The sequence below is a fragment of the Pseudomonas sp. genome (assembly GCF_051660785.1).
GTDB lineage: Bacteria > Pseudomonadota > Gammaproteobacteria > Pseudomonadales > Pseudomonadaceae > Aquipseudomonas.
The window spans coordinates 1-45,088 of the sequence record NZ_JBOFQE010000104.1 but is presented as its reverse complement, the minus strand read 5'-3'; the positions used below and the strand labels follow the sequence as shown (position 1 = coordinate 45,088).

Below are 45,088 nucleotides of genomic sequence, written 5' to 3'. Positions count from 1 at the left end.
GCGACCTACCTGACGTCGTGGTTGCACGAGTACAACTGGCATCGCCCGCATGCCAGCCTGAGTTATTTGCCACCGATTAGCCGAATAGCATCCGTGAACAACGTGGTGGGTTTACACAGCTAGCCTGCTAGCGATGGCGGTGTATCAGTCGACATCATCGTTAACTGACATACCGCCATCGCTAGCAGGCTAGCTGTGTAGACCCACCACATTTTTGTCCGCGTTGTATCAGCTGGCGGTGCTGTAGCGGCGAACACCGGACTCTACAACCGGAATCTGCGCCGCCGTGCTGCCCGACGCCTGGAACAGCACCAGGTGTTCAGCCGCCACTCGAATACCGACTTGCGCCCCGACTTGATGATCAGCATGGCTCGGGAAAATCGATTCCAGCTGCGCCCCGGTCGGCATCTGCAAACGGTACAACGTGGATGCCCCCTGGAAAGACTTGCCGACAATCCGCGCTTTCAAACTGCTGTCCGGTGCATAAACGATATCGTCCGGGCGCAGCAACACATCTACCGCACCGCCAACGGGCCAGGTGTAGGCACGATTACCGCGTAACTCACCCAATTCAGTCTGCACCGACTCCGGGCTGCTCAACTGGCCGCGGATGAAATAACCCTGGCCAATGAAGCTGGCCACAAAAGGCGTCAGCGGTTCGTGATACAGGTTGTAGGGCGTGTCCCACTGCTCGAGTCGGCCTTCCCTGAAGACACCGACATGATCACTCACCGCAAAGGCTTCTTCCTGGTCGTGGGTCACCAGTATCGCGCTGGTGCCACGGGCCTTGAGAATGTCACGCACCTCATGGCTGAGCTTGCGTCGCAATTCGCCATCGAGGTTGGAGAACGGTTCGTCGAGCAACAGCAATTGCGGTTCCGGTGCCAGTGCGCGGGCCAGTGCGACGCGCTGTTGCTGGCCGCCGGACAACTCATGCGGGAAGCGCTTGCCCAGGTTTTTCAGGTTGACCAGCTCCAGCAACTCCTCGGTGACGCGATCCTTTTGGGGATGCTTGCGGATTCCGAAGGCAATGTTTTCGGCCACGCTCAAATGTGGAAACAGCGCGTAATCCTGGAACACCATGCCGATCCGGCGTTTCTCCGGGGCGAGGGTGAAACCGGCGCGGGAAATGGTCTCGCCCGCCAGCGTGATTTCACCTTCGTGCACCGGTTCGAAACCGGCAATCGCCCGAAGCGTGGTGGTCTTTCCGCAGCCCGAAGAACCGAGCAGGCAACCGATATCGCCGGCATTCAAATGCAGGTTGAGGTTCTGCACCACTCGCTGGACTTGATAGCCGCAGGCGAGGTTGCGCAGGTTAAGCAGTAATGGATGGCTCATGCGTGATGGTACGAAGGCGGGACGAGAAACTCGAGCAGGGCCTTTTGTGCGTGAAGTCGGTTTTCCGCTTGATCCCAGGCCACGGAGCGCTTGTCGTCGAGTACGTCGAGGCTGATTTCCTCGCCACGGTGGGCCGGCAGGCAGTGCATGAACAGCACATCCTCGGCGGCCAGGTCGAGCAGGGCGCGGGTGACCTGGTACGGCGCGAACAGCTTCAGGCGCTTGGCGGTTTCTTCTTCCTGGCCCATGGAGGTCCAGACGTCGGTGCTCACCAGATGGGCGCCGCGCACGGCGTCCTTTGGATCGCGGACGATGGTCACGCGGTCACCGGCCTTGGCCACGAATTGCGGGTTGGGTTCAAAACCTTCAGGGCAGGCGATGCGCAACTGGAAGTCGAACTGGATCGCCGCTTCTATATAGCTGTTGCACATGTTGTTGCCGTCGCCGATCCAGGCCACGGTCTTGCCCTGGATCGAGCCGCGATGTTCGAGGAAGGTCTGCATGTCGGCCAGCAACTGGCACGGGTGCAGGTCATCGGACAGGCCGTTGATCAGCGGGACGCGCGAATTGGCAGCGAATTCGGTCAGGGTGCTGTGGGAAAACGTACGGATCATCACTGCATCGAGCATGCTCGACATGACAATGGCGGCGTCGCCGATCGGTTCGCCACGGCCCAGCTGAGTGTCGCGCGGCGACAGGAAGATGGCCTGGCCGCCAAGCTGGATCATGCCGGCTTCGAACGAAATACGGGTGCGGGTCGAGGACTTCTCGAAGATCATCCCGAGCACGCGGTTTTTCAGGGGCTCGAACAGTACGCCGCGGTTACGCAGGTCCTTGAGCTCAACGCCTCGACGGATCACGCTGACCAGCTCTTCGGGCGTGCAATCCATCAGGGAGAGAAAGTGCCTTGCGCTCATCATTGACTACCTTTTTGCAACAGACCGCAGATACTCAAAGCCTTGTTTAACTGAAAAACGGGCGAGACCTGCGGCGTAAGCCGCACGGGGCGACGAAATAGGGGGAGGCGCGATATTGACACTAAATGTCGCGTTTTTCCAATAGGGGCTGTTTTTACAGCGTCCAACATGTTTCAAGCTTTACACCGCTTGACCTGTGCGTCGTGGCATTGATCCCGGTTGCGCAGGCCCGCAGCAACATTTGTACACGGTGCCGGAGCTGGAATGCAATAAATGCCCTGCTCAGGCTCGTCATCCGGCGAAGAGTAACAGACCCGTTGAGCAGCGCTCTCTGCCCTCGAACTTCACTGCGTCAATGGCGTCGTTTCAACGTGGCGGAGTCGTTTGCTGTTACGTTTTCAGGTGCCGGGTATCGGGCTGCGCTCAGGTAATATCCGCCCCATTGCGGAATCTCGACTGAGTAACGTCAAACTCTCCCAGGGAGGGAGCGCTGTATGGCAATCAATAAAACCGGACACACTGGCCTTACACGTCTGCGGCGTGTTTCTCCCGCGTTCGATATGGCTGTGATTTCCACGGTCATGGGCTTCGCGATTATCGCCAGCACGATTTATCCTGGCGTTCCGAGCGCAGTGGTCGGCGCGATCGTCGGCGCTTTTATCGGCGTGAAGAACTTCAGGGATGACGCGATTGCAGATTGATTCGACCCAGTTTTTGGTGATGGGGGGATTGATCGCAATTGGAATCTATCTGGGGGCTTCGGCACTCGCCCGATCGACGCCCGATCTCAAGCATGGCGCTGCCTTGGTGGTCGCGTGGTTCACCGTGGTGAGCGTCATTGATATTGTTTTGCAGGTCTATCAAGCCGAGCCTTATCAGCTGGGCATTCTGGCAAACCAGAAAGCGATCATCCTGATCGGGTCCGGCGTCATGCTTTGGTTGGCTGTTGGCGGAATATGGACGGCATTGACCTCACCCCTTAAAAAGAAGGCGTTGAAGATTTCGCAGCCTCAGTGAAATTGTCTGTGCGGCCGTACTCATGTTTTGACAATGCTCCAGGGCACCGGCCGTCACTGTGTCAGGCCTGAAACATTTGCTTATGCAAAGTGCTGGGTTATAACTAACTCACGAGTGACGCAGGAAGCCTTCGGAATGGAATCGAAAGAACAGCTGTTAATGGACTTACTCGGCCTCACGGCCCGTTCCTTGACCCACCTCACTGCGTCGATGACGTCAATGTCCTTCGAATTGATGCGCAGTGATGACGAAGTGACCAAGGCGGCCGGTCGACGCATGATCGACCGCATGGCAACCATCAGCACCGGGCTCGACGAGCACTGGCGACTGATCGGTGAGCTCACAGGCGTACATCTCGCCCAGGAACAGATCGAAACCATTCAGGATATTCAGTTGCAGGCGCCGCCGCCCGGGTTGCCGCCGAACTGATCTTGCGTGGCCATCGGCTGGCCTGATAGTCGCCGATTCACAAGACGAACGTCGCTGGCGCAGTCGCGGGTCAAGCGCCATAGTTTTGTTCCCGCGGCCGATATTGCCCGCCCAGAACAAAACAGAGACTGGCCATGACCAAGACTCTCCATCACCGTGCCTGCCACCTGTGTGAAGCCATCTGCGGCCTGACCATCGAGACCTCCGAGGTCGAAGGCAGCGGCGTGCAAATCACTTCAATCAAAGGCGATCCGCTGGATACGTTCAGCCGTGGGCACATCTGTCCCAAAGCGGTTGCCCTCCAGGACATCCAGAACGATCCGGATCGTCTGCGCCAGCCGATGCTGCGAGTGGGCAGCGAATGGCAGCCTGTCGAGTGGGAAGACGCCTTCAGTCTTGTCGCCGAACGCCTGGCGGCGATTCAGGAACGTCATGGGCAGAACGCGGTGGCGGTCTATCAAGGCAACCCCAGCGTGCATAACTATGGGTTGATGACCCACAGCAATTATTTCCTGGGCTTGCTGAAAACCCGCAACCGGTTTTCCGCAACCTCGGTCGATCAGTTGCCGCATCACCTGACCAGCCATTTGATGTACGGCCACGGTTTGCTGTTGCCGATTCCGGACATCGATCACACCGATTTCATGCTGATCCTGGGCGGCAATCCCCTGGCCTCCAACGGCAGTATCATGACCGTGCCTGACGTGGAGAAGCGCCTGAAGGCGATTCAGGCACGTGGCGGCAAAGTGGTGGTGGTCGATCCGCGTCGCAGTGAAACGGCAGCGATTGCCGATCAGCATCTTTTCGTGCGCCCAGGTGGCGATGCGGCGCTTTTGTTCGGGTTGCTCAATACCTTGTTCACCGAAGGCCTGACCCGCGACAGCCATTTACCGGTGGACGGGCTGGAAGACGTGCGTCAGGCGATCGCAACATTTACCGCCGAAACCATGAGCCCGTTGTGCGCGGTGCCGGCAGAGCAGATTCGCCAACTGGCCCGGGATTTCGCGGCGGCACCGACCGCGGTCTGCTATGGCCGGATGGGCGTTTCGACCCAGGCCTTCGGCACGCTGTGCCATTGGCTGGTGCAACTGATCAACCTGGTAAGCGGCAACCTCGATCGCGTCGGCGGTGCGTTGTGCACCGAACCTGCGGTGGATCTGGTGGCCTCGACGTCGGGCGGGCATTTCAATCTGTGGCAGAGCCGGGTGTCCGGGCGTCCCGAGTACGGCGGCGAGTTGCCGGTGTCGGCCTTGGCGGAGGAGATGCTGACGGGCGGGGAAGGGCAGGTTCGTGCACTGATCACCGTCGCCGGCAACCCGGTGTTGTCCACACCCAACGGCCGCCAATTGGAACAGGCGCTGGACGGGCTGGAGTTCATGGTCAGCATCGACCTGTACATCAATGAAACCACGCGCTATGCCGACCTGATCCTGCCGTCGACCTCGGCCCTGGAAAACGATCACTACGACACCACGTTCAACATGTTTGCGGTGCGTAACGTGACCCGTTTCAACCGGGCGATCCTGGGCAAGCCCGAAGGTGCATTGCATGACTGGGAGATCTTTGTCGGCTTGGCCCAGGCCTTTGCGGCGAAGACCGGCAAGGAACTGAAACCGACCATTCCCCCTGCACAGATGATCGATCGTGGTCTGCGGATGGGGCTTTATGGCGATGCCTCTGAACACAAGCTTTCGCTCGCAACGTTGTTCGATCACCCGCATGGTGTCGATCTGGGTGCGCTCAAATCCAATCTGGCCCCACGTTTGAAAACCGCCAACCAGCGAATCCAGGCCGCGCCGGCCGCAATCCTCGCCGACCTGGCACGCTTCGCCGCGCTGCAAGCACCGGCTGCCGATGAGTTGTTGATGATTGGCCGCCGTCATGTGCGCAGCAACAACTCGTGGATGCACAACTATCACCGTCTGGTGAAGGGTAAGCCGCGCCATCAGTTGTTAATGCACCCGGACGACCTGGCCAGCCGCGGGCTCAGCGATGGGCAGCGCGTGCGAGTCAGTTCGCGGGTCGGCATGATCGAAGTGGAAGTCGTCGCCAGCCTGGATATGATGAAAGGCGTGGTCAGTCTTCCCCACGGTTGGGGCCATGCACGCCCGGGCGTACAGATGACGATCGCCAGTGGTCAGCCCGGCTCCAGCGCCAATGACCTGACTGATGAATGTCAGCTCGACGAGTTGTCGGGAAATGCGGCGTTGAATGGCGTTCCAGTGACTGTGGCGGCGGCTTGATAGTGTCTGTCGGGGAGACCGAGCATGGCGCTCGGGTTTCCGTTACAATGCGCCACCGTGCCGACCCCTGAGTCGGAAAGTTCAGCCGAGGTGCTCCATGGATATCATCGAAACGATTAAAGAGCAGATTGCTAACAACACCATTCTGCTTTACATGAAAGGTTCGCCGAATGCCCCGCAGTGTGGCTTCTCCGCGAAAGCCGCGCAGGCCGTGATGGCATGTGGTGAAAAGTTTGCGTACGTGGACATCCTGCAGAACCCGGAAATCCGCGCCAACCTGCCAAAATACGCCAACTGGCCAACCTTCCCGCAACTGTGGGTCGGTGGTGAGCTGGTCGGTGGTAGCGACATCATGACCGAGATGGCTGCTGACGGTTCGTTGCAAAGTACCATCAAAGCGGCTGTTGAAGCAGCTGCTGCTGGCAAGACCGAAGCCTGATCCACCCTGTAGGAGCCGGCTTGCTGGCGATGAACGAACACGCAGTTAATCAGACAAACCGCGTGTTGTTGTTCGCCAGCAAGCCGGCTCCTACAGATTGCCCTGCGAATCTCGGGCAATAAAAAAGCCCCGCCTCTTTAAAAGAGTGCGGGGCTTTTTATTGTCTCGAGTTTAGCGGGCGCTAACTTACTCGTCTTCGCCCATCTGCGATTGCAGATAGTTCTCAAGACCGATTTTATCGATCAGGCCCAGTTGGGTTTCCAGCCAGTCGATATGTTCTTCTTCGGATTCAAGAATGTCTTCGAGCAGGTCACGGCTACCGAAGTCGCCAACGGTTTCGCAATGAGCGATGGCAACCTTGAGGTCGGCATGACCGGTTTTTTCGATGCGCAGGTCGCACTCAAGCATTTCCTGGGTGTGCTCGCCGATCTGCAGCTTGCCCAAGTCCTGGACGTTCGGCAGGCCTTCGAGGAACAGGATGCGCTTGATCAGCTTGTCCGCGTGCTTCATCTCGTCGATGGATTCGTGGTATTCGTGCTTGCCGAGCTTGTTCAGACCCCAATCTTCGTACATGCGCGCATGCAGAAAGTATTGATTGATCGCGACCAGCTCATTGGCGAGGATCTTGTTGAGATGCTGGATGACTGTAATGTCGCCTTTCATGATGGGGTCCTGCCCTGTATTAGCTGTCTATAAAGCAGAGTTTGAGCCGCACAACTAAGAGTGTCAAACCTAAGTTATTGAAACTTAAATGAAAATTAATCGGAATAAGAATGTTTGTGTTCCGCGTCTAGAGCGTAAGCAGTTGATTTTCAGACATAAAAAAACCGGACATGAAGTCCGGTTCTTTGGAATGCGGTAATTACGCGGCAGTAAATTCTACAGGGAAAGGAATCGCGGCCTGTGCCGATTGCAATTTGGTCAGGGTTTCACGCACCACTTCCTTGGCAAGGCAGGCGCATTTACCGCATTGGCTAGCTACGCCGGTAGCCTGACGGACTTCTTTATAGCTGCAGCAACCTTCATAGATTGCATCGCGGATTTGACCGTCGGTGACGCCAGTGCAGAGGCAGACATACATAAGTGAGAACCGTCGCTGGTTGTGACTCAATTGCGATGGATCTTAATGTTAACGAGAATGATTGTCAAAGTGGTTTCTGAAAGCTTTGCGTTATAAGCGCGTGAGACTGACGAACGGTTTTTCTCCAGGCGATCTGCCACTAGCTGTCGCGAAGACGAATTTGATGCCCCGGTGAAAAACCGTTGAGGACAGCTCAAAAACGCCGTGTATGATGGTCGGTCCTTGCGAAGGGGGTCGTGTCACAGGGCTGTCGCCTGAGGGTGGCAGGCTGACGCGAACCCAGTTCTTCACGTTAATAGACCAGGAGATATTCAATGAGCGTACTCGTAGGCAAACAAGCCCCGGACTTCACCGTACCTGCCGTCCTCGGCAATGGCGAAATCGTAGACAGCTACACCTTGTCCTCGGCCATCAAAGGCAAATACGGCCTGGTGTTCTTCTACCCGCTGGACTTCACCTTCGTTTGCCCATCCGAGCTGATCGCTCTGGACAACCGCATGGCTGACTTCAAGGCTCGTAACGTTGAAGTGGTCGCGGTGTCGATCGATTCGCACTTCACCCACAACGCATGGCGCAACACCCCGGTAAACAATGGCGGCATCGGCCAGGTTCGTTACACCATGGCTGCCGACATGAAGCACGAAATCGCCAAGGCCTACGACGTTGAGTCCGAAGGCGGCGTGGCTTTCCGTGGCGCATTCCTGATCGACGATAAAGGCGTTGTCCGTTCGCAGATCATCAACGACCTGCCATTGGGCCGTAACATGGAAGAGCTGATCCGTCTGGTCGACGCGCTGCAATTCCACGAAGAGCACGGCGAAGTCTGCCCTGCCAACTGGAAAAAAGGCGACAAAGGCATGAACGCTTCGCCAGAAGGCGTCTCGGCTTACCTGACCGAGCACGCTGCGGCGCTGTAAGACCAAGCGTCAGGCATAAAAAAACCGGCCACTGAGGCCGGTTTTTTTTATGGGCGGAATAAACGCAGATCCCTGTAGGAGCCGGCTTGCTGGCGATGAACGATGACGCGATCTTCATGGTAAACCGCGTCGCCTGCATCGCGAGCAGGCTCGCTCCCACATCAGTCGTTGAAGTCTTCCCAGCCGCCCATTTGTTTCCAGCGATTGACGATGCCGCAGAACAGCTCGGCGGTCTTCTCGGTGTCGTAGCGTGCCGAGTGAGCTTCGCGGCCGTCAAAGTCGATGTCCGCCGCCTGGCAAGCCTTGGCCAGTACAGTTTGACCGTAAGCCAGACCGGCGAGGGTCGCGGTATCGAAGCTGGAGAACGGATGAAACGGGTTACGTTTCATGTCCAGGCGCGCGACAGCGGCGTTCAGGAAGCCCAGGTCGAAGCTGCTGTTGTGCCCGACCAGGATCGCCCGTTTGCAGCCGTTGGCTTTCAGGGCCTTGCGGATGCCGCGGAAGATATCGGTCAGGGCCGCTTCCTCGCTCACCGCCATACGCAGCGGATGATCGAGTTTGATCCCGGTGAATTCCAGCGCGGCCGCTTCAATGTTCGCGCCTTCGAACGGCTCGACACGGAAGAAATAGGTGTGATCGGGATACACAAAGCCTTTTTCATCCATGGCGATCGTGGTCGCGGCGATTTCCAGCAGGGCGTCAGTGGCAGAGTTGAAACCGCCGGTTTCAACGTCGACAACAACTGGCAGGTATCCACGGAAGCGCTCAGCCATCGGGTGGCGCGAACCACCTCCGCCGCCTTGACCGTCCTGTTCGTCGTCGAAATGGTCTTCACTCACGCGTGTTCCTCCAGCAGGCGCCAGCGCAGTTTTTCACCGGCGCGCAGCGGGATTACGGTCAGCTCGCCAAATGGCAGGCTGGTCGGGGCGGTCCACTCATCGCGGACCAGGGTGATGCGATCGGTGTTCACCGGCAGGCCATAGAAGCGCGGGCCGTTGAGGCTGGCGAAGGCTTCGAGCTTGTCCAGCGCGTTGCGTTGTTCAAAGGCTTCGGCGTACATCTCGATTGCCGCATAAGCGGTGTAGCAACCGGCACAGCCGCAGGCTGCTTCCTTGGCGTGCTGCGCGTGAGGCGCCGAGTCGGTGCCGAGGAAGAACTTGTCGCTGCCGCTGGTGGCGGCGTCGAGCAAGGCTTCCTGGTGTGTATTGCGCTTGAGAATCGGCAGGCAATAGAAGTGCGGCCGAATCCCGCCCACCAGCATGTGATTGCGGTTGTACAGCAGGTGATGTGCGGTGATGGTCGCGCCAACGTTGGCCGAAGCCTCGTTGACGAACTGCACGGCGTCGGCGGTGGTGATGTGTTCGAACACCACTTTGAGCGTCGGGAAACGCTCGACCACACGACGCATGTGCTCATCGATAAAAAGTTTTTCGCGGTCGAACACATCGACATCGCCACGGGTGACTTCACCGTGAATCAGCAAGGGCATCCCGACTTCGGCCATGGCCTCAAGTGCAGGGAAGATCTTGTCGATACTGGTGACGCCAGAGTCCGAGTTGGTGGTCGCGCCGGCCGGGTAAAGCTTGGCGGCGTAAACGAAACCGCTGGCCTTGGCCTCGCGAATTTCTTCGGGCTGGGTACGGTCGGTCAGGTACAGCACCATCAACGGTTCGAAACGACTGCCGGCCGGGCGTGCAGCGAGAATCCGCTGACGATAGCCGTCGGCTTCAGCGGCGTTACGCACCGGAGGTACCAGGTTGGGCATGATGATGGCGCGACCAAAGGTGCGCGCGACATCCGCAACGGTATTGGTCAACACGGCACCATCGCGAAGATGAATGTGCCAGTCGTCGGGACGCAGCAGGGTCAGGCGGTCGGACATGAGGGGATTCCAGGCGGGTCAAACTGAGGGGAATGCTACCGGAAAAGACTCTCTCAGGCACTCGCTATCAAGTTTTGCGGGAAGCTTCCGATATCCAACAGGTATGCCGTAAATATGTGTGTCGGTCTTTTTGTTGTAGAAGCCAGTGGAGCCTCCCGTGCGCCAGCGTTATTTAGCCTTGCTCAGTGTGTTTGCCAGCCTCCCTGCGATGGCGCTCACTTTCCAGACCCGTCTGGAGAGCATCGAGTGGACGGTCGAAGGTGACAAGTTCGAATGCCGCCTGACTCAACCGATCACCGATTTCGGTTCGGGTGAATTCGTGCGCCGTGCCGGCGAGCAGGCGACGTTTCGTCTGAAAGCCTACAACGCAATGATCGGCGGTGGTTCCGCGACCCTGTTGGCAGCCGCTGCGCCATGGCAGCCGGGACGTGGCGACATCAACCTGGGGTCGGTGAGAATCGGCAGCGGCAACGTGTTGTTCAACAGCTCCCAAGTTCAGGCCGGGCGCCTGATCAGCGGGTTGATGGACGGCCGTAGCCCGGTTATTCGGCATTCCTCCGGCGATGGCCGTGTGTCTGAAGTGCGCCTGTTGCCGGTCAAGTTCAGCAAGGCCTTCAATGACTATCAGGTTTGCGTTGCGAAACTGCTGCCGAAGAATTTCGAACAGGTCAAACAGTCCGAGATCGGCTTTCCGGGTGAAGGCGTCGATCTCGATCCGCAAGCCAAGTCTCAGTTGCAGGTGATGCTGGAGTTCATGAAGGCTGATCCTACGGTCAATCACATCGAACTTGACGGGCACTCCGACAACAGCGGCAATCGCCTGACCAACCGCGAACTGTCACGCCGTCGGGCGCTGGCGGTGATGGATTATTTCAAGGCCAATGGCATTCAGGAATCGCAGATCACCATGCGTTTCCACGGGGAGCGCTACCCTGTGGCGCCAAACACCAATGCCAGCAATCGCGCGAAGAATCGCCGTGTCGCCGTGCGCCTTGAGCGAGTGGCTCCGACCGAGAAAGTTGCGCCTCAAACCACGACGCCGGGAAGCTCCTCGGCGACCTCCTGAACCCGCTGGATTCGTCGCTCGCTCGACAGAATCTGTCGCTTCGTCGTCATAAGCTGTCGCGCCTCTGTAAATTATTCCGTATGACCGGTAGACTTCACGGCTTTCCGTAGAACCCCGTGGAGTGATGGCATGGCGGACGTAAACAAGGTCGTTCTGGCGTATTCCGGCGGCCTGGACACTTCGGTGATCCTCAAGTGGCTGCAGGATACTTATAACTGTGAAGTGGTGACCTTCACCGCTGACCTGGGTCAGGGCGAAGAGGTCGAACCTGCACGCGCCAAGGCTCAGGCCATGGGCGTCAAAGAAATCTACATCGACGATCTGCGCGAAGAATTCGTGCGTGATTTCGTGTTCCCGATGTTCCGCGCCAATACCGTTTACGAAGGCGAGTACCTGCTGGGTACCTCCATCGCTCGTCCGTTGATCGCTAAACGCCTGATCGAAATCGCCAACGAAACCGGCGCTGACGCCATTTCCCACGGCGCCACCGGCAAGGGCAACGACCAGGTTCGTTTCGAGCTGGGCGCCTACGCACTCAAGCCAGGCGTGAAAGTGATCGCCCCTTGGCGCGAGTGGGACCTGCTCTCCCGTGAAAAGCTGATGGATTACGCTGAAAAGCACAACATCCCGATCGAGCGCCACGGCAAGAAAAAATCCCCGTACTCGATGGATGCCAACCTGCTGCACATCTCCTATGAAGGCGGCGTGCTGGAAGACACCTGGACCGAGCACGAAGAAGACATGTGGAAATGGACCGTCTCCCCGGAGAAGGCTCCAGACAAGGCGCAGTACCTGGAACTGACCTACCGCAACGGCGACATCGTGGCACTGGACGGCGTCGAAATGACCCCGGCCACTGTGCTGGCGACCCTGAACCGTATCGGTGGCGAACACGGGATTGGCCGTCTCGACATCGTCGAGAACCGTTACGTGGGCATGAAGTCCCGTGGCTGCTACGAAACCCCTGGCGGCACCATCATGCTGCGCGCTCACCGTGCGATCGAATCGATCACCCTGGACCGCGAAGTGGCTCACCTCAAAGACGAGCTGATGCCTAAATACGCCAGCCTGATCTACACCGGTTACTGGTGGAGCCCTGAGCGCCTGATGCTGCAACAGATGATCGATGCGTCCCAGGCACACGTTAACGGCGTCGTGCGCCTGAAGCTGTACAAGGGCAATGTGATCGTCACCGGGCGCAAGTCCGACGAATCGTTGTTCGATGCCAACATCGCGACCTTCGAAGAAGACGGCGGCGCCTACAACCAGGCCGACGCGGCGGGCTTCATCAAGCTCAACGCCTTGCGCATGCGTATCGCTGCAAACAAGGGCCGGAAGCTTTTCTGAGACCTTTGACGCTGCAACGACGGTAATGGAAATGTGGCCTTGTCGATGACAAGGCCACAATTCTGAAAGAGGGATGTTTGCTGCCGGGCATCATGTTCAACTTTCTTGTTGTTACAAATACGCTTCTGTTTGCTTTTGCTCTTCGATGGCCCTTCGAGAGCATTCTTCTGCTATCGGCACTCAAGCCATCATCGTCATGCCATGTGAGCTCAAATTGTAGGCAACCCAGAACGCAGAGCTGTTGCGTTTCTTTGTCTGTTTCGATTGCTTGTGTGCGCCTTCCTTCAGCAATGCCTCTGAATCAGTGCACGTGAGAAACACGATCACGCGCGCAGGGTTTTCCCGTGGGTGCTGGACCTTTTCCATCAAGGTGTTGAAATCCATTTTGTTATTCATCCATCGAGCGTCGACGATGTGAAGATCCTTTAGCAACACCGTTGAACGTTCGTACTGCTCAATCACAGGCGCGGGTAAATCTGCGGGTATGCCGCTTGACGCGTGATCGGTATCACTCATGGCCTTTATGAAATGCTTTCCTTTTTCAAAATCGGAGGGCGCGTAAAGCGACCGATAGTTGAAGTTGAGTGTGGCGAAGAAAAGGAAGAGCAAATAAAAAGGGAAGCTGATAAGGAACCAGATATAAATCTCTCGTTCCTTATTGTCCAGAAAGGGGAGGGAGATTGCAGCCGAAGTTTCAGACAGCGTTGCAAATATTGCAATGATTGTCATTGGGTTGCCAATTTTCGTTTTGAATTTTGTCATGTTGTTTGCTCATTAAGGATTGTCTTTTCTCGATCGGTTTATGGAAAGTTTTCGGATGTTTCACAGGTTAGCTGGTGGCGGGGTTTTATATTTTTTGGTGGTGTCCTTTTAGTTGGTTTGTTAGTTGGTGTCATAGTAGCTTTATTGTCTGTGAGTTGGGTATTTCTGTTTTAATTGGTTTCGATTGGTTTGTATGTCTGAAGTGTTGCTTCATGTTGGATTTGTTGGAACTGAATCAAGAGAGAACGAGAGGTAATTGTCTGGTGTGAGTGTTGATGTGACAAGATTGCTTACTTTTCAAGCGTAGCTCAATCGTCAGCGCTTGTCGGATCGCTCGGACGAGAATCATGTTTCTTTGATCCTTGATGCAAGTCGATACAAAAATATTGTAAAAAGGCGCGGCGCTGACCGTGCGGTAAAATTTAAGACACACAGTATTCGTGCGATTTTTGTAAGACATATCCTTTTTGTTTGTAGGGAATGTCTCTCGGTGCAGGTGGCCGAGGGGGGCGGCATGCCACGGGTGAAACGACTAGGCTATTGTGCGGGCTCTAAAAATTCGAACAGCGAAATTGGACTTGCCCATGAATAAAGTGCTGATCGTGGATGATCACCCCGTCATTCGTCTTGCGGTACGTATGCTGATGGAGCGTCATGGCTACGAAGTCATAGCAGAAACAGATAACGGCGTGGATGCGTTACAACTTGCGCGCGAACTTATGCCTGATATTGTCATTCTGGATATTGGAATACCGAAGCTGGATGGACTGGAAGTCATTGCTCGCCTGACATCGACGGCGATGCCGCTTAAAGTGCTGATATTGACCTCTCAGGCGCCTGGACATTTTTCAATGCGTTGCATGCAGTCGGGTGCTGCCGGATATGTGTGCAAACAACAGGATCTCACTGAATTACTCAGTGCGATAAAAGCCGTGCTCTCGGGCTACAGTTACTTCCCGAATCAAGCGTTGCATACCGTACGCTCAAGTCTTGGGAATGCCAGTGAAGCCGATATGGTGGATCGTCTGTCCGGTCGTGAAATGATGGTGCTGCAACAGTTGGCTCGAGGAAAGACAAACAAGGAGATTGCCGATGGCATGTTCCTCAGCAATAAAACCGTCAGTACTTACAAGACCCGCCTGTTGTTGAAACTCAATGCTCGCTCCTTGGTTGATCTGATCGAGCTGGCTCAACGCAATGGACTGGTATGAGTGCGGTGGGGTTTGACGAAGTTCGATGAAAAGACGTTCGCCCCGGATTGGCACTGGGTAGAAAGCCTCCGTTTCGGGAGGCTTTCAGGTGTCACAGGTCAAAATCGTAATCGGCCAATTGCTTTTGCAGTCGGCGCTCCTCCAGCAGATTGTCGATGGTACGGCGCTTGCTCAGGTTGGTCTTCGCCACTTCAACTACCGGTTCAGCGTCATCGGCCTCAACGGGTGTGAAGTCTTCTTCTACGTCCAGTTGCTCTTTGCCAGTGCTCATAAGGTTAACTCCAGGCTAAGACTGCCTTTGGCGCTCCTTATATCGACAATCTTCCGGCGGGTAAAAAAGATTTTTTCAATCGATGGATCAATAAATCTAATAGCGCCTCAATCGTCCGAGGTCTTTTGCTTGTATTCGCACAAGTCTTCGATCCGGCAGCTCCCGCAACGAGGCTTGCGGGCCAGGCAAACGTAGCGTCCATGCAGGATCAGCCAGTGGTGTGAATCGAGCAGGTATTGCCTGGGGACAAACTTCATCAGCTTCATCTCCACTTCGACCACGTTCTTGCCCGGAGCGATGCCCGTGCGGTTGCTGACCCGGAAAATGTGGGTGTCCACGGCCATGGTCAGTTGGCGAAAAGCGGTATTAAGCACCACGTTGGCGGTCTTGCGGCCGACGCCGGGCAGCGCTTCCAGTTCTTCTCGGGTTTGCGGTACTTCGCCGCCATGGCGCTCCACCAGCAAACGACAGGTTTCGATCACGTTTTTCGCTTTGCTGTTGAACAGGCCGATGGTCTTGATGTATTCCGACAGCCCTTCGACGCCTAAGGCGTAAATCGCCGCCGGCGTATTGGCCACCGGATAGAGTTTGGCGGTGGCCTTGTTCACGCCGACATCGGTCGATTGAGCGGAGAGAATGACGGCAATCAGCAATTCGAACGGCGAGGAATAGGCCAGTTCGGTCTTCGGTTCCGGGTTGTCTTCGTGAAACCTGCGGAAAATTTCCAGACGTTTTGCGGCATTCATGGGCAGTGCGTTTCCTCGAAATCGGTCAGTGTGAGGGGGTCGGGCGATGCCAGGCTTGCCAGGCGGCGATCAGCAGTCCCAGGAGAATAAATCCACCCGGGACCATCGTGGCCAGGTGCAGGCCGCCGTCGCCGATAAGCTCGCGCAGCAGGCCAAGGCCCACCATCAGCGCGCCAAACAGGCCACACAAGCGCAGGCGATCGAGTCGTGATTCCTGGAAAAACCCGTTGTGTTCCAGCACCACGCATTGCACGGCGATCAATCCTGCATAGATCCCCGCGTGCTGATGCGATTGAAGAGACAAGACTTGCGCGGCAAGTTCCGCGCAACTGGTCAATGTGGCAGCCAGCAGGATGCTGGCAAGCAAACGGGTGGGCGGAATCAGCCGTGGCCGCAGGGCAGCCATGATGACGTCATAAGCATTGATCACCACGAAGAACATCAGCCACAAACCCAGGGCCGTCACCCAAGCGTCCGTTGCGCCGATCAGGGGTGCAAGCATCAGTGAGTTGCGCAGTGTCGATGGCTTATTCATGAGTGCTGCTCCCGATCAGTTGCTGCGGGTGTTCATCGAAGTAGCGCAACGCGTCATGGACGGCGCTGATCACTGCTCGTGAAGTAATGGTCGCGCCCGCTATCTGATCGAATTGCCCCTGATCTTTTTTCAAGGCCCAGCCCGTGTCGCCCGGGTCGTTTCGAGACTTGCCGGTAAATGTCTGAAGCCAGGCGTTGGGCCATTCTGCGATCTTTGCGCCCAGTGCAGGGGTTTCCGATTGCTTGAGGGTTTTGACCCCCAGCAACTTGCCGTTTGCGTCGATGGCGATCATCAACTCGATGGAGCCCTCGTAGCCCAGCGTCTGGCTGCGCAGCAACACTGCGCGAGGTTGGCCGGTCCTGGTCGCCAGATAGCCGCCCAGCAGCATGCTGTTAGCCAGGCGGATGTTATCGAGGGCGAGGGGCTGGTCCAGCGGTTGATTGTCGTAGCTGTCTGGCGGTAGCAGGTCCAGCAAGTTATGACTGTCGATCAAGCGCTGTTGCGCGTTGATGCGCGGTTCGCTGGCGTGTTGCACAAAGTACGTCGCACCAATTCCCAGCCCGGCCAGAAGCACCAGAATCACAACACTCGTCGCTCGGTTCATGGGGCAACCTGCTCCTGCCTGGACGCGGCAAGCCGCTCCAGTGCCGGGACACTAAGGTTCATCAGTAGCACGGCAAACGCCACGCCGTCCGGGTATCCGCCCCAGGTTCGAATCAGGTAGGTCAGTAATCCCACGCCAGCGCCGAACAGCAGTCGGGCACCGGGGCTTTTCGCGCCGGACACCGGCTCGGTGGCAATAAAGAATGCCCCCAGCATGGTTGCGCCAGTAAGCAGATGAAACAGCGGCGAGCCATGGGAGTCGGAGCCCGAACCGTTCCAGCACAGCAAGCTGATAACGAACAGGCTGGCGAGCATGCCGACCGGGGCATGCCAGGTGAACACTCGCCGTTGCAGCAGAAACGCGCCGCCGGCGAGAAAGGCCAGGTTGACCCATTCCACGCCGCGTCCGCCGAAATGGCCGAACGCCGGGTTGCCCGCGAAGAGTTCGTCCATGGTCAGGCTTTTGTTGATCCGCAGGCTGTCCAGTGCCGTGGCCTGGACCCAGGCATCTGGCATCTGACCGAAGCCAAAGACCTGTTGAAACCCAGCCAGCAGATTCATGCCGTGCGACGCCGGCCATAGGGTCATCTGCTGGGGAAAGGCCACCAGCACCAGGGCAAAACCGAGCATCGCCGGGTTGAACGGATTCTTGCCGACGCCGCCATAAAGCTGTTTACCGAGCAGCGCGAACGCCGCCGCACTGACTGTCAACCACCACGGGCAATAAGGCGGCAAGGCCAGTGCCAGCAACGTCGCGCTGACCAGAGCGCTGCCGTCGCTCAAGGTCGGCTTGATGGATCGCTTGCGCAGTTGCAACACCGCGGCTTCAACGGCCAATGCGCTAACGGCCGCCAGAATCAGGTTGATCAAAACGCCCCAGCCATACAACCAGAACAACACCAGCATGCCCGGTACAGTCGCCAGCAACACCAGCTTCATGGCCTGCTGAAGACGTTCATCCACCGGCTCAAGGGGCAACATGGGCATCCACCTGGCGTTCGGCATCCTTCACCGCGAGCTCCAGCGCTTCGATCTGTTCGGCCGCCGCTTCGAGGGTTCGCGCTTTGTTGAGCTCTGCGCGACGCATGGCCAGCTGGATCTTCGCCCGTTTCAGTTCGGCATCCTTCGCTGGCGCGACCGGCACCGGGGTCGGCGGCGCGCTGCTTTCCAGCTTCGCCAAGGCTTGCTCCGCCACTTCGAACTGCTGTTGCAGCACGATCAATTGCGACTGCTGCTCAAAGGTTGGCGGATGCCCGAAGGCCTTGAGCGACTTGTTCAGTTGCGCACGACTCATCGCCACATCGATCTTGGCTTTTTTCAACGCCGCATCGGCGTTGGCCGCTTTCTGTGTGCGCACCCGTTCAAGTGCAGCCTGTACCGGGTCGAGCGTCATCACGTCGGTGTGCGGCACAGCACGTTGGGCGCGGGCCTGACGTTCGGCGAGTTTCTGTTCTTCCTCACGACGCAAACGGGCGTTGCGCTGTTCGAAGCGACGCCGCGCATGATTGCGTTTGGCGGTGCGCGCCCGTTGTTCCTCAAGGCTGAACGCCAGGCCACCGACAATCGGCAGCACCGTGGACAAGGGCAGTGGCCGCATCTCGATGCAGTCCACCGGGCAGGGCGCGACACACAGGTCGCAACCGGTGCATTCGTCGACGATCACCGTGTGCATCAATTTCGCCGCGCCGACGATCGCATCCACCGGGCACGCCTGGATGCACTTGGTGCAGCCAATACACTCCGCCTCACGAATATAGGCGATCTGCGCCGGGGCCGAACCGCGACTGACGTCCAGTTCCAGCACCGGTACTTTCAGCAAGTCAGCCAGCGCCGCGATGGTTTCACTTCCACCGGGCGGGCATTTGTTGATCGGCTCACCGCTGGCGATGCCTTCGGCGTACGGTTTGCATCCGGGGTGGCCACACTTGCCGCATTGGGTCTGCGGCAAGAGGGCGTCGATGCGTTGAATCAGACTCATGTTTTGATCAGCCCGCTGAATCCGAGAAAAGCCACTGCGATCAGTCCGGCGCCGATCAACTCGATCGGCAGGCCACGAAAGGGCAGGGGGATATCATTTTCGATGGTGCGTTGGCGCAGGTCGCTGAACAGGCTCAGCACCAGCCAGAACCCCAGCCCGGCACCGAGGCACAGGGCAGTGGCGTGGAAGAATCCTTTGTCGTCCTGGGCGTTGAGCAATGTCAGCCCCAGCACACCCGCGTTGCCCAGCAGCAGCGGCCAGAGGCCATCGAATGCAAACCTGGGCAATAACCGAGAGAGCAGCTTCAACAGTGGGCCGATCAGTAAAACGCTCATGGGCAGGAACACGAAAAGACGCAGCGACGTCAGTTCCAGCGGCACCAGCAGCCAGTGCCAGGCCGAGTAGCTCAACAGGCCGACAATCAGCAACAGACACGTCGTCGCAATACCCAAGGCATGCACTTGATCGCGCTCGCTGCCCAGCAACGGATCGACGCCCAGCGGCCAGTGCAACACGAGGTTGTTGATCAGGGCAGCGCTGATAAGCGTAAGTAGCATCTCGGTCATGATCGTGCCGGAAGAAATAGGGCTTTTTAACTGAGCCGTCTAAAAAGCTTAGGCATTATCCGGCAAGGACGGAGGGTGGGGCCAGATATGAAAATCCCACAGTCGCGCCAGGCACGACTGTGGGATCGATTTACCGCAGAACCTTACTTGATGCGCTGACCCGGCTTGGCGCCGCTGTCGGGGCTGAGCAGGTAGATTTCTTCACCGCCAGGACCGGCGGCCATCACCATGCCTTCGGAGATCCCGAACTTCATTTTGCGTGGCTTGAGGTTGGCGATCATCATGGTCAGGCGACCATCGAGCTTGGACGGATCCGGATAAGCGCTCTTGATCCCGGAGAACACGTTGCGTTGCTCGTCACCGATGTCCAGGGTCAGGCGCAGCAGTTTGTCAGCCCCTTCCACGTGTTCGGCCTTGATGATCAAGGCCACGCGCAGATCGACCGCAGCAAAGGCGTCGAACTCGATTTCCGGCGACAGCGGATCCTTGGCCAGTTCGCCGTTGCCGGCAGGTGCAGCGTCACCGGTGTCGGTTGCGCTGGCGGTCAGGTCTTCTTTCGAGGCGTCGCTCATGGCTTGCACTTTTACCGGGTCGATACGAGTCATCAACGGCTTGAACTCGTTCAGCTGATGGTTGCTGAGCAAGGTGGCGTGGTCGTCCCAGGTCAGCGGCGCGACGTTGAGGAATGCCTCGGCGTCGGCGGCCAGCAGCGGCAGCACCGGTTTGAGGAAGATCACCAACTGGCGGAACAGGTTCACGCCCAGGGCGCAGATGGCCTGGACTTCGTCCTGCTTGCCTTCCTGTTTGTTCAGCGACCACGGCGCCTTGTCGGCGATCCAGGCGTTGGCGCGGTCGGCCAGGCCCATGATCTCGCGCATGGCACGGGCGAAGTCGCGAGCCTCGTAGGCCTCGGCGATGCTTGGCGCTGCGGCGAGGAAAGCCTCGGTGAGTTCCGGCGCGGCGTTGCCGGCCACCAGTACACCGGCATTGCCTTTGTGGATGAAACCGGCGCAACGGCTGGCGATGTTGACGACTTTACCGACCAGGTCGGAGTTGACCTTCTGCACGAAGTCTTCAAGGTTCAGGTCGAGGTCATCGACGCCACGGCTCAGCTTGGCCGCGTAGTAGTAACGCAGGTACTCCGGCGAGAGGTGGTCCAGGTAGGTCCGGGCCTTGATGAAGGTGCCACGGGACTTGGACATTTTCTGACCGTTGACAGTCAGGTAGCCGTGCACGTTGATGCCGGTCGGCTTGCGGAAACCCGCACCTTCGAGCATCGCTGGCCAGAACAGGGCGTGGAAGTTGACGATGTCCTTGCCGATGAAGTGGTACAGCTCGGCGGTGGAATCCTTGCCCCAGAACGCGTCGAAATCCAGCTCCGGCGTGCGGTCGCAGAGGTTCTTGAAGCTGGCCATGTAGCCGATCGGCGCGTCCAGCCAGACGTAGAAGTACTTGCCAGGCTCGTCGGGAATCTCGAAACCGAAGTACGGCGCATCGCGGGAAATGTCCCACTGTTGCAGGCCGGCATCCAGCCATTCGGCGATCTTGTTGGCGACGGCGTCTTGCAACGTGCCGCTGCGGGTCCAGGTTTGCAGCATGTCCTGGAAGTCCGGCAGCTTGAAGAAGAAGTGCTGGGAATCCTTGAGCACCGGAGTAGCACCAGAGATCGCCGACTTCGGATCCTTCAGGTCGGTCGGTGCGTAGGTTGCACCGCATTTTTCGCAGTTGTCGCCGTACTGGTCTTCAGTGCCGCATTTCGGGCAGGTGCCCTTGATGAAGCGGTCGGCCAGGAACATTTTCTTTTCCGGGTCGAAATACTGGGTTATCGAGCGCTGGGCGATGTGCCCGGCGTCACGCAGTTTCAGGTAGATCTGGCTCGACAGCTCACGGTTTTCTTCGGCGTGAGTGGAGTGGAAGTTGTCGAAGTCCACCAGGAACTCGGCAAAGTCGGCGCTGTGTTCAGCCTGGACGTTGGCGATCAGTTGTTCCGGGGGGATGCCTTCCTTTTCCGCGCGCAGCATGATGGCCGAACCGTGGGCGTCGTCGGCGCAGACATAAATGCATTGGTTGCCGCGGTGCTTCTGGAAGCGCACCCACATATCGGTCTGGATGTATTCCAGCATGTGGCCAAGATGGATCGAACCATTGGCGTAGGGCAGGGCGCTGGTGACGAGGATCTTGCGTGGCTCGGACATGGGGCTCGGCTACTTGATGAAACGGAGGTCGGCCACTATAAAGCGCCGGCGCATATTTTTCACCCCCGCGACCCGAGGGCTAATTGTTGCAAAAGGACTTTGTGGCGAGGGGATTTATCCCCGTTCGGCTGCGCAGCAGTCGTAAATCCAGACAACTCGGTCTGTCTGGTAGATTGCAGGGGGGCGGCTTCGCCACCCAACGGGGATAAATCCCCTCGCCACAGGATTGCGTTCACAGCTAATGATCTTCGGGCATGCCGAGTAGGCCACAGAACGGTTAGGATACCCGCCTGATTTTCCAGTCTTGCTATCGGAGTTGCCCATGAGCGTCGTCAATCGCGCAGCGGTGGAAGCCGTCCTTCGCCAATACACCGACCCTTACCTGAACCAGGACCCGGTCAGCGCCGGGTGCGTGCGCGGCATCGACATCCAGGGCGATCGCGTCAGCGTGCAGCTGGAGCTGGGTTATGCCGCCGGTCTGTTCAAAAGTGGCTGGTCGCAGATGCTGCAAATGGCGATCGAAGGCCTCGACGGCGTGACGAGCGCTCGCGTTGACATCACCAGTGTGATTGCCGCGCACAAGGCTCAGGCGCAGATTCCGGGCCTGGCCAACGTCAAGAACGTGGTGGCCGTCGCGTCCGGCAAGGGCGGTGTGGGCAAATCCACCACCGCTGCCAACCTCGCACTGGCCCTGGCCCGTGAAGGCGCCAAGGTCGGGATTCTCGACGCGGACATCTACGGTCCGAGCCAAGGCATCATGTTTGGCATCCCTGAAGGCACCCGACCAAAGGTCAAGGACCAGAAGTGGTTCGTGCCGATCGAATCCCATGGCGTTGAAGTGATGTCCATGGCCTTCCTGACCGACGACAACACGCCGATGGTCTGGCGCGGGCCGATGGTCTCCGGCGCGCTGTTGCAACTGGTCACGCAAACCGCCTGGGGCGATCTGGATTACCTGGTCATCGACATGCCGCCAGGCACCGGTGACATCCAGCTGACCCTGGCGCAGAAAGTCCCGGTGGCCGGTGCGGTGATTGTCACCACTCCGCAAGACCTGGCGCTGCTGGACGCACGCAAAGGTGTAGAGATGTTCCGCAAGGTCAACATCCCGGTGCTGGGCGTGGTGGAAAACATGGCCGTGCACATCTGCTCCAACTGCGGGCATGCCGAGCATCTGTTCGGTGAAGGTGGCGGGGTGAAGCTAGCCAATCAGTATGGCGTCGAATTGCTGGCGTCGCTGCCGCTGGCAATGGCCATTCGTGAGCAGGCCGATGGCGGCAAGCCGACGGTGATTGCCGAGCCGGACAGCCCGATTGCGCTGGTGTACCAGGAACTCGCCCGCCACGTCGGCGCGCGGATTGTATTGCAGGAAGCGGCAACGCCGGCGATGCCGAACATCACGATCAGCGACGATTGATGGCCTGAAACTCAATCAACTGTGGGAGCTAGCCTGCTAGCGATAGCGGATTCACATTCAACAATATGTTGGCTGAACCACCGCAATCGCTAGCAGGCTAGCTCCCACATTGATCTATGGGGGCTTTAGATCCGCAACCCGCCATCCATTTCCAGGATCCGGCCGGTGTAGTAGTCGTTCTCGAAAATGTACGCCGCTGAATGGGCGATCTCTTCCGGTTTGCCCATGCGCTTGAGCGGAATTCCGGCCGTCATCTTCTCCAGCGCTTCAGGCTTCATGCCCAGCGTCATCTCGGTTTCGATAAAGCCCGGTGCAATGCCCGCCACACGAATGCCATAACGCGCCAGCTCCTTGGCCCAGGTCACGGTCGCTGCGGCCACGCCAGCCTTGGCGGCGGAGTAGTTGGTCTGGCCGATGTTGCCGGCACGGGAAATCGACGAGATATTGATGATCGCGCCGCTGTTGTTCAGCTCGACCATTTTTGCCGCGACTTCACGGGTGCACAGGAATACGCCGGTCAGGTTGACGTCGATGACCGCCTGCCATTGAGCCAGGCTCATCTTGGTCATTTCGCCATCCTTGACCTTCAGCAGCAGGCCGTCGCGCAGGATCCCGGCGTTGTTGATCAGGCCATGAATCGCGCCAAAATCTTCGGCCACCTGAGCGACCGTGTGCGTCACTTGCTCTTCATTGGCGACGTTGCACAGGTAAGCCCGAGCTTCGACGCCCTTGGCTTTGCACGCCGCGACGGTGTCGTCGAGCTTTTCCTGGTTCAGGTCCACCAGCGCCAGCTTCGCGCCTTTACCCGCGAAATACTCGGCCATCGAACGGCCTAAACCCTGGCAACCGCCCGTGATAATGATTACTTTGTCAGTGAGTTGCATTCGCATGCCCCAATAGCAGGTTCAGAGTGGTTTCCTTCCTAGAGGGCCTCTCGATCTGCACCTGATGTGGCCTGGTTGCACATGAGAACTGCCCCGATGGCGTCCTGGAACTTATCCCCAGGCGCCTGTCCGTTTTTTCGACGGATTCTATATAAGGAGTCATAAATTGAGCGTTGAAGCGGCCAAGAATGCCCGAGAATTGCTTCTCAAGGAATACCGTGGGGTGCTGTCGACGCACTCCAAGTCGATGCCCGGTTTCCCGTTTGGCTCCGTGGTTCCGTATTGCCTGGACGAGCAGGGCCGGCCGCTGATCCTGATCAGCCGCATCGCCCAGCACACCCATAACTTGCAGAAAGATCCGAAATGCTCGCTTTTTGTAGGCGAGCGTGAGGCCGACGACGTACAAGCCGTTGGTCGCCTGACGTACCTGGCCGAAGCCGAAAAGCTCGAAGACGAGGCCGCGATCGAAGCGGCAGCCGAGCGTTACTACCGCTATTTCCCGGATTCGCAGAGTTACCACAAGGCCCACGATTTCGATTTCTGGGTACTCAACCCCGTGCGTCACCGCTACATCGGCGGTTTCGGCGCGATTCACTGGGTCGATCAGTTGACCCTGGCCAACCCGTTCGCCGGCAAAGCCGAACTGAGCATGGTCGAGCACATGAATGCCGATCACGCCAAAGCTATCGCCCACTACGTCGAACTGGCGGGGCTGCCGAAAACCGAGCCGGCGCAACTGGCGGGTATCGACAGCGAAGGTATGCACCTGCGCATCGGTCAAGCCCTGTACTGGCTGCCGTTCCAGGCAACTTGTAATACGCCGACACAAGTGCGCGAAGCCTTGGTTTTCCTGGCTCACGCCGAGCATTGGCCGAAAAATGAAGTGGCCGACGCTTGAATTCACGAAACGGCGACGTCATCTAGGGAAGACTGGCAAGGCATTCTTGCGTTGAGGAACCATTTGATGCGCCCTTTTTTATTGCTCTTTGTACTGTTTCCGGTGTTGGAGCTGTTCGTATTCGTCAAGGTCAGCGGGGCCATCGGGTTTTTCCCGGCCCTGCTGCTGATCATTCTCGGCTCGATGCTCGGCGTGTTCGTGCTGCGTATCGCCGGTCTGGCCACCGCGTTGCGTGCTCGTGAAAGCCTGAACCGCGGCGAACTGCCGGCCCAGACCATGCTCGAAGGTTTGATGCTGGCCCTGGCGGGCGGTCTGTTGATCCTGCCGGGCTTCGTCACCGACGTGCTGGGCCTGATCATGTTGCTGCCGATCTCTCGTCGACTGCTGGCCAATAAAATGCGCCAGCGCGCCGAAGAGGCGGCGATCCGTCAGCGTGCATTCGCCGACGATCTGCAACCACGGGGCGGTCCTGCTCCGCAGCAGCCGCTTGGCCGCGAGCCGAATGTGATTGAAGGCGAGTTCGAACATCGCGATTCCAAGTAAAGCGTTTCAGCTGCACGGCACCTTCGGGTGCCGTGTTCGTTTTCGGGGCATCGACGTAAAAAATTTCGATCCCCGCCCTTGTAATAAGCTTATGCGCCCTTATGTAACGGTCACCGCAAGGTTTCTGGCGATCACGCCAGACAGACTTCCGCGGTTCGCTTGACGAACCGCACCCGGCACCGCCGGATTTGTTAAACCCGCCGGGATCACACCGGCCGATGAAAACCACAATTGGGAGAGATCGACAATGAAGCTTCGTCCTTTGCATGACCGCGTCGTCGTCCGTCGCAGCGAAGAAGAAAAGAAAACCGCTGGCGGTATCGTCCTGCCAGGTTCGGCTGCTGAAAAGCCAAACCAGGGCGAAGTCCTCGCTGTAGGCCCGGGCAAAGCACTGGATAGCGGTGAAGTGCGCGCGCTGGCTGTGAAAGTGGGTGACAAGGTTGTGTTCGGCCCTTACTCCGGCAGCAACACTGTGAAAGTTGACGGCGAAGATCTGCTGGTCATCGGCGAGAGCGAAATCCTCGCTGTTATCGAAGGCTGATTCCCCGCTCATTTTCCCGCTACTACAAAGTATTTAAGGAATATCGATCATGGCTGCTAAAGAAGTTAAATTCGGCGATTCCGCCCGTAAGAAAATGCTCGCCGGTGTCAACGTCCTGGCTGACGCAGTAAAAGCGACCCTGGGCCCTAAAGGCCGTAACGTGATCATCGAGAAGAGCTTCGGCGCTCCGACCATCACCAAGGACGGCGTGTCCGTTGCCAAAGAAATCGAGCTGAAAGATCGCTTCGAAAACATGGGCGCGCAGCTGGTCAAAGACGTTGCCTCCCGTGCAAACGATGACGCAGGCGACGGCACCACCACCGCTACCGTTCTGGCTCAATCGATCGTCAACGAAGGCCTGAAAGCCGTCGCTGCCGGCATGAACCCGATGGACCTGAAGCGCGGCATCGACAAAGCGACCATCGCTATCGTCAAAGAGCTGAAAGCCCTGTCCAAGCCTTGCGCTGACACCAAGGCCATCGCTCAGGTCGGCACCATCTCGGCCAACTCCGACAGCTCCATCGGCGACATCATTGCCGAAGCCATGGAAAAAGTCGGTAAAGAAGGCGTGATCACCGTTGAAGAAGGCTCGGGCCTGGAAAACGAACTGTCGGTTGTTGAAGGCATGCAGTTCGATCGTGGCTACCTGTCCCCGTACTTCGTCAACAAGCCAGAGACCATGACTGCCGAGCTGGACGGTCCGCTGATCCTGCTGGTCGACAAAAAGATCTCGAACATCCGCGAAATGCTGCCAGTACTGGAAGCCGTTGCCAAAGCCGGCCGTCCACTGCTGATCGTGGCCGAAGACGTTGAAGGCGAAGCCCTGGCGACTCTGGTTGTGAACAACATGCGTGGCATCGTCAAAGTCGCAGCCGTCAAGGCTCCAGGCTTCGGCGACCGTCGCAAGGCCATGCTGCAGGACATCGCTGTTCTGACTGGCGGTACCGTTATCTCCGAAGAGATCGGTCTGAGCCTGGAAAGCACTACCCTGGAACACCTGGGTAATGCCAAGCGCGTGATCCTGTCCAAAGAAAACACCACCGTGATCGACGGTGCCGGCGTTGAGGCTGACATCCAGGCTCGCGTTCTGCAGATCCGCCAGCAAGTGGCTGACACTTCGTCCGACTACGACCGTGAAAAACTGCAAGAGCGTCTGGCCAAACTGTCCGGCGGCGTTGCAGTGATCAAGGTTGGCGCTGGTTCCGAAGTTGAAATGAAAGAGAAGAAAGCCCGCGTTGAAGACGCCCTGCACGCTACCCGTGCAGCCGTTGAAGAAGGCGTGGTACCTGGCGGCGGCGTGGCACTGGTTCGCGCTCTGCAGGCTATCTCCGAGCTGAAAGGCGACAACGATGACCAGAACGTTGGCATCCAGTTGCTGCGTCGCGCTGTTGAAGCGCCACTACGCCAGATCGTTGCCAACTCCGGCGACGAGCCAAGCGTAGTAGTCGACAAGGTCAAGCAGGGTTCGGGTAACTACGGTTACAACGCTGCGACCGGCGAATACGGCGACATGATCGAAATGGGCATCCTGGACCCGGCTAAAGTGACTCGTTCGGCTCTGCAAGCGGCTTCGTCGATTGCCAGCCTGATGATCACCACCGAAGCCATGATCGCTGAGATCAAGGATGACGCACCAGCTGGCGGCGGCATGCCAGACATGGGCGGTATGGGCGGCATGGGCGGCATGATGTAAGCCAGCCTTACCCCGTACATAAAAACCCCGCCGGCGATGAGCCGGCGGGGTTTTTTATTGCCCGGATTTCAAGCCCCACACCATCCAGTGTGGGAGCCAGCCTGCTGGCGATGGCGGTATATCAGCCAACATAGATATGGCTGACACACCGCTATCGTCGGAACGCCGCCCGGAGCCGGCTCGCTCCCACATTTTTTGATCTGCGTTTCAGGTGCTGACCGGTTCTGCCTTACTGACCCGATCAGCCTTGGAAGCCGGTCGATACAGGATGTAGTAGTAAGACCCCAGACAAATCAACCAGCAAAAAATCGCCGTCCACACGTTATGCGAAAAGAAGTGCGCGCCCTGCATCATCCGGCTCACTGAAAACACCGTCCCCAGTGCAAACGCAAACACAAACGCCTGCCTTGCCAGCCGTGGGCGACGATCACGCAAGACAAAGAACAGCGCAAACAGCGTGAACCCGGTCGCCGCATGACCCCCAGGCCAGCAACGGCCAGGCTTGTCGGTTTGCGGGCGCGGGCTGAGCAATTCGCTGTAGGTTTCATGGCCGCCGAATTGCTCGAGGCTCCATGGGCATTGCACCGCCGTCACTGCCTTGACCGGCGTCACGAACGAGGTCGCCAAGGCCAGCGACAGCACCAGACAGCCCAGTTCGCGCTTGAACGGTTTGAGCCTGTCCACAAAAAAGGCGCCAATGAAACCGAGGATCGCAAACACCGAAAACGCGATGACCACCTGCTTAGCACGGTCATGCAGAATGTTCTCAAGGAAGTAGCTGTGGCGCCCGATGAAATCACCGGCGACCGGGTCGTAGAACAGCTTGGCCAGGTCCATGTCCAGCGACGTCAGTTCAAGCAGCACCAATATAATCGCCGTGATAGCGGGCACACCCAGGCATACCCAAAAGTTAAGCGGTCTGGAAGCGGGGCGGGCAGCGGTCGAAGCCATGGCAATTCCTTGGTCGGTGAAGGGGTCTGGAGAGCGCATCCGCGCGGAGTCTGAGCCCGGTGCTGTCGTCAGCATGTGAATCGATAGTGAAAAACTTGTTAAGCCGGCATCGGCGTTTTCTATCGGATTTACAACTGCACGCAGTCCTAGCCCTGAGCCACACTTGGCCTTAAGCTGCGCGGGCCACGACGGCCGTTACTGTGTACGGAGGAGGTGCCCATGCGAATTCTATTGGTTGAAGACAACCGCGATATCCTGGCCAATCTGGCCGATTACCTGGGGCTCAAAGGCTACACCGTGGATTGCGCGCAGGACGGTTTGTCAGGCCTGCACCTGGCGGCCACCGAGCACTACGACCTGATCGTGCTCGACATCATGTTGCCCGGCATCGACGGCTATACCCTGTGCAAACGCCTGCGCGAAGATGCCCGCCGTGACACGCCGGTGATCATGCTCACCGCCCGCGATCAGCTGGATGACCGGCTGCAAGGCTTCAAGTCCGGTGCCGATGACTATCTGATCAAGCCGTTCGCGCTGTCCGAACTGGCGGCGCGTATCGAGGCGGTCATGCGCCGTGCCCAAGGTGGCGGTCGTCGAACCTTGCAGGTCGGCGATCTGAGCTACGACCTCGACACCCTGGAAGTGACCCGCGAAGGTCGCCTGCTGAAACTCAACCCGGTCGGCTTGAAGTTGCTGGCCGTGCTGATGCAAAAAAGCCCGCATGTACTGCGCCGTGAAATTCTCGAAGAAGCCCTGTGGGGCGATGACTGCCCGGACAGCGACAGCCTGCGCAGCCACGTCCATCAACTGCGCCAGGTGATCGACAAGCCATTCGCCAAGCCTTTGCTGCAAACCGTGCACGGTGTGGGTTATCGCTTGGCCGAGGGCCGTGATGGAGTTTAAGCAGAGCCTTGCCCAGCGGATCATCATCGCCTTTGCGTTGATGAGCGCATTGGTGGCGGGCGCCTTCGCCATGGGCATTGTGGCGACCGTGCACCTGGTGGAAGAAAAACTGATTTCGGCCGGGCTGGGCGGCGATTTGCAACGGCTGTTGTTGATGGACAGTGTCTCGGACTGGAGCCATCGCCCAGAGCCCGACCAGTTGTTCTACTTCAGCGGCGGACCGGGGGACTTCGAGCTGCCCAAGGATTTGCGGCACCTGGATTCCGGTTTCCACGAAGTCTTTCGCGAGCAACTGTCGTATCACGCGATGGTCGAAATCGTCGATGGCCGGCGTTACGTACTGCTTCAGGACCAAAGCGATTTCGAAGAGCGTGAACGGGTGCTGTTTGCCGTGGTGCTGGTGGGCTTCGTCCTGAGCCTGGCGCTGGCGGTCTTTCTTGGTTGGGTCCTGGCGCGCAAAGTGATGGCGCCGGTGGTACGGCTGGCCCGCCAGGTACGTCATCGCGATCAATTACTGGGTCTGGCGCCTCCCTTGGCGCCGGATTATGCCGCTGACGAAGTGGGCGAACTGGCCGTTGCCTTCGACGCCACCCTTGGACGTTTGCGCCAGGCGTTGACCCGTGAGCGATTGTTTACCAGCGACGTCAGCCATGAACTGCGCACGCCATTGATGGTGCTGGCCAGCTCCTGTGAATTGTTGTTGGAAAACCCCGGTATCGACCAGCGTGGCCGAGCCCAGGTCGAGCGAATTGCCCGCGCGTGCGCAGAGATGCGCGAGCTGGTGCAAACGTTTCTGATGTTGGCGCGGACCCAACGCGAAGACGCCAGTGTCGCGCCTCAGCAATCACTGAGTCAGGTCGCCGATGGGCTGCTCAACCAGTGGCGCGAACCGATTGAAGCCAAAGGGCTGAATCTGATCTTCGAGCCGGGCAGTCCGCCCGGCACCTGCTACAACGCAACCCTCTTGCACGCCGTCATGGGCAACCTGTTGCGTAACGCACTGCATTACACCGAACGCGGGTTCATTCGCTTGACCCTGACGGCCACGGGTTTCACGGTCGAGGACAGTGGCGTGGGCATTCCCGAGGAAAAGCGCGAGGCGATGTTCGAACCTTTCGTGCGCGGCAGCGAAAAGCGCGGCGAGGGCCTGGGGCTTGGATTGTCGCTGGTGCAGCGGATTTGCGAGAACCAGGGCTGGAACGTCAGCCTGACCAACATGGAACCCAATGGCTGTCGTTTTCAGGTGGCGCTGGGTCAAGAATAGCGGTGCTTTGAATATCGAGTCCGCGAGCCATGACAGTCGCTCTGAAAAACCTTGTAATGATTGCGCGTTTACATAACAATTTTTTCACAAAGGCATGACCTGACGCCGACACTACGCTACCTAAGGTAGTTGTCATCTGAAGCTTCAGGAGACCTTGACGATGGATGGCCCGATCAAACTGGATTTTTCCGAAAAATACGACGATCAACACGCGCAGCGATACTTGCGCAAACATCAGGACGGCCTTGGTCGTCGACTGTCCCACTGGCGTGACGAGCAGATGGCGCGAAAGGCGCTGGCGCTGGTCGGCGAGCCCGGGCTGGTTCTGGATTTGCCTTGTGGTGCAGGGCGTTTCTGGCCACTGCTCGCGGAAAAGGCCAATCGCGCGATCATCGGGGCCGACAACTCCGAGTCAATGTTGAAGATCGCCACGCAGGCGCAACCTGCCGACGTGGTGAAACGGGTACAACCCTTGCACACGTCTGCATTCGACATTGCCTTGCCCGACAACGCCGTCGACAGCATTTTCTGCATGCGATTGCTGCATCACATCGGTGAAGCCGAGCACCGACTGGCCATTCTGCGCGAATTTGAACGAGTCACGCGTGACAGCGTGATCCTTTCGTTGTGGGTGGACGGCAATTTCAAGGCCTGGAAACGCAAGCGCTCAGAGAAACGACGTGGGCAGGAAGGTTACCAAAACCGATTTGTGTTACCGGCAGCCACGGTAGAAAAGGAGTTCGAACAGGCGGGGTTCCGTATTCAGGAACAACTGGACTTTTTACCGCTCTATGCCATGTGGCGAGTTTACGTATTACGCAAGAGGTAACAGGATGGCAGTGCAATGTGCAGCAGAAACGGACGTCGCTTCTCAGGACCGCTTCGACTACTTCTGGAATCAGCGCGGTGAATGGGTAGAAGAACCCAACGTCCGTCGCGGTGGAGAAAGTGGCGTGCAGCGGGTCATGGGCAGTGATGGACAGCTGCTCTACGCCAAGCGGCAGACCGGGCATATCTATCGCAGCTGGCTGCATCCGTTCGGCCGCCCGACGGTGTTGCGCGAGCAGGATGCGCTCATTGGCCTGCGCGCGCTGAATGTGCGAGTTCCGGAAATCGTTTTCTGCGGCGCACAGCGCGACCCTGTGCACAAATGGCGTGCATTGCTGGTGACCAAGTCGCTGGACGGCTTCGAGGAGCTCGAACACTGGTACGCCGGCGGCGGTCGCGAGCGCCACGGCGAAGTGGTGCATGATCGCGTCCTGAAGGAATTGGCCGACAATCTGGCCCGCATGCACAAGGGCCGCTGGCAGCACAGTTGCATCTACATCAAGCACGTATTCGTGCGGGTTACTGGTGAAGACGACTCGGCCAAAGTCGAGGTTGCCTTGATAGACCTGGAGAAATGCCGACAGCGTTTGACCGCCTATCGCGCGGCGGCTCATGACCTGAAGCAGTTGCGTCGCCACTCGTCGTTCAGCACGACGGACTGGCAAAAACTCGTCTATTTTTATGAGACGGCGTTTGGCAGCGCTATCAAAGGTTTATAGCAATGAAACTAGAAATTGCACGAGGTGTGTTTTTGATAGGAGCCTTGGCAGTTGCTTCATTGGCGGTGGCGGCGTGGGAGCAGCCCCGCACGCAAGTCCTCAGTTCAGTGAGCACTGATGCTCACTGTCCGTTGCCACGGGTTACCAAGGCAGCCGAGGCATCACAACCCGATCATGATTTGTTGCTGTTCATGTTCGGACTTTCACAAGGCATGAGGCCGCAGAGTTGAACAGATTGAAGCCAAAATAAAAGGCCTCGCCAAATTGCGAGGCCTTTTTTTGTGCCCGAACTTAAAGCCTTGCACCAGACCAATGTGGGAGCCAGCCTGCTGGCGATGGCGGTGTGTCATTCAACACAATGCTGAATGGCGGACCGCTATCGCCAGCAGGCTGGCTCCCACAGGGGTTACTGGTGTTCCTTAGCATCGGGTTTGGCTAAAAGGGTGTAGATGCACGGCAGCACGAACAGCGTGAACAACGTGCCGATCGACATCCCTGTTGCGATCACCGTGCCGATATCGAACCGGCTGACGGCCCCCGCACCCGTGGCGATGATCAATGGCACCATGCCGAACACCATCGCCGCCGTGGTCATCAATACCGGACGCAATCGAATCGCCGCCGCTTCTTCCACCGCCTCGCGGGGCGTCAGGCCTTTCTCTTTGCGCAACTGGTTGGCGAACTCGACGATCAGGATGCCATGCTTGCTGATCAGCCCGATCAAGGTCACCAACCCGACCTGGGTGTAGATGTTCATGCTCGACCAGCCGAGGAACAGCGGGATCAACGCGCCGCAGATCGACAGCGGCACCGTCACCAGGATCACCAGCGGATCACGGAAGCTTTCAAACTGCGCAGCCAGCACCAGGAAAATGATCGCCAGCGCCAGGGCGAAGGTCACCCACAGCGCACTGCCTTCCTGCACGTATTGCCGCGACGCGCCGGCGTAATCCATGGCAAAACCGGCTGGCGCTTCTTCCACCGTGATCTGGCGCACGGTGTCGATGGCTTCACCCATGCTGACCAGCGGCACCCCGGACAGGATCGCTGAGTTGAGTTGCTGGAACTGGTTCAACTGCCGTGGACGCGCCCGGTCGGTGACAGTGATCAGGGTCGACAGGGCCAGCAGTTCGCCCTGAGTGTTCCTGACGTAATAGTTGTTCAACCAGTCCGGGTTGTCCCGGAAAGGTCGCTCCACCTGAGCGATGACTTTGTAGCTGCGGCCTTCAATGGTGAAACGGTTGATTTCCGCCTGACCCAGCATCGTCGCCAGTGTTCCCCCCAGGTCCTGCATGGACACGCCCATCTGCGCGGCCTTGGCGCGATCGATATCCACGACGACTTCGGGTTTGTCGAAGGCCAGGTCGACGTCGACGAAGGCGAACTTGCCGGACTCCATCGCCCGTTTTTTCACCCGGTCCATCACTTGCAGCAGCGCCTCGTAATCGTTCGCCGTGTTGATCACGAACTGAAACGGCAAGCCTTCGCCAGTACCGGGCAGGGAGGGCAGATTGAAGCCGAAAATCTGCAGCCCGGAAATGCTCTCCAGTTTGCGTTGGACCTCGGGCAGGATTGCCATCTGCGTGCGGTCCCGTTCGTTCCACGGTTTGAGCAGGAAACCGCCAATCCCCGATTGCACGCCGTTGAACCCATTGATCTGGAACGAGGAGTAGTACTCGGGAAATTCCTTGAAGATCGTGATGAATTCGTCGGTGTAGGTGTTCAGGTAATCGAGGTTGGCCGGTTGCGGGGCGTTGGCCAGCATGAAAATGATGCCCTGGTCCTCGTCGGGCGCCAGTTCCGACTTGGTGAACTTGAGCAGCACCGGAATCAGGCACAGCACGATCACCGCAAATACGAGCACCACCGGCCGGGTGTTGAGGGTGCCGTGGAGCATGCTTTGGTATCGGCGCTTGAGGCCTTCGAAAATCAGGTCCAGGCGATGGGCCAGGCCGCTGGGGTTTTCATCATGGCGCAGGAGCAGGGCGCACATCATCGGCGACAGGGTCAGCGCGACCACGCCCGAAATCACCACCGCCCCGGCCAGTGTCAGGGCAAATTCCTTGAACAGCGCCCCTGTGAGCCCGGTCAGGAAGCCGATCGGCGCATAGACCGCCGCCAGGGTGATGGTCATCGAGACCACCGGCATGGCGATCTCCCGGGCGCCCTCGAGGGCTGCATCCATCGGCGTCTTGCCTTCCTCGATGTGCCGGTGAATGTTTTCCACCACCACAATGGCATCGTCCACCACCAACCCGATCGCCAGCACCATCGCCAGCAGGGTCAAGAGGTTGATCGAGTAACCCATCATCTGCATGAAGAACATCACGCCGATCATCGATAGCGGTATGGTCACCACCGGGATCACCACCGACCGCAGCGCCCCGAGAAACAGAAACACCACCACGATCACGATCAGCACGGCTTCGAAAAGGGTTTTCACCACTTCGTCGATCGAGGCCTGGATGAACAACGTGGCGTCGTAGGCGATTTCGCCTTTGAGGTTGGGCGGCAGCTGGGCTTCCAGCTCCGGCATGATCTTGCGCACTTCCTTGATCACGTCCAGCGGGTTGGCGCCTGGCGTAGCCTTGATGCCGATGTACACCGAGGGCGTGCCGCCGAAGGAGCTGATGGAATCGTAGTTTTCCGCGCCCATCTCGACCCGCGCCACATCGCTGAGCAGCACGCGACTGTCGCCATCGACCTTGAGTGGAATCGCGGCAAACGCTTCGGCGGATTTGAGCTCGGTGTTGGCATTGATGCTGGTGACGACGTACTCGCCTTTCACTTCCCCGGCGGCGGAGAGGAAGTTGTACTGGCGCACCGCGTTGGTCACGTCGCTGGCACTCAGGCCGAAACCGGCCAGCTTCATCGGGTCCAGCCACAGGCGCATGGCGAACACCTGATTGCCGAGGATCTCGGCTTCGGCCATGCCCGGCAGGGTCGCCAGCTTCGGCTGGATGACCCGCGACAGGTAGTCGGTGATCTGCGGGTTGCTCAGCTCCTTGCTGAAGAAACTGATGTACATCAGCGCCGACGCGTCGGCGGCTTCCTTGCTCAGCACCGGGTCTTCGGCGTCCTGCGGCAGCTGGTTTTTCACCTCGTTGGCCTTGGCCAGCAGCTCGGTGAACAAACGGTCGCTGTTGGAGCCGATGCGCGCGTAGATCGAGATCACCGAGAAGTTCTGGCGACTGACCGAGGTCATGTAGTCGATGCCCTCGGCGCTCGCCAGGCTTTGCTGCATCGGTTGGGTGATGTAGCCCTGAATGGTTTCGGCGTTGGCCCCGGGGTAAGCGGTGGTCACCGTGATCAGGGCGTTTTCCATTTGCGGGTATTGGCGCAGCGGCAGCTTGCTCCAGGCCTGGAAGCCCAGCAGCACAATCAACAGGCTGACCACGGTGGCGAGCACCGGGCGGCGGATGAACGGGTCGGTAAAAGCCATGTGGATTCCTTGATCAGTCAACGCGAGGCTGACTGCTCTTCTCGGCTAGGGTCTTGTCGTCGCTGATGGCAATGTGTGCGCCGTTGTCCAGTTTGATCTGACCGGCCGTGACCACTTTTTCGCCGTTCTGCACGCCTTTGGTAATCATCACCAGCCCGTCACGGCGCTCGCCGGTTTCGATGAACCGCCGTTCGGCGATCAGGATCGGCTGGCCCTTGTCGTCTTTTTCGAGGCTGCCGTCTTCGGCCTTTTTCTGCGCGACGACGTAGAGCGAGTTGCCGTACAGCGTGTACGTGATCGCGCTTTCCGGAACGACGATGCGCGGTTGCGGATCGGGCAGCATCACTTGCAGGCTGGCGAACATCCCCGGCAGCAGTTTGCCGTCAGGATTGGCCAGGGTCGCGCGGACCTGAACGTTGCGGGTGCTGTTTTCGACTTTCGGGTTGATCGCGCTGATGGTGCCGGGGAAGGTCTGCGTCGGGTAGGCCGAGACAATGATCTGCACCGACTGGCCTATGCCGATCTTCGGCACTGATTGTTCAGGTACAAAGAAGTCGACGTAGAGGCTGCTGAGGTCTTGCAGGGTGGCGATCATGGTGCCGCTGGCGACGTAGTCACCGACGTCCACCTGACGAATACCGATGGTGCCGCTGAACGGGGCGAGAATGCGCTTTTTCGCCAGCGATGCCTTGAGCTGGTTGACCGTGGCCTGGTCCTTTTTCATGATCGCCGAGAGTCGGTCGAACTCACCCTTGGAGATCGCCTGGCTGCCCACCAGTTGGCTGCCGCGGTTGTAATTCACGGTCGACAGTCCGAGGTCCGCCATTGCGGTTTCCAGCAAAGCCTTTTCCACGCCGCTGTCGAGCTGCACGATCGGCTGGCCGGCCTTGACCTTCTGTCCGGACTCGAACTGCACATCCATGACGGTGCCGGCGATTTCCAGGCTCAGGTCGACCCCTTGCAGCGCCTTGAGGGTGCCAACGGAGGGCAAACGGGCCTGCCACGGACGTTCGGTGGCAGTGGTCGCGGCGACACTGATCGGCGGTTTCGGCGCGGAAAAGCCCTGGATCATCGTGTAGATGGAGAAGGCTTTATAACCGGCCAGGACCAGCACGATCAGCAGAACAACACCCAACATGATCAGCATGCGGCGACGCAGCATATTTCCACTTCCTTGGAGAAAATCAGGTGAGACAGTGGGGCACATTACCCCGAGTCGGAGGGGGATTCCAACTGGTAGAAATCACAGGCAGAGCTCATCTAGGGGGACGAGCGAATGATGAATAACCTGTGGTGAGGGAGCTTGCTCCCGTTGGGCTGCGAAGCGGATCCCAAAGTGGGACTGCTGCGCAGTCAAGCGGGAGCAAGCTCCCTCGCCACAGGAAACGGGTTTAGATGAGGTGAAGGTGGTTGTCCCAGAGCCCTGCGGGAAGATCGAGCGGTTTTGCAACGAGATTTGTCTGGCGGCAATCGTAGTAACGGCAGCGGCCCTGACCCGAGGTTACGACAAAACCATCCGCCACCGCGCCAACCCCGGCGCAGTCGGGAAGCGGTGCATCCAGGCGCACTTCGCCACTGTCCATGTCCCAGATAAAAAAGCGGTTGCCGCGCGGTGCGGTCAACGCGACCAGCCGCAACTCACTGTGCACCGCAACGCTAGCGGTGTAATGCCCCATCGCCTGCAACTGATGCTCAGGCACGGGGAACGCCACGAACGGTTGCCCGGGACGCTTGATCGCCAGCAGCTCCGAAGACTCGTGGGACGGCCCCATGAATTGCTGACCGGCGACGATGGTGCCGTCACTGGCGATCCCCAAATGCCGCACGCTGTTCATCTGCTGGGCGAGGGTTTCCTTGCTCAGCAAGGTGCCGTCGCGTTGCATCAGAACCAGGCTTGGTTCCATGGCGTTGAGGTTCATCTCGACCCGGCTTTCGGCTTCGGTGCGAATGCCGCCGTTGGCCACTACCAGCGTCTCGCCATCCGGCATCCACGACACCTGATGCGGGCCGATGCCATGGGTGGAAATCTCGCCGCTGTGCACCAGTCGCTCGCCTTCGAATTTATACACACCCAACAGGCCGCGACCCGGATCGGAGGTGTCGTTTTCGGTGGCGTACAGCCAGTCGCCGCTCTTGTGAATCACCGCGTGGCCGTAGAAATGCCGGTTCGGCAGCGAGGACACGGTTTGCAGCAGCGCGCCGTCGTGCAGGTCGATCAGGTAACTCTCGGTGCCCGGACGCCGGGCGACGAACAGCGCGATCGGCAGCGTCGGGTGGTTGATGATGTCGTGGCAACGCTGGCCGACCTGGGTGGCGAACACCCGGGTGCCGTCCAGCCGATAACCGACGGCGTAATGCTTGCCGTCGCCATCGTCCCGCGCCGAAAGCAGCAGCGGGCTTTTGTCCTTTTGCTTGAACAGCGTCCAGCCGCCCAGTGTCACTGCTCCCAGCAGCAAACTCCCTAAAGTCAGAGCCTGACGTCGCAGCATGGCACTCGCCCTCATCAGTCACCGTCGTTGGCGTTGAAGCCCAGTTGGATGCCCAGCGCCTTGGCCAGTTCGCCTTCGTGCAGGCGATGGACGACGTTGAGGCTGTCGTAGATGTCGTTGAGTTGCTGGCGACCGGCGTCGTCGTTGAGCATGTCAGTCAACGGACGCTGATTGCTGGCGAACAGTTTCAGGGACGCGGCGTAAGCGGCATCGATCTTGTCGGCCAACGGTTTCTGCTCGCTCGGCAACAGGCCGCGCAGGCCTTTGTTGTCGACGCCTTCCCACACGGTTTTGGCGGCGGCGAGGCTGGCTTCAAGGCCGGTCAGGGACGACTGGCTACGCCATGCGTCAGCCTGGAACGGTTGCGGCACGCCCTTGCTCTGGCGGCCCATCGGCGTGCCGAGTTTTTTCTTCAGGGTGTCGAGGGCGGTGACCTGGACCCGCAGCAGATCGGCGATTGCTTCGTGGGAATCGGCGTAGCGCTGGTTGGGGAATTTGCTCATCTGCGCGAGCATCCCGTCGGTGTTGTTCCAGCTTTGCAGAATCTCTTCGGCCAGCAGTTTCTGACGCTCGCCGATGGCCTTCAGCAGTGGGCAGTATTTGGCTTTCTGCGCGTCGTTGGCCACGTCCGGCTTGCTGTCGAACAGAATGTATTCGTAGGCCGAAAGGCCTTGCACCACAACGCTGGACTTGGCCAACGCAGCGGCATCGATCTGCGGCTGCGCGGTGACCAGTTGCTCGACCTGACGGCCGACCAGGTTTTTCTTGTCCGGCCAGAACTGCACCTGCCAGGCACGATTGCCTTCGGCCAGCGGCCCGATCAGCAGCGGTTGCAACTCGGCCCAGGCTTTCTGCGCGTGCAGGAAGTCGGCGCGGGCGGTGTCGAGGTTTTCCTTGCCTTCGCAGTAGGCCAGCGCGCTGACAGCCAGTTGGCGATCGGCTTCAACCCAACGGGTGTAGGTCGGCAGGATCACTGATTTGGCAATCGCCGCAGAGGTGACAGCTTGTGGGTCCTGTGGCGAACAGGCGCCCAAGGCTAGCGCTGCAAGGCTGGTGAACAACAATTTGGGACGGAACATGTCGGGCTCCCGCTATGGAATACGGTTTAAAGGGAATTCAAAAACGCCAGCAACGCAGCGCGCTGTTCGGCGTTGAAAGACAAAACCTGTTGCTGGGCCGCTTGCGCTTCGCCGCCATGCCAGAGCACGGCTTCAAGCAGATTGCGCGCGCGGCCGTCATGCAAAAACTGGGTGTGGCCACTGACCGCCTGCGTCAGGCCGATGCCCCACAACGGCGGGGTGCGCCAGTCGCGGCCGCTGGCCTGGAATTCGGTACGGTTGTCGGCAAGACCGTCGCCCATGTCGTGCAGCAGCAGATCGCTGTAAGGGCGAATCACTTGATTGGCCAGTTCAGGTTCGGCGGCATTGGCGGCGGTGGTGTATTTCGGTGTGTGACAGGACTGGCAGCCGGCCTGGAAAAACAGGTTCTTGCCGGCCAGCACTTCGGGCGCGTTGACGTCGCGGCGGGCTGGTACGGCGAGATTTCGGCTATAGAACAGCACCAGACGCAGGATGTTGTCGCTGACTTCAGGCTCTCCATTCGGGCCGTTGCCGTTCGGGGCTTGTTTGCAGGCAGTTTGCGCGTCGGTGCAGTCGTCGAAGGGACGCAGGCTGGTGCTCAGGCCCATGTCCCCGGAAAACGCGTGAACGTTCTGTTGATTGAGGTTTGGTTGCCCGGCTTTCCAGCCGAAGCGGCCAAGGACGGTCGTTTGCTGCACGTCATCCCACACCCGATTCGGGCGGCCGGCGATGCCGTTTTTATCCTTGGCCTGCGCCTCGGCGTTGGCCAGGATCGCCTCGTCGGGGATGGCTTCGAGCAAGCCCAGGCCAATCATCGGTGGAGCAACACGCGCCGAGAAACGGGTGTCGGGGTGCATCGGGCCGTAACCCAGCTGGGTGATGTTCAGGCTGGGCTTGCGCAGCTCGACTTCGGTGCCGTCCTTGAAGCGGACCGCAACGGGCGTGTAATCGACGCGCACTTTGCCTTCCGGGGTCACGCCGGGTACGGCCATGTCCTGGAACTGGCCGCCGTAGACCGGCTCGGGGACCACACCGAGCTGTTCGATGACCTTGGCATACGCCGGCGCGTCCGGGATCGACAGGCGCACCAGCATCGATACCGCGTTCGCCGCATCGGGCGTCGGCGGATGACCGCGACCGTCCTTGATGTGGCAGCCCTGACAGGCGTTGGTATTGAACAGTGGACCAAGCCCGTCCCGAGCGGTGGTGGTCGAGGGGGCGATCACCCAGGGGTTGCGGAAGAAACTGTTGCCGACGCTGAAATCCACACGCCGTGATGGCGAGAGATTGGCGGAGGGCAGGGAGAAAGCGTTCTGATCGGTCTTGCGCACGGTCGCTGCACCACCGGACCGGGCTTCACCGGGTTCGGCCTTGGTAAAACGCGGGGCGTCATCGCAGGCACTCAGGCCCAGGGCCAGAAACAGTGCGGACAAGCGAAGAAGCAGCGAGGGCATCAGACATCCTGCAAGACGAGCAAAACAAGGGCGCAAAGTCTAACAGGGCAGGGGGGATTGAATAAGAGGAATTATCGTTTGGTTGATGTGGGCAGGATTTATCAGGAAAACCGCAATCCCCTGTGGCAGCGAGCCTGCTCGCGATGGCGGTAATACATTCAGCATTTATGGTGACTGACACTGCCTCATCGCGAGCAGGCTCGCTCCCACAGGGGGTGGTGGTTTGGCAGGCATGAAAAAGGCGACCCGAAGGTCGCCTTTGTATTCGCTCAGCCAGCGTTGATCAGAACTCGTGATCAGCGTTGTCCGGGTTCAGATCGCTGATGCCTAGCTTGCCAGCGGCGGCTTCGATCGAACCGGTCTGCTTGACCAGTGCAGCGATGGCGTCGCGGACGATCTGGTTGCCAGCAGTGTTGCCGGCGGCGATCAGTTGGTCGTAGTGCTCACCCTTGTTGGCGTGATCGACGATGACCTGCATCTTGGCTTCGGTTGCGGCCAGATCAGCTTTCAACGCGGTGTCGGCAGCCGGGTCGGCCTTGGCCACCAGGGACGACAGGCTGGCGCCGGTCATTTTGGTGCCGTCGACACGGGTGTATTCGCCCAGGTACACGTTACGCACACCCTTGGCATCGTAGAACTGCGAGTTGTGGGTGTTGTCGCTGAAGCAATCGTGTTCGTCTTCAGGGGAGTTGGCTTCCAGGGAAACCTTCATGCGCTCGCCCGCCAGTTCGCCCAGGGACAGGCTGCCCATGCCGAACAGCATTTTGCGCAGGCCGGAATCAACCGGTTCGGCTTCCAGAGTGGCGCGGTAGTTGTCGGCCACGTTCGGCTTCCAGTTACCGACCATTTCTTCCAGGTCGCTGACCAGCAGCTGGGTCACGGACTTCAGGTAAGCGCGGCGACGATCGTTGTGACCGCCGGTGGCGCCTTTGCCTTCCAGGTAGTCGGAGGCTGGACGGTTGCCGGCGCCAGGTCCGGTGCCGTTCAGGTCCTGGCCCCAGAGCAGGAATTCGATGGCGTGGTAGCCAGTGGCAACGTTGGCCTCGGAACCGCCCAGCTCGTTCAGGCTGGCGAGTTTTTCCGGGGTGATGTCTTTGACGTCGATCTTGTCTTCGCCGACCTGAACCTGAGTGTTGGCGATGATGTTGGCAGTAGCGCCCGGGTTACCCAGCGCGTGCTCGTAGGATTTGTCGACGTAGTCGATCAGGCCTTCGTCCAGTGGCCAGGCGTTCACCTGACCTTCCCAATCGTCGATGATGGTGTTGCCGAAGCGGAACACTTCGCTCTGCAGGTAAGGAACGCGGGCAGCAACCCAGGCAGCCTTGGCGGCTTTCAGGGTGTCGGCGTTCGGCTTGGCGAGGAAGGCGTCGACGGCGGTTTGCAGGGTTTTCGCGGTGGATTCGGCATCGCTGTAAACGGCGAAGACGATGTCGGCGTAATGCGCGACAACGGCTTTGGCGGCGTCTTCGTCGACCTTGCTGGTAGCGGCAGGGGCGGTGGCTGGAGCCGGAGCGGTCGTGCTGGCGGCCGGCGTAGGCGCTGGAGCTGCAGCTTTGTCTTTGCCTTCGCCACAACCGGCGAGGGAAATAGCGATGGCCAACAGACTGGCGGTAGCCAGAGGCATACGAATCATGGCGAACATCCTGCTTCGAGAGGGGGTGGTATGGCGCAGCGAGTGCGCAAAACTGCGACATAATGCAAATCTTTCGCATTATGTGTAAAGGGTTGTAGCTGGAAATATTTCTTATTCACACGAAGGCTGGCTTGCGCAACCTTGTGGCGAGGGAGCTTGCTCCCGCTGGGCGGCGAAGCCGCCCCAAAAACTGTAGCCCGGATCTGACCGAAGAAACGCTTCGTACGCATTGCGACTGCTGCGCAGCCGAGCGGGAGCAAGCTCCCTCGCCACAGGGGCTGCGCCAGCGGCTAAGAGCGCTGTGTTGATCAGAGGATCGCTGCGTTGCTGCGTTGCGCCTGTTTCAGGTAGGCACTCAATTCCCGCGCCGGCAGCGGTTTGCTGTAGTGGTAACCCTGACCTTCATGGCAGCCTTCGGAGATGATGTAGGCCTCTTGCTCGGCGGTTTCCACGCCTTCGGCAATTACCTGCATGCCCAGACTCTTGCCCAGCTGGATGATCGCCCGGACGATGGTGGCATCGTCGTCGTCATCGAGCAGGTCCTGCACGAAGCTCTTGTCGATCTTGATCTTGTCCAGCGGCAGGCTTTTCAGGTAGCTCAAGGACGAATAACCGGTGCCGAAATCGTCGATCGCAATCAATGCGCCGGAGCGACGCAGGCTCAACAGATGCTGGGCGGCAGTGCTGATGTCTTCCATCAGGCCGGTTTCGGTGACTTCCAGCTCCAGGCTGCGCGGTGGCAGGCGATACATCTGCAGCAGGTTGTTGACCACTCGCGGCAGCTCGGCGTGGTGCAATTGCACCGTGGACAGGTTCACCGCCATGCGCAAGTCGCTGAAACCCTGGTCATGCCATTCGCGCAGTTGTTTGCAGGCCTGATCCAGCACCCATTCGCCGATGGCGATGATGGTGCCGTTCTGCTCGGCCAACGGGATAAACAGGTCGGGCGGCACCAGGCCATGCTCGGGATGCTGCCAGCGAATCAGTGCCTCGACACCCACTACCCGGTGATCGCGGTAGCTGATCTGCGGTTGATAGACGAGGTAGAACTGGTCCCGCCGCAGGGCATCACGCAGGTCTTTTTCCAGTTCCCGGCGGCGGCGCATCTCGGTGTCGACGCTGGCGATGTAGAACTGATAACGGTTGCGCGAGCGGGTTTTCGCCAGCGTCATGGTCTGCTCGGCTTTTTGCAGCAGTTTCTCGGTGCTGTCGCCGTCTTCGGGAAACAGGGTGATGCCAATGGTCGCGCGCAGGCGGATTTCCTGATGATCGAGGGCAAACGCCGCTTCCAGATCATCGAGAATACTTTGCGCCAGTTCGGCGGCTTCGTAAGGTTGTTCGATATCGGCCTGGACCAGGGCGAACTGATCGCCACCCAGGCGGGCGAGGGCGCCGAGGCGACCGCTGTGGGCACGCAGGCGGTCGGCCAGGGCCAGCAGTAGCTGGTCGCCGGTCTGATAGCTGAACTGTTCGTTGATCCCTTTGAAGTCATCCAGGCCCACCACCAACACCGCCACCCGACGCTGCAATTTGCCGGCGTCGACCAGGATCTTGTCCAGTTGCTGCTGCAATTGCTGACGGTTCGGCAGGCCAGTGAGGAAGTCGTACTGGGCCATGCGCAGCAGGCTGTTTTCTGCTTCGTGGCGAAGATGGGTGTTGCGTTCGATGGATTCGAGCAACTGGTTGGCGGTGTTGATCCAGATTCCCAGTTCGTTCTTTTCGTGACCCTTGAGCAGCGGGATCTTGTGTTCGCTGGGGCGGTCCGGGTTGATTTCGGTCAGGTGTTCGATGATGCGCGACAGCGGTTTGGTCAGCAGCCAGTGGTAGACCAGGTACAGCACCAGGCCCATGGCCAGGGCGCGTAACACGCCGGAAATAAAGATGATCACCGAACTGACGATGAAACCCTGCCCGTAGGTGGCGGTGTCGAGGGTGATGCTGAGGTCGCCGTAATATTCGCTATAGGGTCCGCGACCGACCAGTTGGGTGGTGAAGGTGCGTTCCTTGCCGAGGATCAGGTCGGTCAGCCAGCGGCTGTTTGAATGCTGCAACTCACGGGTTTTTTGCGCGAGCATGGCTTCGTTGGGATGGCCGATGGAGGCCTGGCGCACGGCGTCGTCCTGGAACAGGCCTTCGATGACCTGCATGCCCATTTCCCGGTCCAGGCTGTAGACGGCCTGGGTGGAGGGGTCGCGGAACATGTCGAGGATGCGTTCGGCATCGTTGGCCACGGCCTGGCGTGTTTTATAGGCATCGAAAACGATCTGCGCGCAGCTCAAGACCACGCCGACGATCAATGCCGACAGGAGCACGACCCGGAGCAACTTCACCGACAAGCTGTTCTTGAGTTCCAGCTTCAAAGGGTTATTCCTTGTTCCGTGCGGGTAGCATCAAGTTGCCATGAGTATTGGCAATCCCGTGTTGTCAGTCAAAGGGACAATCAATCTCAGGGTTTTTTGCCGGTAGCTTGGCAGAAATGCTGTTGTTTTGAGTATTTGCCCGATTAGTACTGTGTCGGTAGTTGGGTCCTTCAACTTGAGGGGGATTGGGACTATTTTTCCATTTGTTGATGGTAGCCTGCTGTGGCGTGGGGGCAAGGGGCTGATTGCTGGTTTCATTGTCGGTGATTGGCTTGGCGGCCTTATAGCCGACCATGTTCTTGTTGGTTGTGTACATATCCATTCCTGCGGTAACGGCGGCTGGCGGTTTCGCCCTTACGGCGACTCACTTTTTTTACAAGCGCCTAAAAAAAGTAAGCAAAAAAACGCTCGCCCCAAGCGTCCGGCCCCTCGCCTAGGCTCGGCGTT

General features: G+C 58.8%; 43 protein-coding genes and 2 pseudogenes. 20 read left to right on the top strand and 25 right to left on the bottom strand.

The genetic code is table 11. From position 1 onward, the window contains the following. A pseudogene (locus tag ACRC4F_RS29410) lies at positions 1 to 123 on the top strand (IS481 family transposase); the annotation flags it as partial. 105 nt (positions 124 to 228) lie between these two features. On the opposite strand, the gene ACRC4F_RS29405 reads toward ACRC4F_RS29410, so the two are convergent. Both ACRC4F_RS29405 and argF read right to left on the bottom strand, forming a co-directional pair. Further along, positions 229 to 1,338, bottom strand: coding sequence for an ABC transporter ATP-binding protein (locus tag ACRC4F_RS29405; RefSeq protein WP_438662448.1), 1,110 nt, complete (start codon positions 1,336 to 1,338; stop codon positions 229 to 231). After that, positions 1,335 to 2,255: an ornithine carbamoyltransferase gene (gene argF, locus ACRC4F_RS29400; protein WP_438662447.1), complete on the bottom strand. Its 921-nt coding sequence runs from the start codon at positions 2,253 to 2,255 to the stop codon at positions 1,335 to 1,337. The genes ACRC4F_RS29405 and argF overlap by 4 nt, the downstream gene beginning before the upstream one ends. Positions 2,256 to 2,749: 494 nt before the next feature. On the opposite strand from argF, the gene ACRC4F_RS29395 reads away from it, so the two are divergent. The 5 genes from ACRC4F_RS29395 (at position 2,750) to grxD (ending at position 6,383) form a co-directional block, all read left to right on the top strand. Continuing rightward, positions 2,750 to 2,956: a hypothetical protein gene (locus tag ACRC4F_RS29395; RefSeq protein ID WP_438662446.1), complete on the top strand. Its 207-nt coding sequence runs from the start codon at positions 2,750 to 2,752 to the stop codon at positions 2,954 to 2,956. Next, positions 2,937 to 3,272, top strand: coding sequence for a hypothetical protein (locus tag ACRC4F_RS29390; protein ID WP_438662445.1), 336 nt, complete (start codon positions 2,937 to 2,939; stop codon positions 3,270 to 3,272). Before ACRC4F_RS29395 ends, ACRC4F_RS29390 begins: the two co-directional genes overlap by 20 nt. Positions 3,273 to 3,407: 135 nt before the next feature. Then, positions 3,408 to 3,701, top strand: coding sequence for a hypothetical protein (locus tag ACRC4F_RS29385; RefSeq protein WP_438662444.1), 294 nt, complete (start codon positions 3,408 to 3,410; stop codon positions 3,699 to 3,701). A 134-nt stretch (positions 3,702 to 3,835) separates the two neighbouring features. After that, positions 3,836 to 5,944: a molybdopterin oxidoreductase family protein gene (locus tag ACRC4F_RS29380; RefSeq protein WP_438662443.1), complete on the top strand. Its 2,109-nt coding sequence runs from the start codon at positions 3,836 to 3,838 to the stop codon at positions 5,942 to 5,944. Between the two features lie 97 nt (positions 5,945 to 6,041). Then, positions 6,042 to 6,383: a Grx4 family monothiol glutaredoxin gene (gene grxD, locus ACRC4F_RS29375; protein ID WP_438662442.1), complete on the top strand. Its 342-nt coding sequence runs from the start codon at positions 6,042 to 6,044 to the stop codon at positions 6,381 to 6,383. Between the two features lie 186 nt (positions 6,384 to 6,569). On the opposite strand, the gene bfr is transcribed toward grxD, so the two are convergent. Both bfr and ACRC4F_RS29365 read right to left on the bottom strand, forming a co-directional pair. Beyond that, positions 6,570 to 7,046, bottom strand: a complete 477-nt coding sequence (gene bfr, locus ACRC4F_RS29370) for a bacterioferritin (protein ID WP_438662441.1) — start codon at positions 7,044 to 7,046, stop codon at positions 6,570 to 6,572. A 199-nt stretch (positions 7,047 to 7,245) separates the two neighbouring features. Beyond that, positions 7,246 to 7,464 (bottom strand): bacterioferritin-associated ferredoxin, encoded by a 219-nt coding sequence (locus ACRC4F_RS29365; protein WP_007943567.1) that lies wholly within the window; start codon positions 7,462 to 7,464, stop codon positions 7,246 to 7,248. A gap of 314 nt (positions 7,465 to 7,778) precedes the next feature. Between ACRC4F_RS29365 and ACRC4F_RS29360 the strand changes: the two genes are divergently transcribed. Next, the gene (locus tag ACRC4F_RS29360) at positions 7,779 to 8,381 is read left to right on the top strand and encodes a peroxiredoxin (protein ID WP_131060882.1); all 603 of its coding nucleotides are present in this window, start codon (positions 7,779 to 7,781) and stop codon (positions 8,379 to 8,381) included. A 161-nt stretch (positions 8,382 to 8,542) separates the two neighbouring features. On the opposite strand, the gene rnt is transcribed toward ACRC4F_RS29360, so the two are convergent. Both rnt and pyrC read right to left on the bottom strand, forming a co-directional pair. After that, positions 8,543 to 9,220, bottom strand: a complete 678-nt coding sequence (rnt, locus tag ACRC4F_RS29355) for a ribonuclease T (protein WP_064679478.1) — start codon at positions 9,218 to 9,220, stop codon at positions 8,543 to 8,545. Beyond that, on the bottom strand, positions 9,217 to 10,263 hold the full coding sequence (pyrC, locus tag ACRC4F_RS29350; protein ID WP_438662440.1) for a dihydroorotase: 1,047 nt from the start codon (positions 10,261 to 10,263) through the stop codon (positions 9,217 to 9,219). The genes rnt and pyrC overlap by 4 nt, the downstream gene beginning before the upstream one ends. A gap of 157 nt (positions 10,264 to 10,420) precedes the next feature. Here pyrC and ACRC4F_RS29345 point away from each other — a divergent pair, with 157 nt between their 5' ends. Both ACRC4F_RS29345 and ACRC4F_RS29340 read left to right on the top strand, forming a co-directional pair. After that, a complete protein-coding gene (locus ACRC4F_RS29345; protein ID WP_438662439.1) occupies positions 10,421 to 11,329 on the top strand; it encodes a flagellar protein MotY in 909 nt (302 codons plus the stop codon). Between the two features lie 129 nt (positions 11,330 to 11,458). Next, entirely contained in the window at positions 11,459 to 12,676 is a 1,218-nt protein-coding gene (locus ACRC4F_RS29340; RefSeq protein ID WP_007898502.1) for an argininosuccinate synthase, read from the top strand. A 180-nt stretch (positions 12,677 to 12,856) separates the two neighbouring features. On the opposite strand, the gene ACRC4F_RS29335 is transcribed toward ACRC4F_RS29340, so the two are convergent. Beyond that, a complete protein-coding gene (locus tag ACRC4F_RS29335) occupies positions 12,857 to 13,438 on the bottom strand; it encodes a hypothetical protein (RefSeq protein ID WP_438662438.1) in 582 nt (193 codons plus the stop codon). A 584-nt stretch (positions 13,439 to 14,022) separates the two neighbouring features. On the opposite strand from ACRC4F_RS29335, the gene ACRC4F_RS29330 reads away from it, so the two are divergent. Then, the gene (locus ACRC4F_RS29330) at positions 14,023 to 14,649 is read left to right on the top strand and encodes a response regulator transcription factor (protein ID WP_007943575.1); all 627 of its coding nucleotides are present in this window, start codon (positions 14,023 to 14,025) and stop codon (positions 14,647 to 14,649) included. Positions 14,650 to 14,740: 91 nt separating this feature from the next. Here ACRC4F_RS29330 and ACRC4F_RS29325 read toward each other — a convergent pair whose 3' ends face one another. The 8 genes and pseudogenes from ACRC4F_RS29325 to metG form a co-directional block, all read right to left on the bottom strand. Continuing rightward, positions 14,741 to 14,920, bottom strand: a complete 180-nt coding sequence (locus tag ACRC4F_RS29325) for a PA3496 family putative envelope integrity protein (protein ID WP_084322711.1) — start codon at positions 14,918 to 14,920, stop codon at positions 14,741 to 14,743. A gap of 107 nt (positions 14,921 to 15,027) precedes the next feature. Continuing rightward, entirely contained in the window at positions 15,028 to 15,666 is a 639-nt protein-coding gene (nth, locus tag ACRC4F_RS29320; protein ID WP_438662437.1) for an endonuclease III, read from the bottom strand. A 25-nt stretch (positions 15,667 to 15,691) separates the two neighbouring features. Then, positions 15,692 to 16,201, bottom strand: a complete 510-nt coding sequence (locus tag ACRC4F_RS29315) for an Rnf-Nqr domain containing protein (RefSeq protein ID WP_438662436.1) — start codon at positions 16,199 to 16,201, stop codon at positions 15,692 to 15,694. Next, positions 16,194 to 16,805, bottom strand: coding sequence for an RnfABCDGE type electron transport complex subunit G (locus tag ACRC4F_RS29310; RefSeq protein ID WP_438662435.1), 612 nt, complete (start codon positions 16,803 to 16,805; stop codon positions 16,194 to 16,196). Before ACRC4F_RS29310 ends, ACRC4F_RS29315 begins: the two co-directional genes overlap by 8 nt. Further along, positions 16,802 to 17,785, bottom strand: a complete 984-nt coding sequence (locus tag ACRC4F_RS29305) for an RnfABCDGE type electron transport complex subunit D (protein WP_438662434.1) — start codon at positions 17,783 to 17,785, stop codon at positions 16,802 to 16,804. Before ACRC4F_RS29305 ends, ACRC4F_RS29310 begins: the two co-directional genes overlap by 4 nt. Positions 17,786 to 18,386: 601 nt before the next feature. Beyond that, a pseudogene (rsxB, locus tag ACRC4F_RS29300) lies at positions 18,387 to 18,761 on the bottom strand (electron transport complex subunit RsxB); the annotation flags it as partial. A 17-nt stretch (positions 18,762 to 18,778) separates the two neighbouring features. Further along, positions 18,779 to 19,348: an Rnf-Nqr domain containing protein gene (locus tag ACRC4F_RS29295; RefSeq protein ID WP_438662433.1), complete on the bottom strand. Its 570-nt coding sequence runs from the start codon at positions 19,346 to 19,348 to the stop codon at positions 18,779 to 18,781. Positions 19,349 to 19,491: 143 nt separating this feature from the next. After that, entirely contained in the window at positions 19,492 to 21,543 is a 2,052-nt protein-coding gene (metG, locus tag ACRC4F_RS29290; RefSeq protein ID WP_438662432.1) for a methionine--tRNA ligase, read from the bottom strand. A 322-nt stretch (positions 21,544 to 21,865) separates the two neighbouring features. Here metG and apbC point away from each other — a divergent pair, with 322 nt between their 5' ends. Beyond that, positions 21,866 to 22,960 (top strand): iron-sulfur cluster carrier protein ApbC, encoded by a 1,095-nt coding sequence (apbC, locus tag ACRC4F_RS29285; protein WP_438662431.1) that lies wholly within the window; start codon positions 21,866 to 21,868, stop codon positions 22,958 to 22,960. A 125-nt stretch (positions 22,961 to 23,085) separates the two neighbouring features. Here the strand turns inward: apbC and ACRC4F_RS29280 are convergent, their stop codons facing one another. Beyond that, the gene (locus ACRC4F_RS29280; RefSeq protein WP_438662430.1) at positions 23,086 to 23,844 is read right to left on the bottom strand and encodes an SDR family oxidoreductase; all 759 of its coding nucleotides are present in this window, start codon (positions 23,842 to 23,844) and stop codon (positions 23,086 to 23,088) included. A gap of 166 nt (positions 23,845 to 24,010) precedes the next feature. On the opposite strand from ACRC4F_RS29280, the gene ACRC4F_RS29275 reads away from it, so the two are divergent. From ACRC4F_RS29275 to groL, 4 genes are all read left to right on the top strand, one after another. Further along, positions 24,011 to 24,742, top strand: a complete 732-nt coding sequence (locus tag ACRC4F_RS29275; protein ID WP_438662429.1) for a HugZ family protein — start codon at positions 24,011 to 24,013, stop codon at positions 24,740 to 24,742. 66 nt (positions 24,743 to 24,808) lie between these two features. Beyond that, positions 24,809 to 25,285, top strand: coding sequence for an FxsA family protein (locus ACRC4F_RS29270; RefSeq protein ID WP_010457646.1), 477 nt, complete (start codon positions 24,809 to 24,811; stop codon positions 25,283 to 25,285). A gap of 247 nt (positions 25,286 to 25,532) precedes the next feature. Beyond that, positions 25,533 to 25,826 (top strand): co-chaperone GroES, encoded by a 294-nt coding sequence (locus ACRC4F_RS29265; RefSeq protein WP_030128183.1) that lies wholly within the window; start codon positions 25,533 to 25,535, stop codon positions 25,824 to 25,826. Positions 25,827 to 25,875: 49 nt separating this feature from the next. Further along, positions 25,876 to 27,519, top strand: coding sequence for a chaperonin GroEL (gene groL, locus ACRC4F_RS29260; protein ID WP_074874047.1), 1,644 nt, complete (start codon positions 25,876 to 25,878; stop codon positions 27,517 to 27,519). Positions 27,520 to 27,726: 207 nt separating this feature from the next. Here groL and ACRC4F_RS29255 read toward each other — a convergent pair whose 3' ends face one another. Next, complete coding sequence (locus tag ACRC4F_RS29255) at positions 27,727 to 28,470, bottom strand: phosphatase PAP2 family protein (protein WP_438662428.1); 744 nt, start codon at positions 28,468 to 28,470, stop codon at positions 27,727 to 27,729. 219 nt (positions 28,471 to 28,689) lie between these two features. Here ACRC4F_RS29255 and colR point away from each other — a divergent pair, with 219 nt between their 5' ends. From colR to ACRC4F_RS29230, 5 genes are all read left to right on the top strand, one after another. Next, the gene (gene colR, locus ACRC4F_RS29250; protein WP_008032118.1) at positions 28,690 to 29,373 is read left to right on the top strand and encodes a two-component system response regulator ColR; all 684 of its coding nucleotides are present in this window, start codon (positions 28,690 to 28,692) and stop codon (positions 29,371 to 29,373) included. Continuing rightward, positions 29,363 to 30,637, top strand: a complete 1,275-nt coding sequence (locus ACRC4F_RS29245; RefSeq protein WP_438662427.1) for a sensor histidine kinase — start codon at positions 29,363 to 29,365, stop codon at positions 30,635 to 30,637. Before colR ends, ACRC4F_RS29245 begins: the two co-directional genes overlap by 11 nt. A 160-nt stretch (positions 30,638 to 30,797) precedes the next feature. After that, positions 30,798 to 31,466 carry a class I SAM-dependent methyltransferase gene (locus tag ACRC4F_RS29240; RefSeq protein WP_438662426.1) on the top strand — a complete coding sequence of 223 codons (669 nt, stop codon included), beginning with the start codon at positions 30,798 to 30,800 and terminating at the stop codon, positions 31,464 to 31,466. A 4-nt stretch (positions 31,467 to 31,470) separates the two neighbouring features. Continuing rightward, positions 31,471 to 32,184 (top strand): lipopolysaccharide kinase InaA family protein, encoded by a 714-nt coding sequence (locus ACRC4F_RS29235; protein ID WP_438662425.1) that lies wholly within the window; start codon positions 31,471 to 31,473, stop codon positions 32,182 to 32,184. A gap of 2 nt (positions 32,185 to 32,186) precedes the next feature. Beyond that, a complete protein-coding gene (locus tag ACRC4F_RS29230) occupies positions 32,187 to 32,414 on the top strand; it encodes a hypothetical protein (RefSeq protein WP_438662424.1) in 228 nt (75 codons plus the stop codon). A gap of 176 nt (positions 32,415 to 32,590) precedes the next feature. Here ACRC4F_RS29230 and ACRC4F_RS29225 read toward each other — a convergent pair whose 3' ends face one another. From ACRC4F_RS29225 to ACRC4F_RS29190, 8 genes are all read right to left on the bottom strand, one after another. Then, positions 32,591 to 35,626, bottom strand: coding sequence for a multidrug efflux RND transporter permease subunit (locus ACRC4F_RS29225; protein WP_438662423.1), 3,036 nt, complete (start codon positions 35,624 to 35,626; stop codon positions 32,591 to 32,593). A gap of 13 nt (positions 35,627 to 35,639) precedes the next feature. After that, the gene (locus ACRC4F_RS29220; protein ID WP_438662422.1) at positions 35,640 to 36,788 is read right to left on the bottom strand and encodes an efflux RND transporter periplasmic adaptor subunit; all 1,149 of its coding nucleotides are present in this window, start codon (positions 36,786 to 36,788) and stop codon (positions 35,640 to 35,642) included. 229 nt (positions 36,789 to 37,017) lie between these two features. After that, positions 37,018 to 38,115 (bottom strand): DUF1513 domain-containing protein, encoded by a 1,098-nt coding sequence (locus ACRC4F_RS29215; RefSeq protein ID WP_438662421.1) that lies wholly within the window; start codon positions 38,113 to 38,115, stop codon positions 37,018 to 37,020. Positions 38,116 to 38,129: 14 nt separating this feature from the next. Further along, positions 38,130 to 39,194: an imelysin family protein gene (locus ACRC4F_RS29210; RefSeq protein ID WP_438662420.1), complete on the bottom strand. Its 1,065-nt coding sequence runs from the start codon at positions 39,192 to 39,194 to the stop codon at positions 38,130 to 38,132. Between the two features lie 26 nt (positions 39,195 to 39,220). Next, the gene (locus tag ACRC4F_RS29205) at positions 39,221 to 40,648 is read right to left on the bottom strand and encodes a di-heme oxidoreductase family protein (protein ID WP_438662419.1); all 1,428 of its coding nucleotides are present in this window, start codon (positions 40,646 to 40,648) and stop codon (positions 39,221 to 39,223) included. Between the two features lie 283 nt (positions 40,649 to 40,931). Further along, a complete protein-coding gene (locus ACRC4F_RS29200; RefSeq protein WP_438662418.1) occupies positions 40,932 to 42,281 on the bottom strand; it encodes an imelysin family protein in 1,350 nt (449 codons plus the stop codon). A 308-nt stretch (positions 42,282 to 42,589) separates the two neighbouring features. Further along, a complete protein-coding gene (locus tag ACRC4F_RS29195) occupies positions 42,590 to 44,641 on the bottom strand; it encodes a putative bifunctional diguanylate cyclase/phosphodiesterase (RefSeq protein WP_438662417.1) in 2,052 nt (683 codons plus the stop codon). 64 nt (positions 44,642 to 44,705) lie between these two features. Then, positions 44,706 to 44,957, bottom strand: a complete 252-nt coding sequence (locus tag ACRC4F_RS29190) for a hypothetical protein (RefSeq protein WP_438662416.1) — start codon at positions 44,955 to 44,957, stop codon at positions 44,706 to 44,708. Positions 44,958 to 45,088: the final 131 nt, after the last annotated feature.

Coding starts and splice junctions, on each gene's coding strand:
- ACRC4F_RS29405 (WP_438662448.1), bottom strand. CDS start 1,338: ATGAGCCATCCATTACTGCTTAACCTGCGCAACCTCGCCTGCGGCTAT.
- argF (WP_438662447.1), bottom strand. CDS start 2,255: ATGAGCGCAAGGCACTTTCTCTCCCTGATGGATTGCACGCCCGAAGAG.
- ACRC4F_RS29395 (WP_438662446.1), top strand. CDS start 2,750: ATGGCAATCAATAAAACCGGACACACTGGCCTTACACGTCTGCGGCGT.
- ACRC4F_RS29390 (WP_438662445.1), top strand. CDS start 2,937: ATGACGCGATTGCAGATTGATTCGACCCAGTTTTTGGTGATGGGGGGA.
- ACRC4F_RS29385 (WP_438662444.1), top strand. CDS start 3,408: ATGGAATCGAAAGAACAGCTGTTAATGGACTTACTCGGCCTCACGGCC.
- ACRC4F_RS29380 (WP_438662443.1), top strand. CDS start 3,836: ATGACCAAGACTCTCCATCACCGTGCCTGCCACCTGTGTGAAGCCATC.
- grxD (WP_438662442.1), top strand. CDS start 6,042: ATGGATATCATCGAAACGATTAAAGAGCAGATTGCTAACAACACCATT.
- bfr (WP_438662441.1), bottom strand. CDS start 7,046: ATGAAAGGCGACATTACAGTCATCCAGCATCTCAACAAGATCCTCGCC.
- ACRC4F_RS29365 (WP_007943567.1), bottom strand. CDS start 7,464: ATGTATGTCTGCCTCTGCACTGGCGTCACCGACGGTCAAATCCGCGAT.
- ACRC4F_RS29360 (WP_131060882.1), top strand. CDS start 7,779: ATGAGCGTACTCGTAGGCAAACAAGCCCCGGACTTCACCGTACCTGCC.
- pyrC (WP_438662440.1), bottom strand. CDS start 10,263: ATGTCCGACCGCCTGACCCTGCTGCGTCCCGACGACTGGCACATTCAT.
- ACRC4F_RS29340 (WP_007898502.1), top strand. CDS start 11,459: ATGGCGGACGTAAACAAGGTCGTTCTGGCGTATTCCGGCGGCCTGGAC.
- ACRC4F_RS29335 (WP_438662438.1), bottom strand. CDS start 13,438: ATGACAAAATTCAAAACGAAAATTGGCAACCCAATGACAATCATTGCA.
- ACRC4F_RS29330 (WP_007943575.1), top strand. CDS start 14,023: ATGAATAAAGTGCTGATCGTGGATGATCACCCCGTCATTCGTCTTGCG.
- ACRC4F_RS29325 (WP_084322711.1), bottom strand. CDS start 14,920: ATGAGCACTGGCAAAGAGCAACTGGACGTAGAAGAAGACTTCACACCC.
- nth (WP_438662437.1), bottom strand. CDS start 15,666: ATGAATGCCGCAAAACGTCTGGAAATTTTCCGCAGGTTTCACGAAGAC.
- ACRC4F_RS29315 (WP_438662436.1), bottom strand. CDS start 16,201: ATGAATAAGCCATCGACACTGCGCAACTCACTGATGCTTGCACCCCTG.
- ACRC4F_RS29310 (WP_438662435.1), bottom strand. CDS start 16,805: ATGAACCGAGCGACGAGTGTTGTGATTCTGGTGCTTCTGGCCGGGCTG.
- ACRC4F_RS29305 (WP_438662434.1), bottom strand. CDS start 17,785: ATGTTGCCCCTTGAGCCGGTGGATGAACGTCTTCAGCAGGCCATGAAG.
- ACRC4F_RS29295 (WP_438662433.1), bottom strand. CDS start 19,348: ATGACCGAGATGCTACTTACGCTTATCAGCGCTGCCCTGATCAACAAC.
- metG (WP_438662432.1), bottom strand. CDS start 21,543: ATGTCCGAGCCACGCAAGATCCTCGTCACCAGCGCCCTGCCCTACGCC.
- apbC (WP_438662431.1), top strand. CDS start 21,866: ATGAGCGTCGTCAATCGCGCAGCGGTGGAAGCCGTCCTTCGCCAATAC.
- ACRC4F_RS29280 (WP_438662430.1), bottom strand. CDS start 23,844: ATGCAACTCACTGACAAAGTAATCATTATCACGGGCGGTTGCCAGGGT.
- ACRC4F_RS29270 (WP_010457646.1), top strand. CDS start 24,809: ATGCGCCCTTTTTTATTGCTCTTTGTACTGTTTCCGGTGTTGGAGCTG.
- ACRC4F_RS29265 (WP_030128183.1), top strand. CDS start 25,533: ATGAAGCTTCGTCCTTTGCATGACCGCGTCGTCGTCCGTCGCAGCGAA.
- groL (WP_074874047.1), top strand. CDS start 25,876: ATGGCTGCTAAAGAAGTTAAATTCGGCGATTCCGCCCGTAAGAAAATG.
- ACRC4F_RS29255 (WP_438662428.1), bottom strand. CDS start 28,470: ATGGCTTCGACCGCTGCCCGCCCCGCTTCCAGACCGCTTAACTTTTGG.
- colR (WP_008032118.1), top strand. CDS start 28,690: ATGCGAATTCTATTGGTTGAAGACAACCGCGATATCCTGGCCAATCTG.
- ACRC4F_RS29245 (WP_438662427.1), top strand. CDS start 29,363: ATGGAGTTTAAGCAGAGCCTTGCCCAGCGGATCATCATCGCCTTTGCG.
- ACRC4F_RS29240 (WP_438662426.1), top strand. CDS start 30,798: ATGGATGGCCCGATCAAACTGGATTTTTCCGAAAAATACGACGATCAA.
- ACRC4F_RS29235 (WP_438662425.1), top strand. CDS start 31,471: ATGGCAGTGCAATGTGCAGCAGAAACGGACGTCGCTTCTCAGGACCGC.
- ACRC4F_RS29230 (WP_438662424.1), top strand. CDS start 32,187: ATGAAACTAGAAATTGCACGAGGTGTGTTTTTGATAGGAGCCTTGGCA.
- ACRC4F_RS29225 (WP_438662423.1), bottom strand. CDS start 35,626: ATGGCTTTTACCGACCCGTTCATCCGCCGCCCGGTGCTCGCCACCGTG.
- ACRC4F_RS29220 (WP_438662422.1), bottom strand. CDS start 36,788: ATGCTGCGTCGCCGCATGCTGATCATGTTGGGTGTTGTTCTGCTGATC.
- ACRC4F_RS29215 (WP_438662421.1), bottom strand. CDS start 38,115: ATGCTGCGACGTCAGGCTCTGACTTTAGGGAGTTTGCTGCTGGGAGCA.
- ACRC4F_RS29210 (WP_438662420.1), bottom strand. CDS start 39,194: ATGTTCCGTCCCAAATTGTTGTTCACCAGCCTTGCAGCGCTAGCCTTG.
- ACRC4F_RS29205 (WP_438662419.1), bottom strand. CDS start 40,648: ATGCCCTCGCTGCTTCTTCGCTTGTCCGCACTGTTTCTGGCCCTGGGC.
- ACRC4F_RS29200 (WP_438662418.1), bottom strand. CDS start 42,281: ATGATTCGTATGCCTCTGGCTACCGCCAGTCTGTTGGCCATCGCTATT.
- ACRC4F_RS29190 (WP_438662416.1), bottom strand. CDS start 44,957: ATGTACACAACCAACAAGAACATGGTCGGCTATAAGGCCGCCAAGCCA.